The organism is Campylobacter sp. BCW_6468 (assembly GCF_001762865.1).
Taxonomy (GTDB): Bacteria; Campylobacterota; Campylobacteria; order Campylobacterales; family Campylobacteraceae; genus Campylobacter_D; species Campylobacter_D jejuni.
This window is the reverse complement of record NZ_MJXQ01000041.1, coordinates 56851-112008: the sequence shown is the minus strand read 5'-3', so window position 1 is coordinate 112008 and position 55158 is coordinate 56851. Positions and strand designations below refer to the sequence as shown.

The window sequence follows — 55158 nt, the reverse complement described above, 5'->3', positions numbered from 1 at the left end:
CCGGTAGAGCATCTCCCTTTTAAGGAGGGGGCCGTTGGTTCGAATCCAACACGGGACACCATTTTTATTGTTAGGGTTATGACCCTTTCGTCTAGTGGCCCAGGACAACACTCTCTCTGTGTGGAAACAGAGGTTCAAATCCTCTAGGGGTCGCCAATCATAGGTCGCTTAGCTCAGTTGGTAGAGCGCCACCCTTACAAGGTGGATGTCATAAGTTCGAGTCTTATAGTGACCACCATTTTATAAAATCATAAATAGGTTTTATAATCTCTACTTCTTTACTTTGGATGCAGCGGTAGTTCAGCTGGTTAGAATGCCGCCCTGTCACGGCGGAGGTCGCGGGTTCGAGCCCCGTCCGCTGCGCCATATTGCTTGGTAACAATTTTATAAGTATAATTTACAAAATAATAAAAAATAGAGCTAAGGAAAAAAATGCTTATTATTGGACATAAATTATTAAAAAATTTAGATTTTTCTTTTATTGAAAGTGTTGAAGAAGTTAAAGATAATAAAGTTTATTGTATTGTTTATGATGAAAAATTGATTTCTTATTTAAGTCAAAATGATTTTGAATTTGCTATTTTAGTTCAAAATAAAGATGAGATATTTTTAGCCAATGCTTTAGGAGCTAAGTTTTTGCTTTGTAATGATAAAAAACTTGCAAAATTTGCTAGTAAGGTTGCAGAATTTTATGTTTTTGATAGTAGGGTTTTAATGATTGTTGATAAATTAGAGAATTTTAAAAAATTTTATAAATTAAAAATCGATGGAATTATTTTAAAAGATAATATAGATAATTTTCCTAAAAACTGATAAATTCTTTTGTAAAATAAGCGCTAATTGACGAGGTTTAAATAATGCAAAAAAAATCTTTTTTGAAAATTTACGGATTAATTCCTTTTTTACTTATAGCATTCATCAATGCTTTTGTGGATTTGGGACATAAAATTATTATTCAAAATACTATTTATAAGGCCTATGAAGGAAGTGAGCAGTTATTTTTAAATGCTATAGTTAATGCTTTGATTTTACTTCCTTTTATTCTTATGCTTTCTTCTTCGGGTTTTTTAGCGGATAAATATCCAAAAAATATTGTAATGAAAATTTCAGCAATTTTCAATGTTATACTCACTTTAATAATTTGCATTTGTTACTATAGCGGTGCTTTTTGGATGGCTTTTATTTTTACTTTTATAATGGGAGCACAAGCAGCGATTTATTCACCAAGTAAATACGGTTTTATTAAAGAACTCGTGGGAAAAGACTTTCTTGCTATGGGTAATGGTGTAATTAATGCGGTAAGCATTGTGGCAATCTTAGCGGGAATGGCTTTATTTTCTTTAAGCTTTGAAAGTCTTTATAGTTCTATGTATAATCAAACAGATGAAATTTTAAAAGAAGTAGCGCCTTTAGGAATTGTGCTAATTTTATTTTCTTGTATCGAAGTATTTTTTGCGTGGCGTTTACCTAAGCTCAAACAAACAAATAAAGATTTAGTTTTTAATAAAAAAGACTATATTCGTGGAAAACTTCTAATAAATAATCTTAAGCTTGTTTTTAAAAATAAAACTATTTGGCTTTGTATAATTGGAATTTCATTTTTTTGGGCTATATCTCAACTTTATCTTGTCAGCTTTCCTGTCTTTGCTAAAAATGAACTTTTCATAGAAAATACTTTTTATGTGCAAATTTCACTCGCTTTTTCTGGTATAGGAGTGATTTTAGGCTCTTTAGTAGCTGGTAAATTTTCAAAAAATTATATAGAACTTGGATTTATTCCACTTGGTGCATTGGGTATGTTTTTAATGGCTTTTTTAATGCCTTATTTTATAAGTTTATTAAGTTATAGTTTTTTATTTTTCTTTTTTGGATTTTGCGGAGCCCTTTTTATCATTCCTTTAAATACTTTAATCCAATTTCATGCTAAAGAAAATGAATTAGGACAAATTCTTGCAGGAAATAATTTTTTTCAAAATATTGCCATGTTGGGATTTTTGCTCTTGGCAACTTTATTTGTAAAATTTGAAATCAATGTGATTTATTTGTTTTATTTTATTGCTTTGGTAACCTTTATAGGAAGTTTTTACATACTTTTAAAACTCCCCTTTTCTTTAGTGCGTATACTTTTAAGCATAGCTTTTTTACAACGATACCGTTTACTTGTGGAAGGTTTTGAAAATATACCAGAAAAAGGTGGAGCTTTACTTTTGGGTAATCATATTTCTTTTATTGATTGGGCTGTTGTACAAATGGCAATTCCAAGAAAAATTTATTTTGTTATGGAAAGAAGTATTTATTCTAAATGGTATATTAAAATTTTTCTTGATAAATTTGGTATTATTCCTGTATCAAGTACAGGAAGTAAGACGAGTTTAGAACTGATAGCAAAGCATATTAAAGAAGGTAATTTAGTTTGCTTATTTCCTGAAGGTACACTTTCGCGACATGGGCAATTAAATGAATTTAAAGCAGGATTTGAATTAGCTTGTGAATGTTTAAGTGAAGATGATGGAAAAATTATTCCTTTTTATATAAGAGGGCTTTGGGGTAGCGCTTTTTCAAGAAGTGATGAAGAATTTTCAGCAAGAAACCGCACTTTAAATAAAAGAAAAATTGCTATAGCTTTTGGTAAAGCTATGCCTTTGCATTCTAAAAAAGATGAAGTTAAAGCTAAAGTTTTTGAACTTTCTTTTATGGCTTGGAAATCACAATGCGAAGCTATGCATACTATAGCAAGAGCTTGGATAGATACAGCTAAAAAAAATCTAAATCAAATAGCTATTATCGATACACTAGCTGGAGATATTTCTTATAGAAAAATGTTGACTCTTAGTTTATTTCTTAATTTTTTTATTAAAAGAAAATCCAAAGAGTTAAACATTAACCTTCAGCGTGGAAGTTACGCTCCTAAAGAGGAAGCTATAGGAATTTTACTACCTGCTTCTTTTGCAAGTTCTTTAACCAATCTATCTGTTTTAATCGCAGAAAAAATTGCAGTAAATCTTAATTTCACTGCTGGAGAAAAAGCTCTAAAAGCAGCTATAAAAAATGCGCAAATTTCACAAATTTATACTTCTAAAACTTTTTTAGAAAAATTAGCAAATAAAGGTATAAACCTAAATTTCGATACAAATATACATTTAATTTATTTTGAAGATATTGTAGAAGATTTTAAAATGCAAAAAACTAAAATTTTTAGCATGATGCTAGCAGTTAGTATTATACCTAGTTTTATACTCAAAAGCATCTTCACTCCTTCAAAAAACAATCTTGCCATCGCAGCTATTTTATTTAGTAGTGGAAGTGAAGGTTCTCCAAAAGGTGTTATGCTCAATAACCGTAATATTTTAAGCAATATAGCACAAATTTCTGATGTGCTTTGCACAAGAAATAATGATGTCATTCTCTCATCTTTACCACCTTTTCATGCTTTTGGACTTACCGTAACTACATTTTTGCCTTTGCTTGAAGGTATTAAAAGCATCACTTTTTCAGATCCAACCGATGCCTTAGGGGTTGCCAAAGCTGTTGCTAAAAATAATGTCACTATTATGTGTGGAACTTCAACCTTTTTAGGAATTTATGCAAGAAATAAAAAGCTTGATGCTTTAATGTTTGAAAGTTTAAGAATAGTTGTATCGGGCGCTGAAAAACTAAAAAATGAAGTAAGAACTGTTTTTGAAATGAAGTTTAAAAAAAGCATTTTTGAAGGTTACGGGGCTACGGAAACCACGCCTGTGGCGAGTGTAAATTTACCAAATCATTTTGATGTGGATTATTGGCTTATACATCGTGCCAATAAAGAAGGAAGCGTAGGAATGCCTCTACCTGGAACTGCGGTACGTATTGTTGATCCAAATAATTATGAAAATTTAAAAACAAATGAAGATGGACTCATACTTATAGGCGGTCATCAAGTTATGGTAGGCTATCTTAATGACAAAGAAAAAACCGATGAAGTGGTTAAAGAAATTGATGGCATAAGATGGTACAACACGGGAGATAAGGGACATTTGGATGAAGATGGTTTTTTATATATTGTCGATCGTTATTCTCGCTTTGCAAAAATTGGCGGAGAGATGATTTCTTTGGGTGCAATAGAAGAAGAAATTGCCAAATTTATAGACACTGAAGTGGTTAAATTTTGTGCCACATCTTTAGAAGATGAGAAAAAAGGGGAACAAATTGTTTTACTCATAGAATGCAATAATGAAATTTTTGAAGGAGTATGTGAGGCTATAAAAAATTCTAATATACCTACACTTTTTAAACCTAGATATTATTTTCAAATAGAAAAAATTCCCCTCCTAGGTTCAGGAAAAGTTGATCTTAAAAAAGTTAAAGAATTAGCTAAAAATTTAGCCATATAATTTGAGCTTATAACAAAGTCCAAATTAAAATTGGCATAGAAACAAAAGCAAAAAGAACTCCAAAGGCTACAGCACTTACGGCTAAATTGCTATCTAGTTTAGCTTTCATTACCATAGCTCCTGCTAAAGTCATAGTAGGAGCTGCACTTTCTATAATAGCAACGATGGTAGAATCTTTTAATTCCAAATTAAATATTTTTAAACAAAATACAAAAAATAAAGGAGCTAAAATCATTTTAGCAAAGATGACAACTATTGTAGGTTTGTAAGAGGTTTTAATCGCCATAAAGCCAAGTCCTAAACCTATAGCAAAAAGTGCAACAGGGGTTGCAGAGGCACCAAATAAACGAATAGGAGAGAAAATAAATTCAGGTAAAGTAATCAATTTACACAAAAAACCAAAAAGCAAAGCTAAAAAAGGTGGAAAACTAAGAATTTTTTTAACATTAGTAAGCAAACTGACTTTTTCTCCATTTCCCAAAGAAAGTATAAAAGGTCCAAAAAGTGATATAGGTAAAGTTGTAGCTAAAGCATCGTAAAATATAACTTCAGCGCTAAATTGTGGGTCATTAAATACACCAGCAACAATAGGCATACCCACAAATATAGTATTTCCAAAACAAGAAAGCAAAAACATACTGACTAAAGTTACTTTAGAAAAATGAAAAACTTTTCCAATAAAAATAGCAAAAAAGGCTGCTAATATACAGCTAAACAATCCAATAAAAATAAAAATAATCAATGAAAAATTAAAATTTAAATGATATGCTTTATCGAAAATCAAACAAGGTAAAGCAAAAATAATAGCAAAATCTAAAAAAGTCCTAGCTTGTTTTTGCTTCAAAACGCCAATTCTTTTGGCAAAATATCCGCCTGCAAGTAAAATAAAAATTGTAAATAATGGTATAAAAACAAACATTGAGTAATCCTTTTTAAGGGATGGTTTTTGAAAACGGATAGAATTATATTCTTTATACTTAAAAAAAATCTTAATATTTTTTAAGTTTTTTAAAAAAACCAATATTTTTTATTTTTTGTAACTTTAAGAAATTGTAAGTTGAAATTTGATTTTGAATAGTTAGTATTTTAAGTTGAATGATTATAATTTTAAATAATGGTGCGGTTAGCGAGATTTGAACTCGCACACGCGGAGCGCACCACCCCCTCAAGATGGCGTGTCTACCAATTCCACCATAACCGCATAGAAAAAAGCCCAAAAAAGGGCTTTAATAAGTTTTATTGTAAAACTATAAAAGGATTTGCGTAAAGTGCTATTAGCGCGATAACAAGAGCATAGATAACTTGTGCTTCAATCATCGCTAAAGCGATAAACATAGTTGTCATTAATTTTGGCCCAAGACCAGGGTTTCTAGCTGTTCCTGCAATTGTTGCCGCTGCAGTATTACCCATACCGATAGCACCACCAAGTGCTGCAACACCAAGACCTAAGCCTGCTGCAAGAACTGAAAATGCTTTAATCCATACATTAATAGCTTCTTGCTCTACTGGAGCATTAATTTCAGATGCAAAAGCTACTGCTGCACATGCTAATAATAAAAAAAGAACTTTTTTCATTATCTTAACCTTTCTATAAAAAAAATTTTTTTCAATTTTTAAATCAGTTCGGCTTGCGTATCCCTACTTAAGACTTAAAAATAAAGCCGAATTATAACCAAAGGTATCTTTATTTTTATTGAAATTTACAAAAATTCACATTTTTGATTTAAATTTGATTGTTTTCAATAAAGCTTAAAAGTTTTTTTGCTTTAATAATATTTTAAAATAATTTTTAAGTTAAGGTTGCAACATTGAGTTCTAAATTTTCAAAAATAGGTTTCATTTTAGCGGTAGCAGGTTCAGCGGTGGGCTTGGGTAATGCTTGGAAATTTCCAACACTAGTAGGTCAAAGTGGTGGATCTGCTTTTATCTTGCTTTATATAATTCTTACTTTAGGTGTAGGTTTTGTGATATTTTTAGCTGAGCTTAGCATAGGAAAAATTAGTGAAAAAGATCCGGTTAATGCCTATGAAAAGTTAGCACCTTCAAATAAAAAAGCTTGGTCTTATGTTGGTTTTACTATGGTGGGGGCGATTTTAATAGTTTCTTTTTATACCTTGGTGATTGGCTGGATAGTTAAATATGTGTTTTTAAGTATCACTGGAAATTTGCCTATGGATCTAGAAGTAAGTAAAGCACAGTTTGGATTTTTTATAAGTGAGGATTTTTTAAGTCAGTTTATTTGTTTTACTTTGGTTTTTTTATGTGTTTTTTATATTGTTTCTAAAGGTGTTAAGAATGGGATTGAAAAGTTAAATGTTTGGATGATGCCTTCATTGTTTATTTTACTTATTTTGATGCTTGTTTATGCTATTAGCAAAGATGGTTTTATAATGGCGGTTAAATTTCTTTTTGTACCTGATTTTTCCAAAATCAACACTTCAAACGTTCTTGAAGCCTTAGGACTTGCTTTTTTTAGTCTTTCTTTGGGCGTTGGAACGATTATTACTTATTCTGCTAGTCTGCCTGATAAAACTAATTTTATTACCAGTACTTTAAATATTATTTTTATCAATCTTTTAGTTGGTTTATTAATGGGTTTGGTTGTTTTTACTTTTATCTTTGAATTTGGTTACAATCCTAATCAGCAAGGACCAGGACTTGTTTTTATTTCCTTAGCTACTTTATTTGAAAAAATTGGAGTGATTGGTTGTATTTTTGGAGCAGCGTTTTTTATTTCTTTAATCTTTGCTGGTATTACTTCAGCTGTTTCAATGATAGAGCCTTTCACTTTTTACCTTATTAATACTTTTGGTATGAGCCGTAAAAAAGCTTTGATTTTAATAGGAATTGTTGTTTATATTTTAGGAATGTTGTGTATTTTATCTTCTTTAAAAAGTACTCAGTTTGGATTTTTTGGAATGAGTTTTTTTGATTTGCTTGATAGTGTTTCAAGCAAGGTTATTATGCCTTTAGGTGGAATTTTGGCAGCTATTTTTGTGGGATTTGTGATGAAAAAAGAAGCTTTAAAAATTTTATTTAAACCTTATATGAGGGGTATATTTTTTGAACTTTGGTATGTGTTTTTGAGATTTATTTCCCCTTTGGCTGTTGTTATAGTTATGATAGCCGCTTTTTTAAAGTGAGTTTGAAAAATAATGAGAACATATTTTTCAAAAATCGGTTTTGTATTGGCTGTTGCTGGTGGAGCCGTTGGTTTAGGTAATGCTTGGAAATTTCCAACTTTAAGCGCAGAAAATGGTGGTTTTGTTTTTGTGCTTTTATATTTGTTTTTTACTTTAACTATAGGATTTAGTATTTTTTTGGCTGAAGTGGCTATGGGACGTTTAAGTAAAAGTGATCTTGCAAATGCTTATTCAAATCTTGCCATAAAATATGGTAATAGATGGCGATATGGCGGCGTTTTTATGTTAGGTGGTATTTTTATCCTCTCTTTTTATCTAGTTATCATGGGATGGGTTTTAAAATATACTGTAGTGAGTCTTTATTATCTTCCTAAAACTTTAGATGAAGCAGCAAGTAATTTTCAGAATTTAATTACTACAAATTTGACAAGTTCTGTTTTTTTCTTCACTTTATCTTTTTTTCTTACTTTATTGATAGTATCTAAAGGTTTAATCAAAGGGATTGAAAAATTAAACGTTGTTATAATGCCTAGCTTATTTTTAATGCTTGTTTTTATGTTGTTTTATTGCATGGGATTTAAGCAAGGTTTTGCAAATGCTTTTTCTTATTTATTTTATCCCGATTTTTCACATTTTAAATTCAGCTCTATTGCCGAAGCTTTAGGGCTTGCATTTTTTACCTTATGCTTGGGAATAGGTTGTATAGTTACATATTCATCGGCCTTGGATAAAAAAACAAATTTTATAAAAAGTTCAGTGTATATTGTTTTGATTAATTTATTGATTTCTTTTATTATGGGACTTATTGTTTTTACTTTTATCTTTGAATTTGGAGCCGATCCGCATACTCAAGGAGCAGGAATTGTTTTTGTATCCTTGATGAGTTTGTTTAATCAACTTGGAGCTTTAGGCTATATTTTTGCATTTTGTTTTTTCTTAGCACTTTTTTTTGCTGGTATTACTTCAGCTATTTCAATGATAGAGCCTTTAACTTTTTATATGATTAATAACTATCAAATTTCTCGTGTTAAAGCTCTATTTTTAATAGGTTTATTTGTTTTTGTTTTTGGAATTTGTTGTATCTTGTCATTAAATTTAAATTTTTTTTCTATGTTTAGTTTTTTTGGCAAAGATTTTTTTACTTTATTAGATAAATTAACTTCAAATTTTTTACTTCCACTTGGTGCTATAGTATGCTCTATATTTGTAGGTTTTTTTATGAATAAAAAACAAATTTATAAAATTTTTTCTAAATTTATAAGTCGAAAAATTTTCTTAATTTGGTTGTTTTTTATTCGTTTTATATCGCCTATAGCAATAATTTTGGTAATGTGTTATCAAATTTTTGTATAATAATGAAAAAATATTTTTTTAAGGAAAAATAATGGCTAAAAAATTCATCGATGTAATGGATACAAGCTTTAGGGACGGTTTTCAGTCTGTTTATGGAGCTAGGGTTTTAATGGATGATTTTTTTCCTGCAGTAGAAGCAGCAAAAGAAGCGGGTATTACTCATTTTGAATTTGGTGGTGGTGCTAGATTTCAAAGCTTGTATTTTTATCTTAATGAAGATGCTTTTACCATGATGGATAGATTTAGGGCTATTGTAGGAAAAGATGCTAATCTTCAAACTTTAGCAAGAGGAGTCAATACCGTTACTTTAGATACTGGAAATAGTGAACTTATTGATTTGCATGCAAAACTTTTTGCAAAACACGGTACTACAACGATAAGAAATTTTGATGCCCTTAATGATGTAAATAATTTAAAATTTAGTGGTGAATGTATAGTAAAACATGGGTTAAAGCATGAAATTACTATTACTTTAATGGATTTACCGTCAAATTGCAAAGGTGCTCATGATGTGCCTTTTTATGAAAAAATTTTAAAAGAAATTTTAACAGCAGAAATTCCTTTTCATAGTATTTGTTTCAAAGATGCAAGTGGAACTTCTAATCCAAATAAAATTTATAAAACCATTAAAATGGCTAGAAAAATTTTACCTCAAGATACACATATTAGACTTCATACGCATGAAACCGCAGGGGTGAGTATAGCTTGCTATCTTGCAGCGCTTGAAGCAGGGGTTGATGGTATTGATTTGGCTGCAGCTCCTGTAAGTGGTGGAACTTCTCAGCCTGATATTTTAACCATGATGCATGCTTTAAAAGGCAAAGATTATGATTTAGGTGGACTTGAAGAAGAAAAAATTTTAAGATACGAAGAAGTTTTAAAAGATTGTTTAAAAGAGTATTTTTTACCACCTGAAGCTACTATGGTAAATCCACTTATTCCTTTTTCTCCTATGCCAGGAGGAGCTTTAACAGCAAATACACAAATGATGAGGGATAATAATATTTTAGATAAATTTCCACAGGTCATTCATGCTATGAGAGAAGTTGTGGAAAAAGGTGGATTTGGTACTTCGGTTACTCCAGTTTCTCAATTTTATTTTCAACAAGCATTTAATAATGTTATGTTTGGGCCTTGGAAAAAAATCGCAGAAGGTTATGGAAAAATGGTGCTTGGTTATTTTGGAAAAACTCCAGTTACACCCGATGCAAACATTGTTGAACTTGCTTCAAAACAACTTAATTTAGAACCCACTACAGAACTTGCTATTAATATAGCCGATAAAGATGAGAGTAAAAGCATAGCTTATACTAAAACCTTGCTTGAAAAAGAGGGTATAGAAACGAGTGAAGAAAATATATTTATTGCAGCAGCTTGTAAAGAAAAAGGTATAGCATTTTTAAAAGGAGAGGCAAAGGTAAATATACGCAAATTAGCTAGTATGCCAAAGCCTATGAGTGTAGATGAAAACAAATTTACTGTAGCTGTAAATGGTAATAAATATCATGTGGAAGTGAGTTATGGTTTTGATAAAGATGTTAATGTTAAGAGTGTAAAAAAAGTAGAAGAAAATAAAAATATTATTTCTTCAAATTCAACAAGTTCTGTCGATGCTGAAAATGAAATTTTAGCAGGTATTTCAGGTAATGTCTTTAAAATTTATGTTAACGAAGGCGAAGAAGTAAAATCAGGTCAAGCTATCATGGTTTTAGAAGCAATGAAGATGGAGATTGAGGTTAATGCCCCAAAAGATGGAATTATTTCAGAGCTTTGTATTAAAATAGGTGATACTGTTAATGAAGGCGAAGTATTAGCTATTTACAAGAATTAAAGTGAGGGAAAAATGAAAAAATTTGATAAGTTAGGTTTGGATAATATAAAGGAAATTTTTCATAATTTAAGTTATGATGAATTAAATGCTCATGAAAAAGCAAATAATGAAGGTTTAAGCACGGATAATGATACTTTTTGTGTAGATACAGGGATTTTTACAGGTAGAAGTCCTAAAGATAAATATTTTGTAAAACAAGATCCATCTAGTAAATATATAGCTTGGGGAAAGGTAAATCAGCCTATTACAAAAGAATTATTTGATAAACTTTTAACTAAAGCAAAGCAAGAATTAAGCGGAAAGAAAATTTATGTTCAAGATGTTTTTTGCGGTGCTTCTTTGCAAAGTCGCAAAGCAGTAAGATTTGTTACTGAAATTGCATGGCAAGCGCATTTTGTTAAAAATATGTTTATTCGCCCAAGTCAAGAGGAACTTGAGAATTTTAAAGCAGATTTTATTGTTTATAATGCTTGCAAATGCATCAATGAAGATTACAAACAAGATGGTTTAAATTCAGAGGTTTTTGTGATCTTTAATGTTGAAGAAAATATAGCGGTTATTGGTGGAACTTGGTATGGTGGAGAAATGAAAAAAGGTATTTTTTCTATGATGAATTATTGGTTGCCACTAGAAAATAAACTTTCTATGCATTGTAGTGCAAATGTCGGAGAAAAAGACGATGTGGCACTTTTCTTTGGACTTAGCGGTACAGGAAAAACTACGCTTTCAACCGATCCAAAAAGAAGACTCATAGGCGATGATGAGCATGGCTGGGATGATGAAGGTGTGTTTAATTTTGAGGGCGGTTGCTATGCAAAAACAATCAATCTTGATCCTGAACATGAGCCTGAAATTTATGGAGCCATTAAAAGAAATGCACTTTTAGAAAATGTAGTTTTAAGAGCTGATAAGAGTGTTGATTATGCTGATGCCTCAAAAACAGAAAACACGAGAGTTTCTTATCCTATAGAGCATATTGAAAATCATGAGCCTAGTCTAAAAGCAGGGCATCCAAAAAATATTATATTTTTAAGTGCAGATGCTTTTGGAATTTTACCCCCGGTGAGCAAACTAAGCAAAGAGCAGGCTATGTATTATTTTTTAAGTGGCTATACAGCAAAAGTAGCTGGAACTGAGCGCGGTATAACAGAGCCTCAAGCAACTTTTTCAGCTTGTTTTGGAGAACCTTTTATGCCTTTACATCCAACGGTTTATGCGAGATTACTTGGTGAAAAGATTGAAAAACATGAAGTTAATGTTTATCTTGTTAATACGGGTTGGAGTGGCGGAAGCTACGGTGTGGGTAAAAGAATGAGCATTAAGGCTACTAGGGCTTGCATTAATGCTATTCTAGATGGAAGTATTACAAAATGCGAATTTGAAAATTTTGAAGTGTTTGATTTAGCTATTCCAAAAGCTTTAGAAGGTGTAGAAAGTGTACTTTTAAATCCTATAAATACTTGGTTAGATAAAAATGCTTATATTGCAACAAGAGATAAATTAGCACATATGTTTATACAAAATTTTAAACGTTATGAAGATGTCAAAGAAGGCATTGAATTTAGCAAATTTGGACCAAAAATTTAAGGCATTTAAATGAAAAATGAAATGTGGTCAGGACGTTTTAGTGATGCAAGTGATGAGCTTTTAAAAGAATTTAATGCAAGTTTAAATGTAGATAAAACTTTGTTCAATGAAGATATACAAGGTTCTATAGCACACGCTACAATGCTTGAAAGTTGTGGTATTTTAAAAAAAGAAGAATTAGATGCTATTATAAAAGGTTTAGAGCAGGTTAGAAGTGAAATAGAGCAAGGTAAATTTATTTTTGATATTAAAGATGAAGATATTCATATGGCCGTAGAAAAGCGTTTAAGCGAGATTATAGGTAGTGAAATTGGTGGAAGACTTCATACTGCAAGAAGTAGAAATGATCAAGTGGCTACTGATTTTAAACTTTTTGTCAAAAAATCTCATATTGAACTTATAAAGCTTTTAAAAGAATTGATTCAAACCATGCTCGAACATGCTAAAGTGCATAAAAAAACTATTATGCCAAGTTTTACACATTTACAGCACGCTCAGCCTGTGAGTTTTTCTTTTTATATTTTAGCTTATGCTTTTATGTTAATGCGAGATATTAAGCGTTTGCAAAATAGCCTAGAACTCGCAGACTTTTCGCCACTTGGATCTTGTGCATGTGCAGGAACAAGCTATAGAACCAATCGTGAGTTGAGTGCTGAAATTTTAGGATTTAAAGATATTATGCTAAATGCTATGGATGGAGTGAGTGATAGGGATTTTGCTCTTGATTTGCTTTATGATATAGCAGTTATTTTTACACACACATCAAGACTTTGCGAGGAAATGATTTTATTTTCAAGTTCGGAGTTTTCTTTTATAACTATAAGTGATAGCTTTTCAACAGGAAGTTCTATTATGCCTCAGAAAAAAAATCCTGATGTTTGTGAGCTTATACGTGGAAAAACAGGGCGTGTTTATGGAAATTTGATTTCTCTTTTAACTATAATGAAAGCTTTACCTTTAGCCTATAATAAAGATATACAAGAAGATAAAGAAGGGATTTTTGATAGTGTAAAAACCGCTAAAGATAGCTTAATCATCTTAAATGCAATGCTAAAAGAAATACAAATTAATAAAGAAAATATGCTTAATGCTTGTAAAAAAGGTCATTTATTGGCCACCGATTTGGCAGATTATTTGGTGCGTGAAAAAAATATTCCTTTTAGAAAAGCACATTTTATAGTGGGAAATGTTGTTGCACAAGCTGAAGCACAAGGTATTGATATAAGTGAAATTAAAGATCTTTCAAAAATAGATCCTATATTTGATGAAAAAGCTATGGAACTTTTAAATTTTGAATTTTCTTTAAATTCTAAGCAAAGTGAAGGCTCAAGTTCTATTGCAAGCGTAGAAAAGCAAATTCAAATTTTGGAAGGCTTTATTCAAAATTTATAAATATTGTTTAGGCTATTTTGCCTAAACATTGAATCTAAAATGCATTACATCGCCATCTAAAACGATATAGTCTTTTCCTTCAAGGCGTAGCTTTCCTGCTTCTTTGGTGCCATTTTCGCCTTTGTATTGGATATAGTCTTCATAGGAAATAACTTCAGCTTTTATGAAGCCTTTTTCAAAGTCATTATGAATCACGCTTGCTGCTTTTGGTGCTTTCCAGCCTTTTTTGATTGTCCAAGAACGCACTTCAACTACACCAGCGGTAAAATAACTGATCAGTCCAAGCTTAGCAAAAGCAGTGCGTATGATTTGATCAAGACCGCTTTCGTTAACTCCTAGAGAACTTAAAAATTCATGACTTTCTTCATCGCTTAATCCTACTAATTCTTCTTCGATTTTTGCACAAAGCTTGATAACTTCATGATCATTTTTTTTAGCATATTCTTTTAAAGCTTTTACATAATCATTATCTTCACTAATACCATTTTCATCAACATTTGCACCATAAATCACCTCTTTAGCAGAAAGCAGTCTTAATTCCTTGATTAGGGCTTGATAAATTTCACTTTCCTTTTCAGGATAAGAACTTGCAGCTAAGCCTTTGTTTAAATGATCAAGTAAGGAATTTGCAAGTTCGAGACTTTCTTTGACACCCTTTTGATTGGCTTTGGCTTCTTTGGTGAGTTTTTCTATTTTTTTACTCAGTTGCTCAATATCTGCTAAAATAAGCTCTGTATTGATAATTTCTACATCACGTAAAGGATCAACTCCACCTTCAACATGGGTAATATTTTCTTCATCAAAACAACGTACTATATGCAAAATAACCTCAGTTTCACGTATATTTGAAAGAAATTTATTTCCCAAGCCTTCGCCTTTACTTGCGCCTTTAACAAGTCCAGCGATATCTACAAATTCTATTAAAGAATGCATAATTCTTTCAGGTTTTACTATTTTAGCAAGTTCATTCAGTCTTAAATCAGGAACTTCAACCATGGCTTTATTAGGCTCTATGGTGCAGAAAGGATAGTTTGCACTTTGGGCATTTTGTGCTTTAGTTAAAGCATTAAAAGTTGTTGATTTGCCAACATTTGGAAGTCCTACTATACCTACGCTTAAACTCATTTAGCTTTCCTTAAAATTTGAATTAAATAATTAACACACATCCTAACTCCAGCTCCACCTGCGCCAAAACTAGAATATCCCCAAGATTTTTCTGTATAAGCAGGTCCTGCTATGTCAAGATGTAGCCATTTATCTTTATATTCTTTACGAATAAATTTATCTAAAAATAACCCTGCGGTAATTGCGCCTCCGTAGCGACTAGAGGCAGTATTACTAACATCGGCAATATTTGATTTTATAAGTTCTCTTAAGTGAGGGTTGAAATGTAAGATTGTGGTATATTCTCCGCTTTTTTTAGAGCTTAGATAAAAATCATTTTGCAATTCCTCATTATTTCCCATAATAGCGCTTGTAAATTCTCCAAGTCCTACAACACAAGCTCCAGTAAGAGTTGCCATATCGATAAGTAAATCAGGTTTTAAATCCTGTGCAAAAGAAAGACAATCAGCTAAAACCAAGCGTCCTTCTGCATCTGTATTTCTTACCTCTATGCTTACACCTTCACGACTGATTAACACATCATCAGGCTTATAAGCATTGCCGCCTATCATATTTTCAGTTGCGCCCAAAATGCAATGCACTTCTAAATCTAAAGCAAGTTCAGCTACGGCTTTTATGATTCCCATTACTGCTGCTGCACCGCTTTTATCAGCTTTCATTGTAAGCATAAAATCAGCTGGTTTTAAGCTTAATCCACCGCTATCGTAAGTTAAGCCTTTTCCAACAAATACAACACGTTTTTTTGCATTTTTGGCTTTATAGCTTAGATGAATGAGGCGTGGTGGGTGTATCGAGGCGCGATTTACCGCTAAAAAGGCATTCATTTTTTCTTTGGCTAAGAATTTTTCATCATAAATTTTACAAATAATGTTTTTATTTTCTTTAGCTAAATTTTGCGCATCTTCTGCCATTTTTAAAGGGGTGTAAATTTCAGGAATTTCATTGACTATATTTTTAGTAAAATTTGTAGCATTAGCTAAAATTTCTCCACGCTCTAAACCTATCTTAGCTTCATCTTTATTAAATTTCTTACCATTTAATTCTTCGCTTGAAATAATAAATTTTTCCAAAGTACTTGTTTTTTTCTCGCTTTTATATTTGTCAAATTTATAAGCCCCAAAAAGTACGCCTTCAACTAAAGATGCAAAACTTCTAACTACACAATCTCCTATTATGCTAGGAAGTTTTACGCTTTTAATATTAAGTTTCTCAAGAGTTTTATATGCTGTGCAAAGACTTAATCTTATATCCTCATAAGCAAGACTTTTAAGCTCTAAATAAAGCTTTTTATTGTTTAAGTCTAATAATGCACCTTCGCCTTTGTAATTATTAAGTTTAAAAAAATCTTTTTCTTTGTTAAAAATTTTTAAATTTTTATCCTGTATAAAAACAAGTTCAAAGTCTGCTTTTATAGCATCTAGTTTTTTATCGTTTAATTCAAATTTCATGATTTTTTCCTTTTATCTTTAAGTATAGCTTTTTCCATTTGTTTAAAACCAAATAATAAAAGGGATAAAAAAGCTATAATAATAATGGCTGCATAATACCAATGTTCTTCAGCCCAAGTCACCATCTTCCAAATTTGTTCTCCAAAATACCAAGCTAAAAGTATAGTGATTGATGCCCAAACCCAAGCACTAAAAAGATTGATAATAGCAAATTTTTTTGCACTATAACGCGTGATTCCTATACTCATAGGTATAATGGTTCTAAAGCCATACATATAGCGTTGTATAAAAATAATAGGCCAACCAAAACGTTGTAAAAGTAGGTGTGCTACTGCAAATTTACGCCTTTGAGTTTTTAATTTTTTTTGTATGTAGCGTTTATTATATCTTCCTATATAGAAATAAATTTGATCACCTACAAAACCACCAAGTCCTGCTATAAATATAACAAAACCTAAATTTACATGTCCTTGATGAGCAAAAATACCTGCTAAAATTAAAGCTAACTCTCCTTCTAAAATGCACCATAAAAAAATAATAATATAAGCTAGATCTTTGTATTGGTAAAGTAAATTTTTTAAAAATTCTTCCATTTGTACCTTTCTATAGTTTTAAATTTCTAAAACACTATAAACTGAAGTAAGTTTTTCAAGTTTATTTGCTCCATTTAAATCTTTAAGATTCATTAAAAAACAAGCTTCAACACATTTAGCTCCAGCTTTTTGAATGAGTTCATATGAAGCTATAGCTGTTCCGCCAGTTGCTATTAAATCATCTACAAGTAAAACTCTTGCATTTTGAATATTTTTAAATGCATCTTTATGAAGTTCTACTTTATCGCTGCCATATTCAAGATCGTATTCGCAGCTAAAGGTTTCAAAAGGGAGTTTTCCAGGTTTTCTAATAGGCACAAAAGGAAGATTAAGTTTTGCACAAATCATAGATGCAAAGATAAATCCTCTGCTTTCTGTTCCTGCTATGAAGTCTAGATTGTAATCTTTGTAGCGTTCTTTTAAATGTCTAAGTAGAAAATTTAAAGCTTCTTTGTTATTTAGTAGAGTGGTGATATCTCTAAAAATAATTCCTTTTTTTGGAAAATCAGGAATAATCCTAATGCTATCAAGCAGATATTTTTTTTCTTCTTGTGTTAGTTTTATCATAATAATGCCTCGATTTTTGCTTCTAATTCTTTAATTCTTTGTCTTAGTTTGTCATTTTCCAAGCGATATTGAGAATTTCTGGTTCTTAAAGATGTAAGGTCTGCTTTGATTTTATTAAGCTCTTCTGTGAGTATATCTATATTTCCAAGGCTTCTTTGAAGTTGAATTTGTAGTTTTCTAATGACAATCTCAGTATCATCAAGATTGTTTTTGATAAAATCTTTTGATGTTTTTTCTTTATTAAGTAGAGTTTTATAGTAAAACAACATTACAATAAGATAGATAGTTGCACAAATCAATATAGTTAAAACAAGCCAGTTTGTAAACATTATATTTTTACCTCAATTTTTTGAATTCTTTGCATATGTCTCCCTTCTTCAAAAGGAGTTTGAATGAATTTTTCTATAATATCTATAGCTAATTCAACCCCAATTAATCTTCCGCCTAATGCCAAAACATTGGCATCATTATGCCTTCTTGCAAGTTCTGCACTTAAGCTTTCGTGGCATAATGCACAACGAATGTTTTTATGACGATTTGCTGCAATAGAAATTCCAATTCCACTTCCACAAATAAGAATGCCAAAGCTCCGTTTGTTTATTTTTTCGGCAAGTAAATGCGCATAATCAGGATAATCGCAGCTTGCGCAAGTGTTTGTTCCTAAATCGTTAAAAATTATATTTTTTTCTTTTAAAAATACGCAAATTTTTTCTTTTAATTCAAAACCAGCATGATCACTAGCAATATAAATTTTTTCCCTAAGCATTGGTTTCCTAAATTACTATATAAAATAAGATAAAAACCTAATCTTATCATATTAAATCATAAAAACAGCTTTTCTTTGTTTTAAAAATAAGCTTTATTTTTCTTTATATATGTTAGAATCATGTGACAAGAAAAATAAAATTTCAATAAATTAAGAGGAGAAGAAAGTGAAGCTCATACTCATAGGATCTTCAACAGGTGGTCCTAATCAGCTTAAATTTCTTTTAAAGGATATTGATGTAAAAAATACTTGTGTAGTTATAGCTCAGCACATGAGTGCCAGTTTTATTCCATCTTTTGTGGGGCAATTTAATAAAGAAGCTTTTAGTGAAGTGTGCTTATTGAACGATAAAGAGATATTAAGCAATAAAATTTATATTTGCCCTAAAAATACTATTTTATCTGGAAATTTAAATATTGTAGCCGCTTGGCAAGATGTGGCTTCAAGCTTTAAACCGAGTGTGGATTTACTTTTTCATTCCGCTGTTTCTTTGGCAAAAACAAATAAAATACTTGCTATTATTTTAACGGGCATGGGAGATGATGGCGCAAAAGGTTTATTTGAGCTTTATAAAACAGGAGTTAGATGTTTATGTGAGAATGAAGCAGATAGCGTCGTTTATGGTATGCCAAAAAGAGCAAAAGATATGAATCCGCATTTAAAACCTATGAGCTTAAAAGAAATTAAAAAAGAAATTGTAAATTTTATTGATCAGGATTAATAAAAGGAAAATTGCATGGAAAAAAAAATAACTCCTAGCGAATTGGAACTTAATGAATTTATAAAAATTATCAACGAAATGAGTGGTATTGATTTAACCGATAAAAAAAATATACTAGCTTTAAAGTTGAATAAATTTCTTGAAGGAACTAATACTAAAAATTTTTCCGAATTTTTGGGAAAATTAAAAAGCAATAGACAACTTAAACAAGAAACTTTAGATTTTGTAACCATAGGTGAAACTTATTTTTTAAGAGAATTGGCTCAATTGAAAGAAATAATTTATTATGCCAAAAGCTTAGAAAAGAGAGTAAATATCCTAAGCGCCCCTTGTTCAAGTGGAGAAGAAGTATATTCTTTGGCATTATTGGCTGCACAGAATTTTATTAAAGATATGTATATTTTAGGCGTTGATATTAATTCAAGTGTGATTGAAAAAGCAAAACTTGGAAAATATCAAGGAAGAACTTTACAGCGATTGAGCGAGAGTGAAAAAAGAAGGTTTTTTTTAGAAAGCGAAGATAAATTTTATACTATTAATAAAAATGAGCTTTGTACTTGTAAATTTGAACTTTGCAATGTTTTTGAAGAAAAATTTTCAAGATTGGGAAAATTTGATATTATAGCTTCTAGAAATATGATTATTTATTTTGATCATGAATCAAAACTAAAACTTATGGAGAGATTTCATAGAATTTTAAATGATAAAGGAAGGCTTTATGTTGGCAATGCTGATTTAATTCCAGAGACTATTTATTTTAAAAAGATTTTCTCTCCAAGAGGTGTTTACTATGAAAAAGTATAAATTCTAAAAATTACTAAAAGTTACACTTTGGAAATTTATTAGTAAAAATAAGTTACATTTTGAAGTAGTTTTCTTTATTTAATGATAAAATAATTTCAATTAATTTTATATTTAGCTAAAAATAAAGGAAAAAACTTGATTGAATTAAAAAATGTAAACAAATACTACGGAACTCATCATGTTCTAAAGAATATTAATCTTTCTGTTAAAGAAGGTGAGAAGCTTGTTATTATAGGTCCAAGTGGAAGTGGAAAAAGTACAACTATCCGTTGCATGAATGGGCTTGAAGAAGTTAGTTCAGGAGAGGTCGTAGTTAACAATCTTGTTTTAAATCATAAAAATAAAATTGAAATTTGCCGAAAATATTGTGCAATGGTTTTTCAGCATTTTAATTTATATCCACATATGACGGTTTTGCAAAATTTGACCTTAGCTCCAATGAAACTTCAAAAAAAATCTAAAAAAGAAGCTGAAGAAACAGCTTTTAAGTATTTAAAAGTTGTAGGTTTGCTGGATAAAGCAAATGTTTATCCAGCAACCCTTTCAGGTGGACAACAACAACGCGTTGCTATAGCAAGATCACTTTGTACTAAAAAACCCTATATTTTATTTGATGAACCTACTTCAGCCCTTGATCCAGAAACCATACAAGAGGTTTTAGATGTAATGAAAGAAATTTCACATCAAAGCAATACTACCATGGTGGTTGTTACACACGAAATGGGTTTTGCAAAAGAAGTAGCAGATAGGATTATTTTTATGGAAGATGGTGCTATTGTGGAAGAAAATATGCCTAGCGAATTTTTCTCAAATCCAAAAACTGAAAGAGCGCGACTCTTTTTAGGGAAAATTCTTAAAAATTAACCAAAATTGAAAGGAGAAAAAATGGTTTTTAGAAAATCTTTGTTAAAGTTGGCAGTTTTTGCTCTAGGTGCTTGTGTTGCATTTAGTAATGCTAATGCAGCAGAAGGTAAACTTGAGTCTATTAAATCTAAAGGACAATTAATAGTTGGTGTTAAAAATGATGTTCCACATTATGCTTTACTTGATCAAGCAACAGGTGAAATTAAAGGTTTCGAAGTAGATGTTGCCAAATTGCTAGCTAAAAGTATATTAGGTGATGATAAAAAAATAAAACTAGTTGCAGTTAATGCTAAAACAAGAGGCCCTTTGCTTGATAATGGTAGTGTAGATGCAGTGATAGCAACTTTTACTATTACTCCAGAGAGAAAAAGAATTTATAATTTCTCAGAGCCTTATTATCAAGATGCTATAGGGCTTTTGGTTTTAAAAGAAAAAAATTATAAATCTCTAGCTGATATGAAAGGTGCAAATATTGGAGTGGCTCAAGCTGCAACTACAAAAAAAGCTATAGGTGAAGCTGCTAAAAAAATTGGCATTGATGTTAAATTTAGTGAATTTCCTGATTATCCAAGTATAAAAGCTGCTTTAGATGCTAAAAGAGTTGATGCGTTTTCTGTAGACAAATCAATATTGTTAGGTTATGTGGATGATAAAAGTGAAATTTTGCCAGATAGTTTTGAACCACAAAGTTATGGTATTGTAATCAAAAAAGATGATCCAGCTTTTGCAAAATATGTTGATGATTTTGTAAAAGAACATAAAAATGAAATTGATGCTTTAGCGAAAAAATGGGGTTTATAATATGAATGAAAGTGTAGGTTTTGTTGAACATTTAAGACAAATTCTTACTTCTTGGGGTTTATATGATGAAAATAGTATAAGCCCTTTTGCGGTATGGAAATTTTTAGATGCTTTGGATAATAAAGATGCTTTTATTAATGGTTTTATTTATACTTTAGAAGTAAGCATTCTTGCTTTGCTTATAGCTACAATTTTTGGAACTATAGGCGGAGTTATGGCTACAAGTAGATTTAAAATTATCAGAGCCTACACTAGAATTTACGTAGAGCTTTTTCAAAATGTTCCTTTGGTAATACAAATTTTCTTTTTGTTTTATGCCTTGCCTGTTTTAGGTATAAGGCTTGATATATTTACTATTGGTGTATTGGGTGTTGGGGCGTATCACGGAGCTTATGTAAGCGAGGTGGTTAGAAGTGGAATTTTGGCTGTGCCAAGAGGTCAGTTTGAAGCTTCTGCGTCTCAAGGGTTTACTTATATTCAACAAATGCGTTATATTATAGTACCTCAAACCATTAGAATTATTTTACCACCGATGACAAATCAAATGGTAAATTTAATTAAAAATACCTCTGTATTGCTTATTGTAGGTGGAGCTGAGTTAATGCATTCTGCTGATAGTTATGCAGCTGATTATGGAAATTATGCGCCGGCTTATATATTTGCAGCGGTTTTATATTTTATAATTTGCTATCCTTTGGCTTATTTTGCAAAAGCTTATGAAAATAAATTAAAAAAAGCACATTTAACGAGATAAAGGGTTGTTAATGGAAAATGTTTTTAATGCACAAAATATTGAATTTTTAATGCAAGGTTTATTTCTGACATTAAAAATAGCCTTAGCAACTTGTATTATTTCGATTGTTTTTGGAACTTTTTTAGCTATAACTAAAAATTATGGGGATAGATTAAGTAAATTTTTAGCAGCTTGCTATATAGATATTTTTAGAAATACTCCTTTATTATTATGGATGCTTGCAGCTTGTTTTGTTCTACCTGTATTTTTTGGACAATTTCCTCAAGCTTTTTGGGGTACTATAGGATTTTCACTTTATACGAGTTCGGTTATGGCTGAAATTATTAGAGGTGGATTAAATTCTATACCAAAAGGTCAGTTTGAAGCAGCTTATTCTCAAGGTTTTGGTAAATTTTTTACTCTTTTTTATATTATTTTACCACAAACTTTTAGAAAAATAATACCTGCTTTATTATCTCAAATTGTAACCACTGTAAAGGATACAGCTTATTTAGCGGGTTTAGGTATAGCTGAACTTACTTATAATTCAAAAACTATATTGGCAAAACTAACAAGTTTTGAAGAAATTTTAGCGATGATAGGTGTTGTTGCGGGAATTTATTTTATAATATGTTTTTCACTTTCTATGTTGGTAAGATATTATGCCAAAAAGACAGCTTACATTTCTTAAAAAAGCTTATATTTTTATATAAGCTTTTTAAATTTACAGCAGTTTTTAACATTTTTTTTATTAAAATCTTTTGTATTAATTCATAATTTTATTGATTAAGGTTTTTTATGCGAGGTTATAAAATTTTTTCAGGCTCAGCTAATGTCGAATTTGCAAGACAAGTTTCTAAATATCTCTCCCTGCCTTTAAGTGATGCTGGAGTAAAGCGGTTTAGTGATGGAGAGATTAGTGTTCAAATTGATGAGAGTGTACGCGGAAAGGATGTTTTTATTATTCAAAGTACTTGCGCTCCTACAAACGATAATTTAATGGAACTTTTAATTCTTACAGATGCTTTGCGTCGCTCAAGTGCAAATTCAATTACGGCTATTATCCCATATTTTGGCTATGCGAGACAAGATAGAAAAGCAAATCCTAGAGTGCCAATTACTGCTAAACTTGTGGCTAATTTGATTCAAGCAGCTGGGATTGATCGCGTAGCTACGATAGATTTGCATGCAGGACAAATTCAGGGTTTTTTTGATATTCCAGTAGATAATCTTTATGGAAGTATAGTTTTTAATGATTACATTAAAGCCAAACATTTTAAAAATGCTATTATAGGAAGTCCAGATATAGGGGGTGTTGCAAGAGCTAGGAGTGTTGCAAAGCATTTAGGACTTGATATAGTTATAGTTGATAAGCGTCGTGAAAAAGCCAATGAAAGTGAAGTAATGAATATTATTGGAGATGTAAAAGATAAAGAAGTTATCTTAGTGGATGATATTATTGATACTGCTGGCACTATAGTTAAAGCCGCGGAAGCTTTAAAAGAAAAAGGTGCAAAATCTGTTATGGCTTGCTGTACTCATGCAGTTTTAAGCGGAAAAGCCTATGAGAGAATAGCAAGTGGAGTTTTAGATGAGCTTGTGGTAACAGATACTATACCTTTAAAAGAGCAATTACCAAATATTAAAGTATTAAGCGTTACACCTGTTTTTGCTGAAGTAATACGTCGTGTTTATCATAACGAAAGTGTAAATTCTCTCTTTATTTAGATTAAAAAAGCTTAAAGATTATTTTTAAGCTTTTCATTTTTATGCTACTTAAAGAAACAAAAAACATATATTTTTTTAAAAATGTGAAAAAACTAAACATCTTTCTATATAATTTAATCTATAAATCTGCTATTCTTTGAAAATATTTTATTTTCTTAGGAGAAATATGACTCAGTTAAGTACTAAAATTTTATGGTTGTTTGTTGCAACTTTAGGCGCTATTTGTTTTGGTTATTTAGCTTTACAAAATGGCGAAAGTGTATCAGCGATTTATTTGGTGGTTGCTGCTGTATGTATTTATATGATAGGATATAGATTTTATGGGCGTTTTGTAGCTTATAAGGTTTTAGAACTTGATAAAAATCGTGCAACACCAGCACTTGTAGAAAATGATGGGCGTGATTTTGTGCCCACAAATAAAGCTGTATTATTTGGACATCATTTTGCTGCTATTGCAGGAGCAGGTCCATTAGTAGGACCTATCTTGGCCGCTCAAATGGGATATTTGCCTTCTATGCTTTGGATTTTAGTAGGAGGAGTTTTAGCGGGTGCTGTGCATGATTTTGTTGTTCTTTTTATATCTACTCGTAGAAAAGGTAGAAGTCTTGGCGAGATGATTAAGGATGAGATGGGTAAATTTACAGGTGGAGTTGCTATGGTGGCGATTTTTGGCATTATGCTTATTATTATTGCCATTTTAGCTATGGTGGTTGTAAAAGCTTTAGCAGAATCTCCATGGGGTTTATTTACTATCGCAATGACTATTCCTATAGCAATATTTATGGGCATTTATATGCGTTTTATCCGTCCAGGTAGAGTAGGGGAGGCTTCTATAATAGGTTTTGTGCTTTTAATTTTGGCTATTCATTATGGTAGCGTTATAGCTGCTGATCCTTATTGGGCTAAAATATTTACTTTAGAAGCTCCAACTTTGGCAATTGTTATGATGGCTTATGGTTTTATTGCTTCTGTTTTACCTGTGTGGTTTTTACTTGCTCCAAGAGATTATCTTTCAACTTTTTTGAAAATCGGTGTTATTGTGGTAATGGCTGTAGCTATTGTTTTGGTTGCTCCTGATTTACAAATGCCAAAAGCAAATACTCAGTATTTTGATGGAACAGGTCCAGTATTTGCAGGTGGAGTGTTTCCATTTTTATTTATTACCATTGCTTGTGGTGCGATCAGTGGTTTTCATGCTTTGATTTCTAGTGGAACTACTCCTAAAATGCTTGAAAACGAAACTCATACTTTGGCTGTTGGATATGGCTCTATGCTTGCTGAGAGTGCTGTGGCGATTATGGCTTTAATTTGTGCTTGTATTTTACATCCAGGTCTTTATTTTGCTATAAATTCAAGCTCTGCTTTGATAGGAACAGATGTTGTAAATGTAGCACAAACTATTTCAAGTTGGGGATTTAGTATTGCTCCTGAAGAAATTACTACTTTAACCACAAATATAGGAGAGCATACTATACTTTCAAGAACAGGGGGAGCCCCGACTTTTGCTATAGGTGTAGCTTTGATCTTGCATGAACTTTTTGGCGGCGTGGATTTGATGGCTTTTTGGTATCATTTTGCTATATTGTTTGAAGCTTTATTTATTTTAACAGCGGTGGATGCTGGGACAAGGGCTTGTCGTTTTATGGTGCAAGATATATTGGGTAATGTTTATAAACCTTTAGGAGATATTCATAATTATCCAGCTGGACTTTTGGCTACGGCTTTAAGTGTTGCAGGTTGGGGATATTTTCTTTATCAAGGCGCCATTGATCCTAAGGGAGGAATTTATACACTTTGGCCTCTTTTTGGCGTGAGCAATCAAATGCTTGCGGGTATGGCTTTGCTTCTTGCTACAACTATACTTGTAAAAATGGGCAAGGCAAGATATACTTGGGTTACTTTAGTACCTGCGGTATTTGTCTTAGTGGCAACTCTGTATGGAGGAATTCAAAAAATTATGCCTTATGAAGAAGGCAATAAAATAGCAAATGCGGTAAGTCATGTAGCCGCCGTTAGCATACAAAGTCAAAAAATTAAAGATTTAGAATTTAAATTAAATAATACTAAAGATGAAAAAGAAATTTCTACAATTAGAAAAGAAATTTCAATAGCCACTCAAAATAAAGTTGGAAATTTACTTAATGCAATTCTTTGTGTGTTCTTTATGATAGCTACCTTGCTTGTTATAATTTCTTGTATAGGAATTTGCTTAGATAAAATTAAAATTCCTCTTAAAGAAACTAAGTATATTAAGATTGATGAATTTCAAAAAATTTAAGTATTATTATGAAAAAGCCGAAAGGTTTTTTCATCCCTTGGTGGGACTTTCTAGTTATGATAAGTATTTAGAACACATGAAACAAAAACATCCAGGAAAAATTCCAAAAACCAGAGGGGAATTTTTCAAAGAATGTCTAGATAAAAAATATAATAGTGGCGGTTTAAATAAATGCTGATAAGCTTAAAGGATAAAGTTTTATCATACAAAATAAGCTTTAAGCATTTAAAAAGCCATGAATTCTTTTAAGTTCTTCACTAATAGGTTTTTTCTTTCCATCTCTTGTAACACTTACATAAGTTACTAAAGCCGAAGTTACATTAATGCAAGAAGTACAACCTTGAGAATCCACTCTTTGAGCTGTGACTTCTACTTCAACGCTGATTGAAGTGTTGCCCACATTTACAACTTTAGAGTAACAAGAAATTATATCGCCTATAAAAACAGGTTCTTTAAAAACTACTTTATCCATAGAGATGGTTACAACGCGTTCAGGAGAAAGTTCTCTTGCTGCGATAGCTCCTGCTAAATCGATTTGTGAAAGTATCCATCCGCCAAAAATATTTCCTGCTGGATTTGTGTCACTTGGCATAGCTACAATTTTTAATTTTGGTTCTCCCATATCTCTCATTTTTACTCCTTATTTTAAAAAATGAATTATAATTAAAAAAGTTAAAAAGGAGAATAAAAGTATGAATAATTTTAAAGAAATAGCTAAATTGGTTAGAAAATACAAAGAAAGAAATAATGCGTTATATGAGTTTTTAGACAAAGAAGATGTGGGCGAGTATTTTAGATCTTTGATTTCTTTAAGTGAGTTAAAACAAGATAAAACAACTATGCTAGCCATACTTAGGCGTTTGGTTGATTTAAAGGAAGAAAATTTAGTTCAAGAGTGGAAAAAAAACAACTTTAAGGAAGATAAGATTATAGAGTTAAAACATAAGTTCTATGAAGAGGTTAGAAAGTTTTATGAAAAAGAACATCAAAATTTAATTAATGAAATAAAAGAGAAAAAGCTTTTAAATAATTTTTATCAGTCTTTAATACAAGGAGTGCATAATATAGGTTTAATTATGAATATTTTTGAAATTTCTTGGACTAAAGAAATTATAGAAAAAAATAATAAAATTTTATCTACTCAATTTCCAAATTTAGATGATGCAATGGAATTTTTACGTAAAAATCATTTATATCAAAAAACTCCAGAAGGAGAAATTTGTGAGCGAAGCTATGGTGTTCTAGTTAGAATAGGAAATTTATGGAAATTTGTTCCTTATGCGAGATTTTTCGAGAATGAAATTTTAAAATTAGAATTTGCTTTTGAAAATATGATTGATCAGCTTAAAATATTTGCTAGCAGCGAAGAGGAAAAAGCTTATATAGAATATTTTGAAAAATTAAAATTAGCGTTTTGTGAAAAAGATGAAGATAGGGTTATAAAAGCTTGGCAAGAAGCTGAATTTGCTTGGATGAAAGTAAAATCACCTTTACAAGTGGGACATCCTTTAGAATATTATGAAGATAATTATACTCATGCGGTGGCATTAGAATGGGATATAAGAATAGAAGATGAAAATGATTTTGATGTTTTGAAATTTGGTAGTGAAATTAAGGAAAGTTTTGAACATGTTTATAAAAATATAGGACTTGAAGATTGTGAATTAGAAAAAGAAGTTTTATCTAATATAGAAAAAACTCAACTTTATATTTGCACTCCGATGATATTTTATGGTGCCGAACTTAAAGGTTTATTCTCAGCTCAAGTCGTTCCAAATGATGAGTTTGTAAGTTCTAAGGCGGGCAAAAAAATATTTGCCTTTATAAATTTTGTATATGAAAATGCTAAAACAAAGCCTTTTATGAAAATTTCTAGCGAGGTTTTTGATAAAGAATTTTTGGATTTTGGAAGAAATATTTTATTTTATCAGGAAAAAATTTGGAAAAGGGTTTATGAAGTATCAACTATAGGCCATGAATTTGGTCATATATTTTTTATTGCTAATGATACCGAAAAAACAATGAATCAGAGTGGTTTTTTTAAAAATATAGAAGAATATAAAGCTACTACAGGTGGACTTATAAATTTCTTTTATCATGAACAAGATGACTTGATAATGCCTGTTTTTCATGAACTTATAAAAAGAGCTATTGGACTTATTTCTTGGCAAAGGGTTGATGAAGTTAGACCTTATTATACAGAAGGACTTATTCATCTTAGTTTGCTTTTTGAAAGTGAAGTATTGATTTTTGAAAATAATAATTTGAAGATAAATTTTGATTTAGGGCATTATGAAAAATTTAAAGAACTAACTTTAAAAAATTATCATGAATTAGCAAAACACTATGCTTTAAGACTTGATGCAAAAGAGTTTTTAAGTAGATTTTGTGAAATTGAAGATAATATTTTTCTTCCTATTATGCCTAAGTGTAAAGAATTTGTTAAATTTTATTATGATTTATACGAGAAAATTGGTAATGAAATTGATAATAGTGGAGAATTTGAAAGATATAAGAAAAAATAATAAAGTTTTTTGAAAAAAACTTAAAAAAAGCTGTTTTTTACTTGATATTGTTTTTTAAATATGCTAAAATTAGGCGTTTCAATTAAAACAAAGGAGCTTTTATGACTAAAGCAGATTTTATTTCATTAGTTGCTCAAACAGCTGGGCTAACAAAAAAAGACGCTACTACTGCTACTGATGCAGTTATTTCTACTATTACTGATGTTTTAGCTAAAGGTGATAGCATCAGTTTTATTGGTTTTGGTACTTTTTCAACTCAAGAAAGAGCTGCTAGAGAAGCTAGAGTACCAAGCACAGGAAAAACAATCAAAGTTCCTGCTACAAGAGTTGCAAAATTTAAGGTAGGTAAAAACCTTAAAGAAGCTGTTGCAAAAGCAAGCGGCAAAAAGAAAAAATAAAACTTCGGCTAGATAAATTCTAGCCTTCTTTCTTAATTAATTCAGATATTTTGTATCTTTTATTTACTTTATTTTTTTAAACTTTTATAAAACTATCATTATTAAATAAAAAAGGATATTAAAATTATGAAAGTATATGAAAAAGTAAGTGAGCTTATAGGAAATACTCCTATTATACATTTGAAAAAATTTGGTATCAATGTTTTTGCTAAATGTGAATTTTTAAATCCTAGTCATTCTATAAAAGATAGAGCAGCTTTTGAAATGATTAAAGATGCTTTAGATAGTAAAAAAATTAATCAAGATACTACAATAGTTGAAGCAACTAGTGGAAATACTGGAATTTCTTTGGCTATGATTTGTGCAGATTTGGGACTTAAATTTATTGCTGTAATGCCCGAATCTATGAGTTTAGAAAGAAGAAAAATAATAACACTCTTTGGCGCTAGGTTAGAATTAACTCCTGCAAATTTAGGAATGAAAGGAGCGGTTGATAAAGCAAATGAAATATTATTAAATACTCCAAATTCTTTTATGGTTTCTCAATTTGAAAATATTTCAAATAAAAATGCGCATCGTAAGAATACGGCTTTAGAAATTTTAAGAGATTTGGATAATGAACTTGATATTTTTGTAGCTGGTTTTGGAACTGGCGGTACTATTAGTGGAGTTGGGGAAATACTAAAAGAAAAATTAGAAAAAGTGCATATTGTTGGAGTCGAGCCTCTAAATTCTCCATTGCTTAGCAAAGGTGAAGCGGGAAGCCATAAAATACAAGGAATAGGGGCGAATTTTATACCTGCTATTTTAAATAAAGAAGTTATAGATGAAGTGATCACAGTAAGTAATGAAGATGCTATAAATACAGCCAAAGAACTTGCCAAAAGTGGTTTAATGGTAGGTATATCAAGTGGAGCAAATGTATTTGCCGCAAGTATGCTAGCAAAGAAATTTCCAGATAAAAGAATTTTAACTATGCTAAACGATACGGCTGAAAGATACCTCTCAACTGATCTTTTTGCTTAAGTATAATTATTGAGAATTTAGAAAAATTCTAAGTTCTCTTAAAATTTCTTGTGGATTTAAATCGCTAATTTCTTTATAAAAATGACCTTTTTCATCAATAAGATAAAGCATATTGCTATGTGCTATAGAATAACCCATAAAAGAATCATTTAGATCTATTTTTTGATATTGAACATTATATTGTTTTGTTATTTTTTGAAGAGTTTTTTCATCTTTTGCAATTAAGGCATCTGCTTTTGGGTAAAAGTATAGTAACCATTCGTTTGTATTGCTTAAGTTATTATCTCTATTTGGATCTAAAGAAATAAAAAGAAGGTGAGCCTTAGGATTATTGATTTGCTTTAAGGCTTTGCCTACTAAACTAAGAGTTGCCGGACAAACATCAGGGCAATAAGTATATCCAAAATAGATAATAAGCTTATCTCCTTTAAAATCTTTTAGGGTGGTTTCCTCTTTTAAGTCTGATTTTAAGATAAAATCATAAGAATTTTGATGATTTTTAATAAAAAATATTACACCTAAAATAATGGCAACTATAACTATAAACAAAATAATATTTTTTTTCATTTTTTTAGCTCAAAATCAAAATAAAACCCTATGGGTTTATTATTATCCATAAATTCTACCCTGAAACGCATAGTATCTAAAACGCAAGCAGCAAGAACTATTTTACTTTCATAGTCTGTTGAATTTAATCGATGTATTTTAGGTTTAATTTCGCCCATATACATATTTAATCCATAAATTTTAATTCCTAAGTTGTTATAATTTCCTAGATTTACAATCTTTAGATTTGTAACATCTAAAGATTGTAAGGGTTTGGGATTTAGGGAAATTAAGACTTTTTTATTGTTAAAACTATATGTGCAGTCTTTAACATTAAGATCGCAAGTCAATGGGGTAGAAAAATCAGTTTTTGTTATTTTTTGAGAATCTTTTATTACATAAAAATCAAAAATAATATATAAAATAGCAATAACAAAAGCAAAAGCTAGGATAAAAATAATTTTTCTCATTAATTAAAATTCTTTAGAATCAATATTTTTTAACTCTATGGTTTTGTGATTATTAAATTTTAAATCTAAATTTACCTTCGTGTCTTTAATAATAGGTTTTTTTAGTTTTAAAAGCATTATATGGTAACCTCCAGATTTAAGCTCTGTGCTTGAATGAGCTTTTATAATAATTTCAGGAATTTTTTGCATCATCATTTTTCCATCTTTATGTATATGTGTATGCAGTTCACTGACTTCACTGATATCGCTTTTGGCACTTATTAGAGCAATATCCTTATCAGTATTATTAAAAATAGTAAGAAAAATAGCACTATTTTGCGCATGAGGTGGAGTTTGTTTTACAAAGGCATTTTTTACCTCTATATCATTAACAGCCCAAAGATTTACAGCAAAAAGAGCACCTAAGAGAAGAATTTTTTTCATATTGTATCCTTATTTTTATAATATTAAATATTTGTTCATTATATCAAAAAATATTTTTATTTGAATATAAAATTTTGAAAATTTTTCAATGTGTGTTACCTGTTTGAAATTTTTTTGCATAGCAACATCAAAATCAAAGAAAAAACCAGTTGGAGCATTATTGTTTAAAAATTCAACCCTAAATCTAGAATCATCGGTAATGCTTCTACCTATAAAATTTATAAGAATATCACCATTAACTATATTAAATTTAGGAATGATATCGCCTATATAGGAATTTAAACTATAAATTTTAATCTTTAAATTAGAATAATGAGGAAAATTCTTAATTTTTATAGTAGTTTTATTGAAAATTTTTATAGGTTTTGGGTAGGCTGAAACTTCAATATTTTTTTATTAAAAGAAAAAACACAATCTTGTAAATTTAAGTCACAAGTTAGAGGTTGGCATGTATTTAAGCTAAATATACTTTCTTTCTTTTTATCATATAATGTATAAAAAGCTAAAAACAAAATGCCTAAAAAAGACATTCCTATAAAAAAATTTCTTATCATTATAGACAACCTTTTAAAACAAGCCTTTATGATTTGTAAAAATTATATCATAAATAAGGCTGCATTGTTAATATAATTAATATTTTTTAAGAAAAAAAATATTATAATCACAAACATTTTTGACTTAAAAAAATTTGAAATACCTAAGGAAAAACATTGTTAAAACGACTTGCTTTATTAATTGCACTTTCTTCATTGATGTTGCATGCCTCAGATCTTGTTAAAATTTATCTTAATCAAGGATTAGATGCTGTTGGTGTAGCGATTGAAAAAGAATTAACTCAAAAGGATTTTTGGTTAAGTGAAATAGGAGATAAAAATATTTCACTTGGATACTATGATGATAATGTTGCTATCGTGCTTACAAATAAAACAGATAAAATTCTCCGTGTTTATTCTTACGAGGACGGAAAAATAAGAAAAGATTTTGAACAAAAAGAAATAATAACTGGATTAATGGGTGATAAAAAAATAGAAGGAGATTTGAAAACGCCAGTAGGTTTTTATGAGTTAGGCCGTAAGTTTAATCCAGGTGATCCTTATTATGGTCCCTTTGCTTTTGCCACAACTTATCCAAATTTACTTGATAAAGTACAAGGAAAAACAGGTGGTGGTATTTGGATCCATGGCTATCCTTTAGATGGTTCTAGACTTGATGAATTTAAAACAAGAGGGTGTATTGCTTTATTTAATAATAATTTGGAGAAATTTGCAAAAGTTGTGCAAGATAAAAAAGTTTTTGTTATGACAGAAGAAAAAGAAAAAATTAGAGCTAAAAAGGATCAAATCGCTAGTTTATTGGCTGATCTTTTTACATGGAAACTAGCTTGGACAAATAGTGACACTAATGCCTATTTAAGTTTTTATGATGAGCAAGAATTTAAACGTTTTGATAAAATGAAATTTGAACAGTTTGCTTCCATGAAAAAATCTATTTTTTCTCGTAAAGAAGATAAAAAGATTAAATTTTCAGATATTAATATCAGCCCTTATCCGAATTTAGAAAATGAAACTATGTATAGAATTTCATTTTATGAGGATTATTACACTAAAAACTATCAGTTTAGAGGCGATAAAATTTTATACGTTAAGATAGATAGTAAAGGTAAAATGAAAATTTTAGCAGAGCAATAAATGTCTTTAATAAAAATTGATCAAAAAGCTTATGAATACAATTTAAGGCATATTGCTAAAAAAATAGGGAGTTTTCAAAGATTAATTTGTGTTTTTAAGGATAATGCATATGGACATGGAGCTAAGCTTTTAGCTCCATTAGCCAAAAATTTAGGAGTTTCTTTTGTTGCTGTTAAGAGTGAAGAAGAAGCTCGAGAAATCGAAGAATTTTTTGAGAATATATTAATACTATCACATCGTCCTCATGGTAATGAAAATTCTCGATTTATTTATGCTTTAAATGACATTTCTCAAGTAAAAAATTACAAGCAAGATATAAAAATACATCTAAAAATAGATACAGGCATGCATCGCAATGGAATTTGTGTAGAAAATTTAGAGCATGCTATAAATCTTATTCAAGGTAGTGATTTAAAACTTACTGGAATGTTTACACATTTTGCTAGTGCAGATGAAATGGATGGAAGTTTTTTTGTTCAAAAAGAAAATTTTCAAAAAGCTAAAAAGATAGTAAAAAAATATTTTTCAAATTTATTATTTCATTCGTATAATTCTGCAGCATTATTTAGAGGGAAAATTCCTGAAGATGAATATTGTAGAGTTGGGCTTGTTCAATTTGGATATGGGGATTCAAATTTAAAAAGAGTTTTAAGTTTGTATGCTCATAGATTAAGTCAAAGGATTTTACAAAAAGGACAGAGCATAGGATATGGAGGCATTTTTACTGCTGCAAAGGATATGGAAGTAGCAACTTATGATTTGGGTTATGCTGATGGTCTTTTCCGTTACAATGGAAAAGGGGAGTTGGTGCTTGGAAATGGAAAAACAATGCTTGGAAAGATGTCAATGGATAGTTTTTCTTGTGAAAATTCTGGTGAGGAAATTTGCGTGTTTAAAGATGCTGATATTTGGGCTGATTTTTTTCATACTATTAACTATGAAATTTTAGTAAAATTAAATCCTAATATTCAAAGAGTTCTAGTATAAATATGTTTAATATAGTTTTAGTTCACCCTAGAATACCGCAAAATACAGGTAGTATAGGTAGAATGTGCTTTAATGCTGGTTTTAAACTTCATATTGTTAAACCAACTGTTTTTGATATTTCACAAAAGGCTGTTAGAAGGGCAGGACTTGATTACTGGGATAAATTAGAGCCTATTATTTGGGAGAATCTTGAAGAATTTTTGAATGAAAATATGATTTATAAAAATCACTTTTTTTTCGCAACAACTAAGAGTCAAAAAGCTTATTTTGATGCAGAATTTCAAAAAAATGATTTCTTATTCTTTGGAAGTGAGAGTTATGGTTTGCCTATGGAATTAATGCAATTAAACTGGGAAAATGCTATAACTATACCTATGAAATCTTATGGAAGAAGTTTAAATTTAGCCACAAGTGTTGGTATAATCTCTTATGAAGCTTTAAGACAAAATTTTAGAAATTTTGCTTCTTAAAAGTTTCAAATTTACACAATAGCTTAAAACAAATAAAATCATAAAGTCCTTTTTATAAAAATTATGTTAAAGTAAAATTTAGATTATTTTTTGAGGAGTTTGGATGAAATTAGATATTATGCTAGATTTTGCCAATAAAGCGTCTGATATTATAGCTAATAAGATTGTCCCAAATACAGACATTATTATGGTAGTTTTACTTATTATTTGTGGGCTTTATTATAGTTTTTTAACTCGCTTTGTTCAGTTTCGTATGTTGAGTTCTGTATTTAAAATTCTTACAGAAAAAAACGAAGGACACGCTAAAGAACATATTTCACCTTTTCAAGCATTAATGATCTCAACTGCTTCTAGAGTTGGTATAGGAAATATTGCTGGAATTTCTTTGGCATTGGCTACAGGTGGAGCTGGTGCTTTATTTTGGATGTGGGTTATGGCATTTTTTGGTGGTGCCTCAGCATTTGCTGAAAGTACCTTAGCTCAAGTTTACAAATCAAAAGATGATACAGGCGGGTTTAAAGGTGGTCCAGCTTATTATATAAAAAAAGCCTTAGGCTCACATTTTTTTGGAGCTTTTTTTGCTTTTATTCTTATTATTACTTATGCTTATGGATTTAATGGACTTCAAAGTCAAACAATGACTTCGTCTTTTAAAGTTTATTATGATATGTTTAATCCAAATGCTGCTGTAGATTTTGCATCAAGTTCTTGGCCAATGATTATTGGTATTGTTTTAACTATTTTTGGTGCATGGATGTTTTTTTCTCACCATACTAAAATAGGTAAAATTAGTTCTTTAATTGTTCCTTTTATGGCTTTAGCTTATGTTTTACTTGCCGTGATTGCTGTTTTAATGAATTTTGATAAAATTCCTTCTGTGATTCATATGATTTTACAAAGTGCTTTTGATTTTAAAGCGATTTTTGGTGGTTTTGCTGGTTCTGCTTTGGTTATAGGGATTAAAAGAGGACTTTTTTCAAATGAAGCGGGTATGGGCTCGGCACCTAATGCAGCTGCAGCAGCTTTGACAAGTCATCCAGCTAAACAAGGTGTTATACAAGCCTTTTCAGTTTTAATTGATGTTGTTGTTTGTACAAGTTCTGGATTTTTAGTTCTTTTTTCTATGGCATATTTAGGACTTGGAGAAAGTAAAATTGATGGTGGAATGCCTTTAGTTCAAGAAGCTATGCGTGAGTATTACGGTAGCTTTGGAATCCATTTTATTACTATAGCTATTGTTCTTTTTGCAATAACTTCTTTAATAGGAAATTATTATTATGCTCAAGCTAATGTTAAATATTTAACAAATTCCAAATTTGCAATGAATTTGTTTAGAATTACAGCTGTGGCTATGATTTTTATAGGCTCACAAATGAATTTAAAACTTGCTTGGAATTTGGCTGATTTGACTATGGCTTTCATGGCAACGACAAATATTATATCTTTATTGCTTTTAGGTGGTATAGTAAATAAAGTTTTAAAAGATTTTAATATGCAACAAAAATCTGGTATAGATCCTAAATTTAATGCTAGCAAACTTGGAATTAAAAACGCTGAATGTTGGGATTAAAATTCATAAGCCTTAGTGGCTTATGAATTAATGATTTAAAACCTTGTTTAAAAATTCTCTCAATCTTTCATTGCTAGGATTTTCAAATACTTCTTTAGGGCTTGCATCAACAGCAATTTTTCCTTTATCCATAAAAAATATACGATTGGCAACATTTCTAGCAAAGCCCATTTCATGAGTTACTACAAGCATAGTTAAACCTTCTTTTGCAACATCTTTCATAATGCTTAGAACCTCGCCTATCATTTCAGGATCTAGAGCTGAAGTAGGTTCATCAAATAAAATAACATCAGGATTCATCATCAAGCTTCTAGCAATAGCTATGCGTTGTTTTTGTCCGCCAGAAAGCTTATGGGGCATTATATTTTCTTTGTCTACTAAACCCACCTTAGCAAGAAGTAATTTTGCTTTTTTTATGGCTTCTTCTTGACTTAAAATTCCTGTTTTAATGGGCGTTAAACATAAATTTTCCATAACATTTTTATTGGCAAAAAGATTAAAATGCTGAAATACCATGCTAACTTTTTGCCTGATCTTATTAATATCAATTTCTTTATCAAGTATGTTTTGCTTATTGATTAAAATTTCCCCACTATCAGCTAGTTCTAAGCGATTGATGCAGCGTAAAAATGTACTTTTTCCGCCTCCACTTGGACCTATGATAGCTATTACATCGCCTTTTGAGATTGTAGTGTTAATATTTTTTAAAACTTCTAATTCTCCATATTTTTTTTGTAAATTTTTAACTTCAATCATTTTTATTCATCCTAAGTTCAAGTTTTTTTGCAAAATAGCTAAAAATTTTTACACTTACATAATAAACAAGTCCAGTGAAAATAATAGGTTTTGGATTGTAAAGTACGGCTTGCAAGCTTTGACTTTGCATGGTAATATCAATAACACTAATAAATCCTACAACAGAAGTTTCCTTAAATAAAGAAATAAATTCATTAGCTAATGCAGGTAGAATGTTTTTAGTAGCCTGTGGAAGAATAATTTCTTTCATTGAAGTTTTGTAATCAAGTCCCATTGCTCTTGCAGCTTCCATTTGTCCCTTATCTACACTATTAATGCCACTTCTTACAATTTCTGCTATATAAGCCGAGCTATTAAGTCCTAGTGCAAGAATGGCTGCATAAAGGTTATCTATAAAAGTAAAAATTACAAAAGCAAAAATCATCAATTGTAAAATTACTGGTGTTCCTCGTATAATGTCTATATATTCATCTATAATAAAATTAAGCGTTTTAAATTTAGAGAAGTGTAAAATAGCTAAACTAAAACCAATAATCACTCCGATAATAACAGCGCAAGCAGTTAATAAAAGTGTAATAAGATAGCTTTTTAAATAAGCTTTTGCATTTTCTGTATAGCCATAGCTTACAACTCCACTAGGATCTTGAATTTTTAATATTTCTATTGGGAAAGAAAAATAGCCCCATAAAATAATAATAACAAAAAAAACAAAAATTTTTATATTTTTCTGATTCAATTTGCAAACCTTTTCAGAGAAATTATTTAAAAAAAGATTTTATAGAAATATCTTTGAATTTTCTCTAAAGATTTAAAAAAATGTGTTAGAATTTCCCAAAAATAAGGTTGTATTTATGGAAATTTTAGATTTCATTCTAATAGTTATTTTTGTGTTTTTAATGATTGTTTTGGTTATAGGTTTCAATCATCAAATGATGCAAAAAAACAAAGAAAGAGAAGAAAGATTTAAAAAATATAAAAAAGGAGAACAAAATGAGTAAAAAAGTATTAATTCCATTGGCTCAAGGTTTTGAAGAAGCTGAATTTATAGGAATTGCGGATGTTTTAAAACGAGCAAAAGAGTTAAATCCAGATTTGGAAGTTGTTATAGCTTCGTTAAACAGTGAGTTATTGGTAAAAGGTGCTAATAGCATTAGTATAAAAGCAGATTGTTCTATAGAGGATGTTGATATAGAAAATTTAGATGCTATTGCTTTGGCGGGTGGCTTTGAAGGTATGATGAATCTTAAGAATTCAAATGTTATTTTAAATATCATTAAACAACTTCATAGCAAAAATAAAATTGTTGCCGCAATCTGTGCTTCTCCTATAGTTTTAAATGAAGCAGGTGTTTTAGAGGGCGAGTTTGCTTGTTATCCTAGTTGTGAAGTTGGACTTAATGGAAATCGTGTTAACAAGGCTGTAGTTGTAAATAAAAATGTTATAACTTCAGCAGGTCCAGCTACGGCAATTCTTTTTGGTTTAGAACTAGCTAAAAAGTTATGCGGTGATGAAATTTATCAAAAATTATATGAGGGAATGTTGCTACCTTTGACAAAATAGTTTAAATGGTAGTTTTTCTACCATTTAAACTAAAATAAAGCTTGAGGATTTTCTTTTTTTGTTTTTTCCTTAGGCAGTTCAAAACCTCCAAGCATATGAAAATGCAAATGAAAAACTTCTTGTCCACTATTTTTTCCACAGTTTGTTACCAAGCGATATCCACTTTTATCTACACCTAAAAGAACAGCTAATTCTTGTATGAAACTTGTCATTTTGGCCATAAGTTCAGGATCAAATTCTTGAAAGTCTTTAAAATATTTTTTAGGGATTATAAGTATATGTATGGGTGCTTTGGGTGCAATATCATGAAATGCTAGAAAATCGTCACTTTCAAGCACTTTATTGCATGGAAGTTTACCTTCAACTATGAGTTCAAAAATTGTTTTTTCTTGCATTATTTATCCTTTTTTATTGTTGGTTTGATACAATTATATCTTTAAAGTTTGGTTTTTATGCTGAATTTAAAATAGTTTTTAATAGAATTAGAACTTGAAATATTTTATTTAAGGTAAGAAAATTGCAAAATTTTATAGAACAGATTCAAAAATGTGAGAATTTAAATGATTTGGAAGCCATTAGGATTTCCGTTCTTGGAAAAAAAGGTATTTTAACAGAAGGCTTTACAAAGCTTAAAGAGTTAGAAGATGAGGCGAAAAAAGAATTTGCTGCTAAATTAAATGCACAAAAAGAAATATTTAATGAGGCTTATTTAGCCAAATTTAAAGATTTGGAAAATCTTGCTTTAGAAGAAAGAATGAAACAAGATGCTTTAAATTTTAACTATTTTGATGAAAGTATTACAACAGGTGCCTTGCATCCTGTTATGAGCACCATGGATAAAATCATAGAATATTTTATAGCTTTGAATTTTAGCATAGAAAAAGGGCCTTTAATAGAAGATGACTTTCATAATTTTGAAGCGTTAAATTTACCTAAATCTCACCCCGCAAGAGATATGCAAGATACCTTTTATTTTGATGATAAAAGGCTTTTAAGAACACAAACTTCGCCAGTGCAAATACGGACAATGCTTGCACAAAAACCTCCTATTAGGATGATAGCCCCTGGTGCTGTATTTAGAAGAGATTTTGATATTACGCATACTCCTATGTTTCATCAAGTTGAAGGCCTTGTGGTGGAAGAAGGGCAAAAGGTTAGCTTTGCAAATTTAAAAAGTGTATTGGAAGATTTTTTGCGTTATATGTTTGGAGATGTGAAAGTTCGTTTTCGTCCAAGTTTTTTCCCATTTACAGAACCTTCTGCTGAAGTTGATATTTCTTGTGTATTTTGCAAAGGAAAGGGTTGTAGAGTTTGCAAACATACAGGTTGGCTTGAAGTTTTAGGATGTGGAATAGTTGATCCTAATGTTTATAATTTTGTTGGTTATGAAAATGTAAGTGGTTATGCTTTTGGATTGGGAGTAGAACGTTTTGCAATGCTTTTGCATCAAATTCCAGATTTAAGATCTTTATTTGAAGGTGATTTGAGATTATTGGAGCAGTTTAGATGATAATTACTAAAAGTTGGTTGAATGATTGGTTAGAACTTGAAGAAATAAGTTCAGATAAAATAGCTAAAACTTTAAACTCTATAGGTATAGAAGTTGATAGGGTTGGCGCTTTAAAGGCTCCAGATAAAGTTGTTGTAGGCTATGTTAAGGAAAAAATTAAACATGAAAATTCAGATAAATTAAGCATTTGTCAAATTGATATCGGAAGTGAAACCTTGCAAATTGTCTGCGGTGCTGCGAATGTTGATGCAGGACAATTTGTAGCTGTTGCAACTAAAGGTGCTATCATGCCAAACGGTATGGAAATAAAAGAAGCAAAATTGCGAGGAGTGGATTCTTGTGGTATGCTTTGTTCTAGTTTAGAACTGGGTTTTGAAAAAATCAATGAAGGAATTATGCTTTTAGATGAGAGTATAGGGAAATTAGAACTTGGGAGACCTTTAAATACTTATGAAATTTTTAATGATGAGCTAATAGAAGTGGAACTTACTCCTAATAGGGGTGATTGTTTAAGTATTTATGGTATAGCTCGTGATTTAGCCGCAGCTTTAAATTTAAATTTAAAAGAACCAAAACCATTTAAAGAAAGTGAAAATGTTTTAGGTATCGGTAGAATTTTGCGCTTAGCAGCTGAGAAAGAACTTAATGGACTTTATAATTATCGAGCCATAGAGCTAAAAGAAGAAATTCAAACAAATTTATTGCTTAGTTTAAGACTTGCTCAAATTGAAAGTTTGGGAAAAAATTCCATAGAAAATTTATTAAATTATGCAACGCATTCAACTGGTGTTCTTTTTAATGCTTATGATTTAAGTAGTTTTTCTGAAAAAGATGAAGAATTTACCATTAATTTAAGCAAGCAAGTGCATGGAGAAACAAAAGTATCTTGCAAAGATAAACTTTTAAGCTTTAGCGGAATTTTCCAAAATAATGAAAGTAGATGTAAAGATGATTCTAAAATAATTATTATTGAGGCTAATTATACCGATCCATTGGTAATTGCAGATGCTAAAATATATTATAAAGATCAAGATGAAAAAATGCTTTATAGAAGTTTTAGGGGAAGTGAACCTAAATTAAATTTAGGAATGGATTTTTTGCTTGGTATTTTTGAGCAGATTCCAAATCTTGTTATTTATAGTTCTTCTCAACAAATTTTAACTGACAAAGAATTACCAATCATACCAATAAGTATTGAAGGTATTAGCGATATAATAGGACAAAATGTTGATAAAGATGAAGTATTAAAAATATTAAAGAAATTAGGTTTTGAGCTCATACTTTCAGGTGAAGGGCTTATAAATGTTAAAGCACCTTTACATCGTCCTGATATTAAAAATTTATCAGATATTTGCGAGGAAGTTGTAAGAATTATAGGTATTGATAATATTGCTTCCAAGGGTTTAGAATTTATAGAAAAAAATCGTTTAAATTCTGCATATAAAAATTATATTGAGTTTTTAAATTTAAGAAAAAGAGCAGTAGCTAGTGGTTATTTTGAAAGCTTACATTATGTTTTGGATAATGGAGAAGAACTTAAAAGATTAGGTTTTGACTCTGTTAAATTAAAACTAATCAATCCAATTACAGCAGAACTTAATACTTTAAGAACAACCCTTTTAAATCATTTGTTAAATGCAGCAAGTTTAAATGCAAAAAATTCTAAAAAAATTATTAAACTTTTTGAATTAGGGGCTGTTTTCAATGTTAATAATCAAGAATTAAATCGTATTGCATTTATCCATTCTGGCTTAAAAGAAGAAGCTAAAATTTCCAACAAGGCCAAACCTGAATCGGTGCAATTTTATGATTTTCTTTTAGATATTAAAAATATTATAGGTGATTTTAAACTAAAATCATCAAAATATAATATTTTAAGCCCTTATGAACAAGCAGATATTTATCTATCGGATATTAAAGTAGGTTTTATAGGCCGTTTGCATTTAAAAATAGAAAATGAGAGAGATTTACCAAAAACATATATTTGCGAACTTGATTTAGATTTAATCAGGCAAGATTTTAAAATAGCTAAGCCTTACTCCAAATTCCCAGCTATCACTAGAGATCTTAGCGTGTTAATACCTAAAGGTTTTGAATACAATCAGATTAAAAATTGTATCGAAGAATTGAATTTAGAAATACTTGAAAATTTTCGTTTAGTTGATATTTATAGTGATGAAAACCTTAAAGAATTTTATAGCATTACTATAAGTTTTTCTTTTAGGGATATAAATAAAACTCTAGAAGATAATCAAGTGAATGAATGTATGGATAAAATTTTAAATACTCTTAAAAATTTGGGTCTTGATTTAAGATGAAAATTTACAAATTGCAAACTCCTGTAAATGCTATACTTGAAAATATAGCAGCAGATAAAAGCATATCTCATCGTTTTGCTATATTTTCGCTTTTAACACAAGAAGAAAATAAGGCTCAAAATTATCTCTTAGCTCAAGATACTTTAAACACTCTTGAAATTATAAAAAATCTTGGAGCTAAAATTGAACAAAAAGATTCTTGCGTCAAAATTATACCCCCTAAAGAAATTTTATCTCCAAATTGTATTTTAGACTGCGGAAATTCAGGAACTGCTATGCGTTTGATGATAGGATTTTTAGCAGGAATTTCTGGTTTTTTTGTTTTAAGTGGAGATAAGTATTTAAACAATCGTCCTATGAGAAGGATAAGCAAACCACTTACTCAAATAGGCGCTAGAATTTATGGAAGAAATGAGGCAAATTTAGCTCCACTTTATATAGAAGGTCAAAAATTAAAAGCTTTTAATTTTAAAAGCGAAATTTCTTCGGCTCAAGTTAAAACAGCTATGATTTTATCTGCTTTTAGGGCTGATAATGTATGCACTTTTAGTGAAATTTCTCTTAGTCGAAATCATAGTGAAAACATGCTAAAGGCTATGAAAGCTCCAATAAGGGTTAGTAATGATGGCTTAAGTCTTGAAATAAATCCTTTAAAAAAACCTTTAAAAGCTCAAAATATAATCATTCCTAATGATCCTTCTTCGGCTTTTTATTTTGTTTTAGCAGCTATTATTTTACCTAAATCTCAAATTATTTTAAAAAATATTTTGCTTAATCCTACTCGTATAGAGGCATATAAAATTTTGCAAAAAATGGGTGCCAAACTTGAAATGACAATAACTCAAAATGATTTTGAAACTATTGGTGAGATCAGGGTGGAGTCTAGCAAGCTTAATGGCATAGAAGTTAAAGATAATATCGCTTGGTTAATAGATGAAGCGCCTGCTTTGGCTATAGCTTTTGCTTTGGCTAAGGGTAAATCTAGTTTAATAAATGCTAAAGAATTACGCGTTAAAGAAAGCGATAGGATTGCTGTGATGGTTGAAAATCTAAAGCTTTGTGGTGTTGAAGCTAGAGAACTTGATGATGGTTTTGAAATAGAAGGTGGATGCGAACTAAAATCTTCAAAAATTAAAAGCTATGGAGATCACCGTATTGCTATGAGTTTTGCTATTTTAGGTTTGCTTTGTGGAATCGAGATTGATGATAGTGATTGTATAAAAACTTCTTTTCCAAATTTTATAGAGATTTTATCAAATTTAGGAGCTAGGATTGATTATTGAATTAGCAAAAAACTATGGTTTTTGTTTTGGTGTTAAAAGAGCTATTAAAAAAGCAGAACAAATAAAAGATGCTGCAACTATAGGCCCTCTTATTCACAATAACGAAGAAATTTCTCGTTTGCAAAAAAATTTTAATGTCAAAACTTTGGAAAATATACAAGCTTTAAGTAATGAAAAAAAGGCTATTATAAGAACTCATGGTATTACAAAGCAAGATTTAGAAGAATTGAGAAAAAAAGATATAGAAATTTTTGATGCCACTTGTCCTTTTGTTACAAAACCACAACAAATTTGCGAGCAAATGAGTAAGGAGGGTTATGAAGTTGTTATTTTTGGAGATGAAAATCATCCCGAAGTTAAAGGAGTCAAAAGTTATGTAAGTACAAAAGCTTATGTAGTTTTGGATAAAAAAGAACTTCAAAATATAAAACTTCCTAATAAAATAGCTGTAGTAAGCCAAACAACTAAGAAGCCTGAGCATTTTATGGAGATAGTAAATTTTTTAATACTTAAAACCAAAGAAGTAAGAGTTTTTAACACTATATGTGATGCAACCTTTAAAAATCAAGATGCCATTAAAGAACTCTCGCTTAAAAGTGATGTTATGGTTGTTGTAGGGGGTAAAAACTCAGCCAATACAAAACAACTTTTTTTAATTGCAAAAACCAATTGTGAAGATAGCTATCTAATTGAAACCGAAGAAGAGTTAAAAAAAGAATGGTTTTTGGATAAAAAACATTGCGGCATTAGTGCAGGTGCTAGTACTCCTGATTGGATCATACAAAAAGTTATCGCCAAAATAAAAAAATTTAAAATTAATTAAAAAATGTTTTCAAATAGAATAAAAAAGTCAAAAATTTAAAAAAAATTAACAAAAATAAAAAAACTTAACACTAATTAAAGAAAAATAAGGTAAAATCAATCAATTTCTAAAAATTATTTTAAAGGACCATAATGAGCGAGGTGAACAAAAAAGTTCAAGGCGGCGTAGATGATTATCTTGAGGAAGAAGATTTTGGACAGCTTTTAGAAGCTTTTGATAAATCAAGAGAAGAGGCTACAACAGAGGGTGTGATTGTAGAGATCAAAAATGATGAAGTTTATGTAGATATAGGTAAAAAATCTGAAGGTATTTTAGCTCTTAGCGAAATACAAGATGACAATTCTAAGCTATTATTTAATGTAGGCGATGGTATTAAAGTTGCTGTTATGGGTTCTCGTGGTGGCAGATCTTTACTTTCTCATAAAAAAGCTTTGAGAAAAGAAAAAGTTATCGAATTTATTAAAAACTATCAAGAAAATCAAGATGATATTTTTACCGTAAAAGTAGTTGGAAAAAATAAAGGCGGATTGATAGTTGTTGATGAAAATGATGTTGAATTTTTCTTACCAAAATCTCAATATGGCTTCAAAGAAACAAATAATATTATAGGCAAAACGTTTAAAGTTAAAATTATTAAAATCGACAAAGATGAGCAAAGTATCATTGTTTCTCGTAAAAAAACTTTAGATGACGAGAGAAGAAAACGCAAAGAATTGATCAATAATGTAGCACAACAAGAAGATTTAATTGAAGGTATTGTGAAAAAAATTACTACTTATGGTATGTTTGTGGATGTAGGAGGTGTTGATGGTCTTGTTCATTACAGCGAAATTTCTTACAAAGGACCTGTAAATCCTGGAACACTTTATAAAGAGGGTGATAAGGTTCCAGTTAAAGTTATAAAGTATGATAAAGAACGCAAACATTTATCCTTGTCTATAAAAGCGGCTTTACCCGATCCATGGAGCGAGATAAAAGATACTCTTGATGTAGGTGATACCATTAAAGTAATAGTATCAAATATAGAGCCTTATGGTGCTTTTGTGGATTTAGGAAATGATATAGAAGGATTTTTACATATCAGTGAAATTTCTTGGGATAAAAATATTAAAAATCCAAAAGATTATATCAACAAAGGTCAAGAAATTGATGTTGAAGTAATTGAAATCAATCCAAATGAAAGACGCTTAAGAGTTTCTTTAAGAAATTTACTTTCTAGACCTTTTGATGAATTTATGAAATCTTACAAAATTGCGGATGTGGTTGAAGGAGAAATTACCTCGGTAACTTCTTTTGGTGCGTTTGTTAAACTTGGCGGTATTGAAGGTCTATTGCATAATGAAGATGCTTCTTGGGATAGAAACGATAAATGTAAAGACAAATTCTCTCAAGGGGATAAAATCAAGGTAAAAATTATCAAAATAGATGAAGAAAACCAAAAAATATCATTAAGCACAAAAGAATTAAACAGTTCTCCAGTGCAAGAATATGCCAAAATTCATAAAGTCGGCGATATTGTAAAAGGCACTATCCGTGATATTAAAGATTTTGGTGTTTTTGTAGAGCTAAGTAAAAATGTTGATGCTTTAATTCATAAAGAAGATATAAGCACTTCTATGCTTGAAAATTTAAAAATTGGCGACGATATTGAAGCTGCTATAGTTTTTATTGATGAAAAGAAAAATAGAATTCGCCTAAGTGTCAAAAATCTTGTTAGAATGAAAGAAAGAGAAGTTCTTAATGAAATCAATAATGATGATAAAGTAACTTTAGGTGATATCATTAAAGATCAGCTAGCTTAATGAAAAAATACATTACAATAAGCATTTTGAGTATTTTATTACTCATTTTGCTTGCTGTTGTTTTTACATTGCTTTGGCAATTTAAAGCTAATGTAAATTTCATTCCACAATTTGCTAAAGATACAAATACGCAGCCAAGCATTCAAACCCAAAATCAAGATCTTTCATGGCAAGAAGAATTAGCAAAATGGCCTACAAGAGATTTTACCCCAGCAGCAGAAAAATTTACCTTATATTTTGATGCAGATACTAGCGAGCTTAAGGAGAAAAATAAATATTATCAGCTTATAGTTGGAAAATATGATATTTATTCTATGTTTTGCTTAAGGCAGACTTTAAATTCTTTTAATGTGAAGTATTTTCTTCTTAAATCTGGCGATAGTCCAGAAATCTTTTTGGATACAGGTAATGAAAAACTTATAGATGATATTATCAAAGAATTAAAAAAATATAAAATAAATACAGAAGTAAAGGAAATTTGGTTATGAAAAAAAAGATTATAGTGTGTGATGCTATTTTGGATAAAGGTGTCGATATTCTAAGAAAAGCTGAAGATATTGAGCTTATAGAAGCTGCAAAATTTCCAAAAGATGAACTTATGCAAATGCTAAGCGATATTGAAGTTGCGATTACTAGAAGTTCTACGGATGTAGATGTAAATTTTTTAAATCATGCCAAAAAATTAAAAGCGCTTGTGCGTGCTGGGGTGGGTGTAGATAATGTTGATATTCCAGAGTGTTCTAAACGAGGAGTGATTGTGATGAATGTCCCAACTGCAAATACTATTGCCGCAGTTGAACTAACAATGGCACATCTTTTAACATCAGCTAGAAGCTTTGTCAATGCTCATAATTTTTTAAAAATTGAAAGAAAATGGGAAAGAGAAAAATGGTATGGCATTGAATTGATGAATAAAACGCTAGGGGTTATAGGTTTTGGAAATATAGGTTCAAGAGTAGCTATCCGTGCTAAAGCATTTGGTATGAAAATTTTAGCCTATGATCCGTATATTTCTGCTTCTAAGATTACAGATTTAGATATGGAACAAGCAAAAAATTTGGATGAAATTTTAGAAAAAAGTGATTTTATTACCATTCACACACCAAAAACCAAAGAAACCAATGGTATGATAGGAAAGCAAGAAATTGCAAAAATGAAAGATGGAATAAGATTAATAAATTGTGCTCGCGGAGGATTATACACAGAAGAGGCTTTATATGAAGGTTTAAAAAGTGGTAAAATAGCATGGCTTGGTATAGATGTGTTCGATAAAGAACCCGCAACCAATCATCCTCTTTTAGACTTTGAAAATATTTCAGTTACTTCTCACCTAGGAGCAAATACTTTAGAAAGTCAAGACAATATCGCAAGAGAAGCTTGTGAGCAAGCATTAAGTGCAGCACGAGGCGTGGCTTATCCTAATGCCTTAAATTTACCAATTAAAACTGAAGACTTACCACCTTTTGTAGCTCCTTATATAGAACTTGTTTCTAAAATGGCTTTTTTAGCTGTTCAAATTGATAAAAATCCTATAAAAAGTATTAAATTAGAGGCTGAAGGAATTATTGGTGAGTATGCAAATTCTATGCTAACTTTTGCAGCTGTTGGTGCTTTGGGTGGAATTTTAGGAGAGAAAATTAATTATGTTAATGCAGAATTTGTTGCCAAAGAAAAAGGAGTTGAATTATCTTGCGAAACTCTTCCAAATAGTGGTTATAATAATAAACTTAGCGTTAAAATTATCACCGAAAATTCAAATATCAGTGTTTCAGGAACAGTGTTTAATGAAAATGAACAACGCATAGTTGGATTAAATGGCTTTAAAACTGATTTTAAGCCAAAGGGAAAAATGATTATTTTTAAAAACAAAGACATACCAGGAGTTATAGCTAAAATCAGTTCCGTTTTGGCAGCTAAAAATATCAACATAGCTGATTTTAGGCTTGGTAGAGATGGTTTTGGGTATGCTTTGGCTGTTGTTTTGATTGATGAAAAAGTTCAAAAAGAAGTATTAGATGAACTAAAACAATTAGAGGCGTGTGTATTTGTCCAATATGTTGAAATTTAAAATTTTAATTATAGAAGATGATATAGATTTAAACGAACTGCTTGTTTTAAAGTTAAAATCTAGTGGTTATGAAGTTATATCTTTAGCGGATTTTTTTGGAGTTGAAGATTTGCTCGATAATGAGCAAATTGATCTTTTAATAGTCGATAGAAATTTGCCCAGTGGAGATTCTTTAGAAAAAATTCAAGATTTAAGAGAGCAAGGATATAAAGAAGCAGTTATTTTTCTTACAGCCAAGGCTTTACATCAAGATTTACTCGAAGGCTTTGAAAGTGGTTGTGATGATTATGTTTGTAAACCTTTTGATTTCAATGAGCTTTTGCTTCGCATTAAAGCAATTTTAAAACGCCATAAAAAAGAAGAAGAAAAACTATCTTTTGGTGATTTTATTTTAGATTTGGTTAGTTATGAATTCTTTTACAAAAATCAAAAATTAGAAATCTCAAATCTTGACCATGAGCTTTTAAAATGTTTTTTTGAAAATCCAAATACCTTGCTTACTAGACAATTTTTAAGCGAAAGTGTTTGGAAAGATGATACTACAAGTGATAAAACAATCAATATAGCTCTAACAAGACTTAGAAATAAATTTCCAAAACTAAAAGATCATATTATAAGTGTTAGGGGTATTGGCTATAAATTATGCTAAAAACTAAAAATATTTTTATAGTTTTTTTTGTTGTATTGGCTTTGATTTTTGGGTTTATTTTTTATACTTTTACTAATTCTTATCTTAATTTCTTGCTTATAAAACAATATGAACAAAAAATCAAAAGCCTTGATGATATTTTAAAATTTTCTCTCTTAGAGCATTTAAATGATGCTAATATCAAGGATTTTGCTAAAGATACTAGGGCTGATTTTATTATCCTAAACAATGATATGAAAATAAGTTCTGTAAAAAATCCTGATTTTTTTTCTAATCTTAAAGAAGGAGAAATTTTAAATTTCAATTCAAAAAAAATTCTCACTAAAAGCTTTATTTACAAAGGATATAAATATATTATTATTGTTTATCCTCGTTTTTTAGATTTAGAACTTTTTTGGACAAAAATGGCAATCGGTTTTGGAGTATGCTTGCTGTTTGTTTTTATTTTAATGTTGTTGTTAAGTAGAAGAATAGAGAAAAATTTTAATAAAATTTTGGATTTTTTGGATTCTATAGGGGATCATAAAGTTGTTATATTAGAAAAAGGAATGTTTAAAGAATTTAATTTACTAAATGAGAAACTTTTAAAAACTAAGGATAAAATTCTAAAGAATACCCAAAAAAATAAAAAACAAAGCGATAAAATCACTTTAAAAAATACTCAGCTTGCTAGCGTGATTTCTGCTATTTCTCATGAGCTTAAAAATCCATTAAGCGTGATTGATCTTAGCTTAGAGATGCTAAAAGATGAGAAATTGGAAGATAAAAAATTAAAAAAGGAATTACTAGAAAAAATTTCACGTCAAAGCGTTAAACTTAATGCTTTAACCCATAAGCTTAATTTTGTTTTTAATCTTAATAGTGAAGCCTTGCAGATGCAAGAATTTGATCTTTTTTCTCTATGTGAAAAAATCACTAAAAACCCAGGCTTTGAAAGAGTTGCATTGCAAGGTAAAAGCACGAAAGTTAAGGCTGATGAATTTTTAATCGAGCAAGTGATTATAAATTTGCTTTCTAATGCTTTAAAATATAGTCAAAAAGAAGTCATTTTAACGGCAAGAGATCAAAAGATAATAGTGCAAGATTTTGGAAAAGGCATAGAAGAAGATAAAATAAAATTGATTACAAAAAAATTTTATAAAATTGATGTAAAAAGTGATAATTCTTTTGGTTTGGGACTTTTTTTAGTAAAGAAAATTTTAAATATACATAAAAGTTATCTTGAAATTTCTAGCACTTTAGGTTATGGTTCTAGTTTTAGCTTTAAACTCAGTCAAGGATAAAAAATGGCTCTTATAGATTTAATTGAAGCTTCAAAAAAATTTGGAGACAAAATAGTTTTAAATGAAGTAAATTTTAGCGCAAACGAGGGAGAAAAGATTGCTATTATAGGCAAAAATGGAGAAGGAAAATCTACTTTTTTAAAAACGCTTTTAGGCACACTTCCTTTAGATAGCGGTAGAATAATAAGACAAAATGGAAAAAGCATAGCCATGCTTTCACAAACCGTTGATTTTAATGCAAATTTAAGCGTAAAAGAAGCCATCAAGCAAGAGCTTGTAGAAATTTACAATACCTTAGAAGAATATGAAATACTGCATAAAAAATTAGAAGAAGATCCTAGTAATAAAGATTATCTTCAAAAAATAGATACGCTTATGACTTTGATTGATAGTAAAGATGCTTGGAGTATAGAATCTAAAATAATACGCGTTTTAAAAGAATTTAGTTTACTTGAGTATGAAAATCGCATTATATCTACTTTAAGTGGTGGAGAAATACGCCGCGTTGGGCTTTGCATACTTTTACTAAAAAATCCTGATATTTTATTGCTTGATGAACCAACTAATCATTTAGATGTATATATGACAAGCTTTTTGGAAGAATTGCTAAAAAATTCAAAGATGTGTGTGATTTTTATTTCCCATGATAGATATTTTATTGACGCTATAGCACACAAGTGTGTAGAAGTAGAGCAGGGTAAGCTTAGTATTTTTAAAGGCGGATATGCAAACTATTTAGAGAAAAAAACACAAATTTTGCAAAGCCTTGCTAAGAGCCATGAAACTCTTTTAAAGCAATTAAAAAGCGAAGAAGAATGGCTTAGAAGAGGGGTTAAAGCAAGACTTAAAAGAAATGAAGGACGAAAAGAACGCATTTTTAAAATGCGTGAAGAAGCGAAAAAAAATCCTGGGGCAATCAAACGCTTAAAACTTGAAATTTCAAGAGCGGCTTTAAATTTTAATGGAGAAAAAACGATCAATCGTAAAAAAATGCTTTTTGAGCTTAAAAATATAAGCAAAAATATAAACAATAAAAATCTTTTTAAAGATTTTTCAACGCGTATTTTACAAGGTGAACGCATAGCTATCGTAGGAAGAAATGGTTGTGGAAAATCAACATTGTTAAAAATTCTTCTAGGGCAAATAAAACAAGATAGCGGTGAAATAAAACGCGGAGAGCTTAAGATAGGATATTTTGATCAGGCTAGAAGCTTGGTAAATTCTGATAAAAGCTTGCTTGAAATTTTTTGTCCCAATGGTGGAGATAGGGTTGAAGTTCGTGGTAAAAATATGCATGTTTATGGATATTTGAAAAATTTTCTATTTCCTAAGGAATTTTTAGATAAAAGCGTGGCTCTTTTAAGTGGTGGAGAGAAAAATCGCGTTGCTTTAGCCTTGCTTTTTACTAAAGAATATGATGTTTTGATTTTAGATGAGCCAACTAATGATCTTGATATAGCTACGATTAATATATTAGAAGAATACTTACTTAGTTTTGAAGGGGCTATTTTGCTAGTATCACACGATAGATATTTTGTTGATAAAATCGCAACAAAACTTTATGCTTTTGAGGGAAATGGATATATAAATATTTTACACACTCTTTATACTGAATATCTTGAAAATGAAAAAGAAATTGAAGAATTGGATAATTTTGCTTTAGAGCTTCAAACCCAAGAGCAAAATAATAACCAAAAAGAAAAAAGCTCCAAAAAATTGAGCTACAAAGAAAATGAGATATTAAAAAACCATCCTGAAAAAATAGATTTTTTAGAGCAAAAGATAGCTAAATTAAATCAAGATTTATCCGATCCAAATGTATATCAAGAAATAGGTATTAACAAGCTTTATCAAGAGCTTGAAGTAATGCAAAAAGAACTTGAAATTCTAGAAAATGAGTATTTTTTAGTATTAGAGAAAAGCGAGAATTTATAATTAAAGAGATTTTATATTTTTTATTCTATGGAGCGGGAAACGAGATTCGAACCCGCGACCCCAACCTTGGCAAGGTTGTGCTCTACCCCTGAGCTATTCCCGCAAAAAATAAGTGGTGCCCGAGGTCGGACTCGAACCGACACAAGGTTGCCCTTACCAGATTTTGAGTCTGGCGCGTCTACCAGTTTCACCACTCGGGCTCATTTTATAAGATTTAAAGCTAAAATTATACTTTTTTAGGCTAAAAAATACTTTAAAAATAAAAAGTATTTTCAAAAAGACAATATAAAATTATATAATTTAAATTTTTGGAACAGTTATTGCTTTTGTTTATTAGCAATGTTTGAAAAGATTTTAACTTTAATACTTTAGAGGAAAAAAATGAGAATTACAAATAAACTTAACTTCACAAATAGTGTGAATAATTCTATGGGCGGTCAAAGTGCTTTATATCAGATATCTCAACAACTTGCTTCAGGTTTGAAAATACAAAATTCATATGAAGATGCAAGCACTTATATAGATAATACGCGTCTTGAATATGAAATTAAAACATTAGAACAAGTAAAAGAATCAACAAGTAGAGCTCAAGAAATGACTCAAAATAGTATGAAAGCTTTACAAGATATGGTTAAACTTCTTGAAGATTTTAAAGTTAAAGTAACCCAAGCTGCAAGCGATAGCAATTCTCAAACCTCAAGAGAAGCTATAGCAAAAGAACTAGAACGTATAAAAGAAAGCATAGTTCAGCTTGCAAATACCAGTGTTAATGGTCAGTATCTTTTTGCAGGTTCTCAAGTTGCAAACAAACCTTTTGATTCTAATGGAAATTATTATGGAGATAAAAATAATATTAATGTAGTAACTGGAGCTGGAACTGAAAGCCCATACAATATACCAGGTTGGGATTTATTTTTTAAAGCAGATGGAGACTATAAAAAACAAATAAGCACTAATGTTAGTTTTACAGATAATCGTTGGGATTTAAATAAAGACCCTGATAAAACTAAATATCTCACAGGAGATTCTAAATGGCAACAACTTATCGGACAGGGTTATGTAAAAGATAATAGCTTAGATGCTGACAAAGACTTTGAGTATGATGATAGCAAACTAGATTTTCCTCCAACAACTCTTTATGTTCAAGGAACCAAGCCTGATGGAACAAGTTTTAAAAGTGCTGTACTCGTCAAACCCGAAGATACTTTAGAAGATGTAATGGAAAATATTGGAGCTCTTTATGGTAATACTCCAAATAATAAAGTAGTAGAAGTAAGTATGAATGATAGTGGTCAAATTCAAATTACAGATCTAAAGCAAGGTAATAATAAACTCGATTTTCATGCTGTAGCTTTCACACCACAAGCTGATACCAAAGATGAACTTAAAAATATTATTGAAGCTGCTAATCAAGAGGGTATTTCAATGAATGAAGTTACAAATAGGGTTATGCAAGCTGCTACGGCTGCTCCTAGTAATGGAGATATAACAAAATTAAACAACCCTGTAACTGTAACAATCAACAATCAACAATTCACAATCGATTTAAAACAAACTGATTTTATCAAAAGTAAAATGACAGATACAGATGGAAATGCTGCTAATGGAGCTGATTACGATAATGTGTATTTTGAAAAAAATGGCAATACTGTTTATGGTAATGTTTCTCAAGTTATCAAAGGAAGCAATGCTTATGCCACTGATTCAACCAAACTTAGCGAGGTAATGGCAGGAGATAGCCTAAATGGTACTACTTTAAATTTAAAAGTCAATTCCAAAGGTGGAAATTCTTACGATGTTACTATAAATTTACAAACTTCAACTGTAAGCTATCCTGATCCTAATAATCCAGGTCAAACCATAAGCTTTCCTATTATGCATACTAATCCTGCAACTGGAAATAGTGGGGTTGTTACAGGATCAAATGATATTACTTATGGTCAAATTAATGATATTATAGGTATGTTTGCTGCAGATAAAATTCCTACAACAACCATACAAGCCAATAATGGTCAAATTAATAATGCAGATTATACCCAAATACAACAACTCATGAAAGATTCACAAGCTACTGTTGATGTAAGTATGGATTATAAAGGTCGTATTAGTGTTACTGATAAACTTTCTTCAGGCACTAATATAGAAATTTCTCTTAGTGATTCTCAAAGTGGCCAATTTCCAGCACCTCCTTTTACCACAACTTCTACTGTACAAAATGGTCCAAATTTTAGTTTTAGCGCGAATAATTCTTTAACTATAGATGAGCCAAATGTGGATATTATTAAAGATTTAGATTCAATGATTGATGCTGTTTTAAAAGGCAATATGAGAGCAGACTCCGAAAGTGAAAACCCTAGAAATACAGGTATGCAAGGAGCTTTAGAAAGACTTGATCATTTAGCAGATCATGTTAGCAAGCTTAATACAACTATGGGAGCATATCATAATACTATCGAAGGTGTTAATACACGCACATCCTTTTTAAGCGTTAATGTCCAAAGTATAAAATCAAATGTGATTGATGTAGATTATGGTGAGGCAATGATGAATTTAATGCAAGTTCAACTTGCATATCAAGCTTCTCTTAAAGCTAGTACAACAATTTCTCAACTTAGCTTATTAAATTATATGTAAAATTTTTTATGGTATAATTTGGCTTTGATTTTATTTTCAAGGAAAGAATATTAAAAAAGAAGCCATTTTTACCAGCTCCACGCTTGTTATTTTTTATCTTTGTCTTTGTATGCTAGCACCTGGCATGGGAGAATGGGTTTACAAGGCTAATTTATTTTTATTTGGAGAATTTGGGTATTATTATCCATTTTCTTTGCTTATATTAAATTATCTCTACTATAAAAAAAAATATAAAATAGAAAATTTTAAGCGTAGGGAGCTTTTTGGTTTTTCTTTGGCCTTTTTTTCTGCCTTGCTTTTATTTTCTGTCTTTTATAGAGAGTTTGGGTA

Annotated in this window: 52 protein-coding genes, 6 tRNA genes and 1 pseudogene (1 of these 59 only partly in view); 40 read left to right on the top strand and 19 right to left on the bottom strand. The window is 30.2% G+C overall.

Features of this window, described 5'->3' with window-relative positions; all coding sequences use genetic code 11:
• The first annotated feature begins 80 nt into the window (after positions 1-80).
• The 5 genes from AJ889_RS07770 (at position 81) to AJ889_RS07750 (ending at position 4370) form a co-directional block, all read left to right on the top strand.
• Positions 81-156 (top strand) — tRNA-Arg (locus AJ889_RS07770).
• 6 nt (positions 157-162) lie between these two features.
• Positions 163-238: transfer RNA gene (locus AJ889_RS07765), tRNA-Val, on the top strand.
• Between the two features lie 51 nt (positions 239-289).
• A tRNA-Asp gene (locus AJ889_RS07760) sits at positions 290-366 on the top strand.
• Between the two features lie 66 nt (positions 367-432).
• Positions 433-813, top strand: coding sequence for a hypothetical protein (locus tag AJ889_RS07755; protein WP_002853267.1), 381 nt, complete (start codon positions 433-435; stop codon positions 811-813).
• 44 nt (positions 814-857) lie between these two features.
• Positions 858-4370: an acyl-[ACP]--phospholipid O-acyltransferase gene (locus tag AJ889_RS07750; RefSeq protein WP_032584918.1), complete on the top strand. Its 3513-nt coding sequence runs from the start codon at positions 858-860 to the stop codon at positions 4368-4370.
• Between the two features lie 7 nt (positions 4371-4377).
• On the opposite strand, the gene AJ889_RS07745 is transcribed toward AJ889_RS07750, so the two are convergent.
• The 3 genes from AJ889_RS07745 to AJ889_RS07735 all read right to left on the bottom strand — a co-directional run bounded on the left by AJ889_RS07745 (position 4378) and on the right by AJ889_RS07735 (position 5945).
• A complete protein-coding gene (locus tag AJ889_RS07745; RefSeq protein ID WP_002935877.1) occupies positions 4378-5289 on the bottom strand; it encodes an AEC family transporter in 912 nt (303 codons plus the stop codon).
• A 196-nt stretch (positions 5290-5485) separates the two neighbouring features.
• Positions 5486-5571 (bottom strand) — tRNA-Leu (locus tag AJ889_RS07740).
• 35 nt (positions 5572-5606) lie between these two features.
• A complete protein-coding gene (locus AJ889_RS07735) occupies positions 5607-5945 on the bottom strand; it encodes a F0F1 ATP synthase subunit C (protein WP_002935875.1) in 339 nt (112 codons plus the stop codon).
• A 233-nt stretch (positions 5946-6178) separates the two neighbouring features.
• On the opposite strand from AJ889_RS07735, the gene AJ889_RS07730 reads away from it, so the two are divergent.
• The 5 genes from AJ889_RS07730 to argH are packed head-to-tail and all read left to right on the top strand — an operon-like array spanning position 6179 to position 13676.
• Positions 6179-7513 carry a sodium-dependent transporter gene (locus AJ889_RS07730; RefSeq protein ID WP_002858451.1) on the top strand — a complete coding sequence of 445 codons (1335 nt, stop codon included), beginning with the start codon at positions 6179-6181 and terminating at the stop codon, positions 7511-7513.
• A gap of 12 nt (positions 7514-7525) precedes the next feature.
• The gene (locus tag AJ889_RS07725) at positions 7526-8866 is read left to right on the top strand and encodes a sodium-dependent transporter (protein WP_032584923.1); all 1341 of its coding nucleotides are present in this window, start codon (positions 7526-7528) and stop codon (positions 8864-8866) included.
• A gap of 31 nt (positions 8867-8897) precedes the next feature.
• The gene (locus tag AJ889_RS07720) at positions 8898-10697 is read left to right on the top strand and encodes a biotin/lipoyl-containing protein (RefSeq protein ID WP_002867445.1); all 1800 of its coding nucleotides are present in this window, start codon (positions 8898-8900) and stop codon (positions 10695-10697) included.
• Between the two features lie 12 nt (positions 10698-10709).
• Positions 10710-12284 (top strand): phosphoenolpyruvate carboxykinase (ATP), encoded by a 1575-nt coding sequence (pckA, locus tag AJ889_RS07715; RefSeq protein WP_002853265.1) that lies wholly within the window; start codon positions 10710-10712, stop codon positions 12282-12284.
• 9 nt (positions 12285-12293) lie between these two features.
• Positions 12294-13676 carry an argininosuccinate lyase gene (argH, locus tag AJ889_RS07710; protein WP_002935614.1) on the top strand — a complete coding sequence of 461 codons (1383 nt, stop codon included), beginning with the start codon at positions 12294-12296 and terminating at the stop codon, positions 13674-13676.
• A 21-nt stretch (positions 13677-13697) separates the two neighbouring features.
• On the opposite strand, the gene ychF is transcribed toward argH, so the two are convergent.
• Genes ychF through rpiB form a run of 6 tightly spaced genes read right to left on the bottom strand, consistent with a single transcriptional unit; the run spans position 13698 to position 18175 of the window.
• Positions 13698-14801, bottom strand: coding sequence for a redox-regulated ATPase YchF (gene ychF, locus AJ889_RS07705; protein WP_032584926.1), 1104 nt, complete (start codon positions 14799-14801; stop codon positions 13698-13700).
• Positions 14798-16249 (bottom strand): leucyl aminopeptidase, encoded by a 1452-nt coding sequence (locus AJ889_RS07700; RefSeq protein WP_002873205.1) that lies wholly within the window; start codon positions 16247-16249, stop codon positions 14798-14800. Before AJ889_RS07700 ends, ychF begins: the two co-directional genes overlap by 4 nt.
• Positions 16246-16842, bottom strand: coding sequence for a DedA family protein (locus AJ889_RS07695; RefSeq protein WP_002854047.1), 597 nt, complete (start codon positions 16840-16842; stop codon positions 16246-16248). The genes AJ889_RS07700 and AJ889_RS07695 overlap by 4 nt, the downstream gene beginning before the upstream one ends.
• 18 nt (positions 16843-16860) lie before the next feature.
• Entirely contained in the window at positions 16861-17409 is a 549-nt protein-coding gene (gene apt / locus AJ889_RS07690) for an adenine phosphoribosyltransferase (RefSeq protein ID WP_002859569.1), read from the bottom strand.
• The gene (locus tag AJ889_RS07685; protein ID WP_002853247.1) at positions 17406-17738 is read right to left on the bottom strand and encodes a membrane protein; all 333 of its coding nucleotides are present in this window, start codon (positions 17736-17738) and stop codon (positions 17406-17408) included. Before AJ889_RS07685 ends, apt begins: the two co-directional genes overlap by 4 nt.
• The gene (gene rpiB, locus AJ889_RS07680; protein WP_002853308.1) at positions 17738-18175 is read right to left on the bottom strand and encodes a ribose 5-phosphate isomerase B; all 438 of its coding nucleotides are present in this window, start codon (positions 18173-18175) and stop codon (positions 17738-17740) included. Before rpiB ends, AJ889_RS07685 begins: the two co-directional genes overlap by 1 nt.
• Before the next feature lie 166 nt (positions 18176-18341).
• Here rpiB and AJ889_RS07675 point away from each other — a divergent pair, with 166 nt between their 5' ends.
• The 9 genes from AJ889_RS07675 (at position 18342) to kcuS (ending at position 26282) form a co-directional block, all read left to right on the top strand.
• On the top strand, positions 18342-18896 hold the full coding sequence (locus AJ889_RS07675) for a CheB methylesterase domain-containing protein (RefSeq protein WP_002853263.1): 555 nt from the start codon (positions 18342-18344) through the stop codon (positions 18894-18896).
• A gap of 15 nt (positions 18897-18911) precedes the next feature.
• The gene (locus tag AJ889_RS07670; protein ID WP_002853285.1) at positions 18912-19700 is read left to right on the top strand and encodes a CheR family methyltransferase; all 789 of its coding nucleotides are present in this window, start codon (positions 18912-18914) and stop codon (positions 19698-19700) included.
• Positions 19701-19835: 135 nt separating this feature from the next.
• Positions 19836-20564: an amino acid ABC transporter ATP-binding protein gene (locus AJ889_RS07665; protein ID WP_032584928.1), complete on the top strand. Its 729-nt coding sequence runs from the start codon at positions 19836-19838 to the stop codon at positions 20562-20564.
• Between the two features lie 21 nt (positions 20565-20585).
• Positions 20586-21365: a bifunctional adhesin/ABC transporter aspartate/glutamate-binding protein PEB1a gene (peb1A, locus tag AJ889_RS07660; protein ID WP_052795993.1), complete on the top strand. Its 780-nt coding sequence runs from the start codon at positions 20586-20588 to the stop codon at positions 21363-21365.
• A gap of 1 nt (position 21366) precedes the next feature.
• Positions 21367-22119, top strand: a complete 753-nt coding sequence (locus AJ889_RS07655; protein ID WP_002853332.1) for an amino acid ABC transporter permease — start codon at positions 21367-21369, stop codon at positions 22117-22119.
• 10 nt (positions 22120-22129) lie between these two features.
• Complete coding sequence (locus AJ889_RS07650) at positions 22130-22789, top strand: amino acid ABC transporter permease (protein WP_002853290.1); 660 nt, start codon at positions 22130-22132, stop codon at positions 22787-22789.
• A gap of 107 nt (positions 22790-22896) precedes the next feature.
• The gene (locus AJ889_RS07645) at positions 22897-23826 is read left to right on the top strand and encodes a ribose-phosphate pyrophosphokinase (RefSeq protein ID WP_002853293.1); all 930 of its coding nucleotides are present in this window, start codon (positions 22897-22899) and stop codon (positions 23824-23826) included.
• A 166-nt stretch (positions 23827-23992) separates the two neighbouring features.
• On the top strand, positions 23993-26104 hold the full coding sequence (locus tag AJ889_RS07640) for a carbon starvation CstA family protein (protein ID WP_032584931.1): 2112 nt from the start codon (positions 23993-23995) through the stop codon (positions 26102-26104).
• On the top strand, positions 26085-26282 hold the full coding sequence (gene kcuS, locus AJ889_RS07635) for a KCU-star family selenoprotein (RefSeq protein WP_002867452.1): 198 nt from the start codon (positions 26085-26087) through the stop codon (positions 26280-26282). The genes AJ889_RS07640 and kcuS overlap by 20 nt, the downstream gene beginning before the upstream one ends.
• Positions 26283-26321: 39 nt before the next feature.
• On the opposite strand, the gene AJ889_RS07630 is transcribed toward kcuS, so the two are convergent.
• Positions 26322-26735: an acyl-CoA thioesterase gene (locus AJ889_RS07630; RefSeq protein WP_002853544.1), complete on the bottom strand. Its 414-nt coding sequence runs from the start codon at positions 26733-26735 to the stop codon at positions 26322-26324.
• A 61-nt stretch (positions 26736-26796) separates the two neighbouring features.
• On the opposite strand from AJ889_RS07630, the gene ciaB reads away from it, so the two are divergent.
• The 3 genes from ciaB to cysM all read left to right on the top strand — a co-directional run bounded on the left by ciaB (position 26797) and on the right by cysM (position 30053).
• Positions 26797-28629: an invasion protein CiaB gene (ciaB, locus tag AJ889_RS07625; RefSeq protein ID WP_002935833.1), complete on the top strand. Its 1833-nt coding sequence runs from the start codon at positions 26797-26799 to the stop codon at positions 28627-28629.
• Positions 28630-28730: 101 nt separating this feature from the next.
• The gene (locus tag AJ889_RS07620) at positions 28731-29027 is read left to right on the top strand and encodes an HU family DNA-binding protein (RefSeq protein WP_002859562.1); all 297 of its coding nucleotides are present in this window, start codon (positions 28731-28733) and stop codon (positions 29025-29027) included.
• Positions 29028-29153: 126 nt separating this feature from the next.
• A complete protein-coding gene (gene cysM / locus AJ889_RS07615; RefSeq protein ID WP_002935818.1) occupies positions 29154-30053 on the top strand; it encodes a cysteine synthase B in 900 nt (299 codons plus the stop codon).
• Between the two features lie 6 nt (positions 30054-30059).
• On the opposite strand, the gene AJ889_RS07610 is transcribed toward cysM, so the two are convergent.
• The 4 genes and pseudogenes from AJ889_RS07610 to AJ889_RS07595 all read right to left on the bottom strand — a co-directional run bounded on the left by AJ889_RS07610 (position 30060) and on the right by AJ889_RS07595 (position 32046).
• A complete protein-coding gene (locus AJ889_RS07610; RefSeq protein ID WP_070293354.1) occupies positions 30060-30620 on the bottom strand; it encodes an SCO family protein in 561 nt (186 codons plus the stop codon).
• A complete protein-coding gene (locus AJ889_RS07605) occupies positions 30617-31069 on the bottom strand; it encodes a hypothetical protein (protein WP_002852445.1) in 453 nt (150 codons plus the stop codon). The genes AJ889_RS07610 and AJ889_RS07605 overlap by 4 nt, the downstream gene beginning before the upstream one ends.
• Before the next feature lie 3 nt (positions 31070-31072).
• Positions 31073-31492 carry a copper chaperone PCu(A)C gene (locus AJ889_RS07600; protein ID WP_002935814.1) on the bottom strand — a complete coding sequence of 140 codons (420 nt, stop codon included), beginning with the start codon at positions 31490-31492 and terminating at the stop codon, positions 31073-31075.
• 85 nt (positions 31493-31577) lie between these two features.
• Positions 31578-32046 (bottom strand): annotated as a pseudogene (locus AJ889_RS07595) (hypothetical protein).
• Between the two features lie 156 nt (positions 32047-32202).
• Between AJ889_RS07595 and AJ889_RS07590 the strand changes: the two are divergent.
• From AJ889_RS07590 to AJ889_RS07575, 4 genes are all read left to right on the top strand, one after another.
• Positions 32203-33180 carry a murein L,D-transpeptidase family protein gene (locus tag AJ889_RS07590; RefSeq protein ID WP_002870168.1) on the top strand — a complete coding sequence of 326 codons (978 nt, stop codon included), beginning with the start codon at positions 32203-32205 and terminating at the stop codon, positions 33178-33180.
• On the top strand, positions 33181-34167 hold the full coding sequence (locus tag AJ889_RS07585; RefSeq protein WP_002859557.1) for an alanine racemase: 987 nt from the start codon (positions 33181-33183) through the stop codon (positions 34165-34167).
• Between the two features lie 2 nt (positions 34168-34169).
• The gene (locus AJ889_RS07580; RefSeq protein ID WP_002935808.1) at positions 34170-34637 is read left to right on the top strand and encodes a tRNA (cytidine(34)-2'-O)-methyltransferase; all 468 of its coding nucleotides are present in this window, start codon (positions 34170-34172) and stop codon (positions 34635-34637) included.
• Between the two features lie 103 nt (positions 34638-34740).
• A complete protein-coding gene (locus AJ889_RS07575) occupies positions 34741-36207 on the top strand; it encodes a sodium:alanine symporter family protein (protein ID WP_002935796.1) in 1467 nt (488 codons plus the stop codon).
• A gap of 27 nt (positions 36208-36234) precedes the next feature.
• Here AJ889_RS07575 and AJ889_RS07570 read toward each other — a convergent pair whose 3' ends face one another.
• Positions 36235-36963 carry an amino acid ABC transporter ATP-binding protein gene (locus tag AJ889_RS07570; protein WP_032584932.1) on the bottom strand — a complete coding sequence of 243 codons (729 nt, stop codon included), beginning with the start codon at positions 36961-36963 and terminating at the stop codon, positions 36235-36237.
• The gene (locus AJ889_RS07565) at positions 36956-37699 is read right to left on the bottom strand and encodes an amino acid ABC transporter permease (RefSeq protein ID WP_002860538.1); all 744 of its coding nucleotides are present in this window, start codon (positions 37697-37699) and stop codon (positions 36956-36958) included. Before AJ889_RS07565 ends, AJ889_RS07570 begins: the two co-directional genes overlap by 8 nt.
• An 82-nt stretch (positions 37700-37781) precedes the next feature.
• On the opposite strand from AJ889_RS07565, the gene AJ889_RS07560 reads away from it, so the two are divergent.
• Both AJ889_RS07560 and AJ889_RS07555 read left to right on the top strand, forming a co-directional pair.
• Complete coding sequence (locus AJ889_RS07560; RefSeq protein ID WP_010891894.1) at positions 37782-37961, top strand: hypothetical protein; 180 nt, start codon at positions 37782-37784, stop codon at positions 37959-37961.
• On the top strand, positions 37954-38523 hold the full coding sequence (locus AJ889_RS07555) for a DJ-1 family glyoxalase III (RefSeq protein ID WP_002852508.1): 570 nt from the start codon (positions 37954-37956) through the stop codon (positions 38521-38523). Before AJ889_RS07560 ends, AJ889_RS07555 begins: the two co-directional genes overlap by 8 nt.
• Positions 38524-38552: 29 nt before the next feature.
• On the opposite strand, the gene AJ889_RS07550 is transcribed toward AJ889_RS07555, so the two are convergent.
• A complete protein-coding gene (locus AJ889_RS07550; RefSeq protein ID WP_002852408.1) occupies positions 38553-38918 on the bottom strand; it encodes a histidine triad nucleotide-binding protein in 366 nt (121 codons plus the stop codon).
• A gap of 122 nt (positions 38919-39040) precedes the next feature.
• Between AJ889_RS07550 and pheS the strand changes: the two genes are divergently transcribed.
• The 10 genes from pheS (at position 39041) to abc-f (ending at position 52194) form a co-directional block, all read left to right on the top strand.
• Positions 39041-40033, top strand: a complete 993-nt coding sequence (gene pheS, locus AJ889_RS07545) for a phenylalanine--tRNA ligase subunit alpha (protein WP_002852567.1) — start codon at positions 39041-39043, stop codon at positions 40031-40033.
• Positions 40030-42351, top strand: a complete 2322-nt coding sequence (gene pheT / locus AJ889_RS07540; RefSeq protein WP_032584935.1) for a phenylalanine--tRNA ligase subunit beta — start codon at positions 40030-40032, stop codon at positions 42349-42351. The genes pheS and pheT overlap by 4 nt, the downstream gene beginning before the upstream one ends.
• Complete coding sequence (gene aroA / locus AJ889_RS07535) at positions 42348-43634, top strand: 3-phosphoshikimate 1-carboxyvinyltransferase (protein ID WP_002860532.1); 1287 nt, start codon at positions 42348-42350, stop codon at positions 43632-43634. Before pheT ends, aroA begins: the two co-directional genes overlap by 4 nt.
• Complete coding sequence (locus AJ889_RS07530; protein WP_002870043.1) at positions 43624-44457, top strand: 4-hydroxy-3-methylbut-2-enyl diphosphate reductase; 834 nt, start codon at positions 43624-43626, stop codon at positions 44455-44457. The genes aroA and AJ889_RS07530 overlap by 11 nt, the downstream gene beginning before the upstream one ends.
• A 131-nt stretch (positions 44458-44588) precedes the next feature.
• Positions 44589-46259 carry a 30S ribosomal protein S1 gene (locus tag AJ889_RS07525; protein ID WP_002870044.1) on the top strand — a complete coding sequence of 557 codons (1671 nt, stop codon included), beginning with the start codon at positions 44589-44591 and terminating at the stop codon, positions 46257-46259.
• Complete coding sequence (locus tag AJ889_RS07520; protein WP_002856886.1) at positions 46259-46747, top strand: hypothetical protein; 489 nt, start codon at positions 46259-46261, stop codon at positions 46745-46747. The genes AJ889_RS07525 and AJ889_RS07520 overlap by 1 nt, the downstream gene beginning before the upstream one ends.
• Positions 46744-48327, top strand: a complete 1584-nt coding sequence (gene serA / locus AJ889_RS07515; protein ID WP_002852643.1) for a phosphoglycerate dehydrogenase — start codon at positions 46744-46746, stop codon at positions 48325-48327. The genes AJ889_RS07520 and serA overlap by 4 nt, the downstream gene beginning before the upstream one ends.
• Entirely contained in the window at positions 48314-48976 is a 663-nt protein-coding gene (locus tag AJ889_RS07510) for a response regulator transcription factor (protein WP_032584938.1), read from the top strand. Before serA ends, AJ889_RS07510 begins: the two co-directional genes overlap by 14 nt.
• Positions 48970-50259, top strand: a complete 1290-nt coding sequence (locus AJ889_RS07505) for a sensor histidine kinase KdpD (protein WP_070293352.1) — start codon at positions 48970-48972, stop codon at positions 50257-50259. The genes AJ889_RS07510 and AJ889_RS07505 overlap by 7 nt, the downstream gene beginning before the upstream one ends.
• Before the next feature lie 3 nt (positions 50260-50262).
• On the top strand, positions 50263-52194 hold the full coding sequence (gene abc-f / locus AJ889_RS07500; protein ID WP_002859546.1) for a ribosomal protection-like ABC-F family protein: 1932 nt from the start codon (positions 50263-50265) through the stop codon (positions 52192-52194).
• A gap of 28 nt (positions 52195-52222) precedes the next feature.
• Here abc-f and AJ889_RS07495 read toward each other — a convergent pair.
• Positions 52223-52297, bottom strand: a tRNA-Gly gene (locus tag AJ889_RS07495).
• A 10-nt stretch (positions 52298-52307) separates the two neighbouring features.
• Positions 52308-52394 (bottom strand) — tRNA-Leu (locus tag AJ889_RS07490).
• A 181-nt stretch (positions 52395-52575) separates the two neighbouring features.
• Here AJ889_RS07490 and flgL point away from each other — a divergent pair.
• Together flgL and AJ889_RS07480 are read left to right on the top strand one after the other, a co-directional pair.
• Entirely contained in the window at positions 52576-54828 is a 2253-nt protein-coding gene (gene flgL, locus AJ889_RS07485; RefSeq protein ID WP_002934574.1) for a flagellar hook-associated protein FlgL, read from the top strand.
• Between the two features lie 109 nt (positions 54829-54937).
• Positions 54938-55158, top strand: the start of a protein-coding gene (locus AJ889_RS07480) for a DNA translocase FtsK (RefSeq protein WP_032580953.1). 2620 nt of this gene lie beyond the right edge of the window; the window shows 221 of its 2841 coding nt (coding positions 1-221); the start codon lies at positions 54938-54940; its stop codon lies off the right edge, out of view.

Bases quoted from the DNA above. Each gene is read 5' to 3' on its own strand.
- AJ889_RS07755 (WP_002853267.1), top strand. From the start codon at position 433: ATGCTTATTATTGGACATAAATTATTAAAAAATTTAGATTTTTCTTTT.
- AJ889_RS07750 (WP_032584918.1), top strand. From the start codon at position 858: ATGCAAAAAAAATCTTTTTTGAAAATTTACGGATTAATTCCTTTTTTA.
- AJ889_RS07745 (WP_002935877.1), bottom strand. From the start codon at position 5,289: ATGTTTGTTTTTATACCATTATTTACAATTTTTATTTTACTTGCAGGC.
- AJ889_RS07735 (WP_002935875.1), bottom strand. From the start codon at position 5,945: ATGAAAAAAGTTCTTTTTTTATTATTAGCATGTGCAGCAGTAGCTTTT.
- AJ889_RS07725 (WP_032584923.1), top strand. From the start codon at position 7,526: ATGAGAACATATTTTTCAAAAATCGGTTTTGTATTGGCTGTTGCTGGT.
- AJ889_RS07720 (WP_002867445.1), top strand. From the start codon at position 8,898: ATGGCTAAAAAATTCATCGATGTAATGGATACAAGCTTTAGGGACGGT.
- pckA (WP_002853265.1), top strand. From the start codon at position 10,710: ATGAAAAAATTTGATAAGTTAGGTTTGGATAATATAAAGGAAATTTTT.
- argH (WP_002935614.1), top strand. From the start codon at position 12,294: ATGAAAAATGAAATGTGGTCAGGACGTTTTAGTGATGCAAGTGATGAG.
- ychF (WP_032584926.1), bottom strand. From the start codon at position 14,801: ATGAGTTTAAGCGTAGGTATAGTAGGACTTCCAAATGTTGGCAAATCA.
- AJ889_RS07700 (WP_002873205.1), bottom strand. From the start codon at position 16,249: ATGAAATTTGAATTAAACGATAAAAAACTAGATGCTATAAAAGCAGAC.
- AJ889_RS07695 (WP_002854047.1), bottom strand. From the start codon at position 16,842: ATGGAAGAATTTTTAAAAAATTTACTTTACCAATACAAAGATCTAGCT.
- apt (WP_002859569.1), bottom strand. From the start codon at position 17,409: ATGATAAAACTAACACAAGAAGAAAAAAAATATCTGCTTGATAGCATT.
- AJ889_RS07685 (WP_002853247.1), bottom strand. From the start codon at position 17,738: ATGTTTACAAACTGGCTTGTTTTAACTATATTGATTTGTGCAACTATC.
- rpiB (WP_002853308.1), bottom strand. From the start codon at position 18,175: ATGCTTAGGGAAAAAATTTATATTGCTAGTGATCATGCTGGTTTTGAA.
- AJ889_RS07670 (WP_002853285.1), top strand. From the start codon at position 18,912: ATGGAAAAAAAAATAACTCCTAGCGAATTGGAACTTAATGAATTTATA.
- peb1A (WP_052795993.1), top strand. From the start codon at position 20,586: ATGGTTTTTAGAAAATCTTTGTTAAAGTTGGCAGTTTTTGCTCTAGGT.
- AJ889_RS07655 (WP_002853332.1), top strand. From the start codon at position 21,367: ATGAATGAAAGTGTAGGTTTTGTTGAACATTTAAGACAAATTCTTACT.
- AJ889_RS07650 (WP_002853290.1), top strand. From the start codon at position 22,130: ATGGAAAATGTTTTTAATGCACAAAATATTGAATTTTTAATGCAAGGT.
- AJ889_RS07645 (WP_002853293.1), top strand. From the start codon at position 22,897: ATGCGAGGTTATAAAATTTTTTCAGGCTCAGCTAATGTCGAATTTGCA.
- AJ889_RS07640 (WP_032584931.1), top strand. From the start codon at position 23,993: ATGACTCAGTTAAGTACTAAAATTTTATGGTTGTTTGTTGCAACTTTA.
- kcuS (WP_002867452.1), top strand. From the start codon at position 26,085: ATGAATTTCAAAAAATTTAAGTATTATTATGAAAAAGCCGAAAGGTTT.
- AJ889_RS07630 (WP_002853544.1), bottom strand. From the start codon at position 26,735: ATGAGAGATATGGGAGAACCAAAATTAAAAATTGTAGCTATGCCAAGT.
- ciaB (WP_002935833.1), top strand. From the start codon at position 26,797: ATGAATAATTTTAAAGAAATAGCTAAATTGGTTAGAAAATACAAAGAA.
- AJ889_RS07620 (WP_002859562.1), top strand. From the start codon at position 28,731: ATGACTAAAGCAGATTTTATTTCATTAGTTGCTCAAACAGCTGGGCTA.
- cysM (WP_002935818.1), top strand. From the start codon at position 29,154: ATGAAAGTATATGAAAAAGTAAGTGAGCTTATAGGAAATACTCCTATT.
- AJ889_RS07610 (WP_070293354.1), bottom strand. From the start codon at position 30,620: ATGAAAAAAAATATTATTTTGTTTATAGTTATAGTTGCCATTATTTTA.
- AJ889_RS07605 (WP_002852445.1), bottom strand. From the start codon at position 31,069: ATGAGAAAAATTATTTTTATCCTAGCTTTTGCTTTTGTTATTGCTATT.
- AJ889_RS07600 (WP_002935814.1), bottom strand. From the start codon at position 31,492: ATGAAAAAAATTCTTCTCTTAGGTGCTCTTTTTGCTGTAAATCTTTGG.
- AJ889_RS07585 (WP_002859557.1), top strand. From the start codon at position 33,181: ATGTCTTTAATAAAAATTGATCAAAAAGCTTATGAATACAATTTAAGG.
- AJ889_RS07580 (WP_002935808.1), top strand. From the start codon at position 34,170: ATGTTTAATATAGTTTTAGTTCACCCTAGAATACCGCAAAATACAGGT.
- AJ889_RS07575 (WP_002935796.1), top strand. From the start codon at position 34,741: ATGAAATTAGATATTATGCTAGATTTTGCCAATAAAGCGTCTGATATT.
- AJ889_RS07570 (WP_032584932.1), bottom strand. From the start codon at position 36,963: ATGATTGAAGTTAAAAATTTACAAAAAAAATATGGAGAATTAGAAGTT.
- AJ889_RS07555 (WP_002852508.1), top strand. From the start codon at position 37,954: ATGAGTAAAAAAGTATTAATTCCATTGGCTCAAGGTTTTGAAGAAGCT.
- AJ889_RS07550 (WP_002852408.1), bottom strand. From the start codon at position 38,918: ATGCAAGAAAAAACAATTTTTGAACTCATAGTTGAAGGTAAACTTCCA.
- pheT (WP_032584935.1), top strand. From the start codon at position 40,030: ATGATAATTACTAAAAGTTGGTTGAATGATTGGTTAGAACTTGAAGAA.
- aroA (WP_002860532.1), top strand. From the start codon at position 42,348: ATGAAAATTTACAAATTGCAAACTCCTGTAAATGCTATACTTGAAAAT.
- AJ889_RS07525 (WP_002870044.1), top strand. From the start codon at position 44,589: ATGAGCGAGGTGAACAAAAAAGTTCAAGGCGGCGTAGATGATTATCTT.
- AJ889_RS07520 (WP_002856886.1), top strand. From the start codon at position 46,259: ATGAAAAAATACATTACAATAAGCATTTTGAGTATTTTATTACTCATT.
- serA (WP_002852643.1), top strand. From the start codon at position 46,744: ATGAAAAAAAAGATTATAGTGTGTGATGCTATTTTGGATAAAGGTGTC.
- AJ889_RS07510 (WP_032584938.1), top strand. From the start codon at position 48,314: ATGTTGAAATTTAAAATTTTAATTATAGAAGATGATATAGATTTAAAC.
- AJ889_RS07505 (WP_070293352.1), top strand. From the start codon at position 48,970: ATGCTAAAAACTAAAAATATTTTTATAGTTTTTTTTGTTGTATTGGCT.
- abc-f (WP_002859546.1), top strand. From the start codon at position 50,263: ATGGCTCTTATAGATTTAATTGAAGCTTCAAAAAAATTTGGAGACAAA.
- flgL (WP_002934574.1), top strand. From the start codon at position 52,576: ATGAGAATTACAAATAAACTTAACTTCACAAATAGTGTGAATAATTCT.